Genomic DNA, 57,671 nt, shown 5'->3' on the forward strand with positions numbered 1-57,671 from the left:
TGTTGGTGATGTTGTCCAGAATCGGTTTGTCGTATTCATCGACCAGCACGACGACCTTTTGGTTGTATTTTTGATTGGCTTTACGGATGAGTTCGCTGAAACAACGGCGATCACGCGCCTCAAATTGACAGGTGATACCTAGCCGTTGTTGATTGTAGATAAATATCTCTTCAAACTTATCCTCAAGGTCTTTAAACGATTTGATCTTCCACTCAGCAAATGAAATTTGAATCACCGGATAGCTAACATCCCAATTCCATTGGTTTTCTATCGCCAAACCGCTAAACAGGGATTTATTGGCTTCAAAAATATTGCGCAGAGTATCCAGAAATAATGACTTACCAAAGCGTCTAGGGCGGCTTAAAAAAACATATTTGTAATTCTGCAATAGCGCATGGGCAATGCCTGTTTTATCGACATAAACATAATCATCCTCGCGGATTTCACTAAAGGTTTGGATGCCTATTGGTAGTTTTTTAAGCTTCATCGTTGTGATCTCTTTGTTATAAGAAAAAATAGTATAACAAACTTAAGAAGCTTAGCGTCACCAAGGGGTTAGAACCCAAGGAAAACGCATCTAAATAACACAAAAATCATAGTAATAGGCACGATTAATCTACATCAACCATTAACCTCATTCCCACGCTGTGCGTGGGAATGGCAGCTCGCGGGCGTCGGTAGCAAGTAAGTGTACGAGAAAGGCCATAATCGCCGGCGCGCTTGGATTAAGCACTCAACCTCAAGGCTGCAACTTGATTTGACACGCCTTCTTTAACTTTAAAAAACCGCATCTCTTCGGTTAAGTTAACGGCTTGCTGGCTCATTGCCTCCGAAGCGCTTGATGTTTCCTCAACAAGTGCCGCATTTTGCTGTGTAATTTGATCAATAGATGAGATAGCTCTATGCACTTGCCCCACGCCCTGCGCCTGCTCCTTAGAAGCCTGTGCGATATGCTCTATCATGCCGGTTACCGTCTGTACTGCTTCATTAATTTCACCCAACACCGCACCCGAGTCGGAGGCCAATTTTGTTCCCTGATCAATACGCGATACACTTTCGGAAATCAGTTTTTTTATATCCTTCGCGGCCTCTGCTGACTTCTGTGCCAAAGCACGCACTTCACCGGCTACAACGGCAAACCCTCTTCCATGCTCACCTGCGCGCGCAGCCTCAACAGCCGCATTCAGTGCTAATAAATTGGTTTGGAAAGCAATGCCATCAATTAACGAAACAATATCTGAAATTTTATAACTCGACGCCTGAATCTCAGCCATCGCCTTAATCGTCTGCTCCATCACCTGCGTGCCTTTGTCGGCCTTTTCAACAACGGCCCGCGCCAATGCTGATGCATCCTGCGCATTTTGTGTATTATTTTGAACCGCGGTATTCATTTGCTCCATCGCCGAGGAAGTTTCTTCAAGCGAGGCGGCTTGCTCTTGCACGCGCTGACTTAACTCCGATGCTCCTTGCGCCACCTCTGAAGAAGCCGAGCTAACAACCTCGGCCGCATCGCTCACCCTTGACACCACATCCATTAGTTTTGATGACATTTCATTCAATGCACTGTAAAGCGTTTCAAGATGGGGTTTATTGGGTGAGTCAGGAGAGATATCCCACGGATTTGTGGGTTTTCGGCTAAGTCTACCCGATGCAACATTATTTAATACTTTTGAAGTATCCATCACAACGACTTCAAGCAGCTTGGCCTCTCTAACCCTGGCCGTAATGTCGGATGCATACTTAACCACCTTCACCACTTCGCCGTCCGCTCCAAAGATAGGATTATAACTAGCCTCAATCCAGATGGTGTCGCCATTTTTTCTAATGCGGTCAAATTGACCTGAAAAAACCTTTCCTTGCGATAGCTTGGCCCAAAAATCCTGATATTCCTGGCCTGCGGCATAATCTTTTCGTACAAAAATGCGATGATGCTTGCCTTGAATCTCACGCAAACTATAGCCTACTGCATCACAAAAGTTTTTATTGGCGGTTAAAATGGTACCGTCAGGTTTAAATTCAATAACCGCCATAGAACGATCAAGCGCATTAGTTTTCGCCTGATCCTCCATTTCACGATTCACCTGTTCCGTAATATTCGTGGCGTACTTCACGATTTTAACCACCTTGCCACCCTTAAAAACCGGATTATAACTGGCCTCGATCCAGACGATTTCACCCCGTTTGTTTATGCGCTTAAACCGCTGCTGCATAAACTCACCCTGCGCAAGCGTTTGCCAAAAAACCTGATACTCTTTCGTATTCTGAATGTCTTGTGGTACAAAAATACGGTGATGCTTACCTCTAATTTCATCCAAACGATACCCTACTGTATTTAAAAAGTTATCGTTAGCATTAAGGATTTCACCACTTGGCGTAAACTCAATCACCGCATTAGACTTATCCAGCGCCGCTAGGATCGATTTAAATTGCTCGTTTTGTGCTTCCAGTGCCTGCACATCGCTTTTTAACTTAAAACAAAACATACAATACTCCTCAACCAAACCAAAAAAGTTTTAGATTACGATAGCCCGCCCGTCAACAAAAAATTGACCAGAAACGGACTAAAACTCACTCCACTCGTTACTGTTGCCCTTGGTCTCAGCTGCGGTGGCTTGTGGCCGCCTCGCCGGCGCGGTGGGCAGAGCTGACTTGGCGCCGGCCTGCGCCGCAGGTTTGGCCAGCGTCTTCGGTGCAGGCTTCGGTGACGATTGACCTACAGCGGCAGTGCTGGCGGCTTTACCGGTTTTAAAGAAGGCCATGTCTTGCTGCAGTATACTGGCCTGCTCGCTTAGACTTTCTGATGCGGCACTGGTTTCTTCCACTAATGCCGCATTTTGCTGCGTAACGCCGTCTATTTGTGCGATCGCATTGTGCACTTGCTTGATGCCGTCCGCTTGTTCACCGGAGGCCTGCGCGATTTGATTAATCATCTCCGCCACCCCATTAATCGCCTGATTAATCCCTTGCAGCACTTCGCCCGATTCAGACGCCAGCTTGGTGCCCTGGTCAATACGCCCAACACTTTCATCAATCAACCCTTTGATGTCTTTGGCGGCATCGGCCGATTTTTGTGCCAATGCGCGTACCTCTCCGGCCACCACGGCAAAACCACGACCATGCTCACCGGCGCGCGCCGCTTCGACCGCGGCATTTAAGGCCAGTAAGTTGGTTTGGAATGCAATACCATCAATCAGCGTGACAATATCAGCGATCTTGTGACTGGACTCTTGAATTGAATTCATTGCCTCAATCGTTTGCTGCATCACCGCCGCACCTTGATGCGCCTTTGTCTGCACCTCTTTAGCGACCTGTGCCGTTTGCAAGGCGTTTTGTGTGTTGCTTTGTACTACAGAGTTCATTTCATCCATTGTTGCCGAGGTTTGCTCTAGCGCGGCCGCTTGTTCTTGTACGCGCTGACTAAGATCCAACGAACCTTGCGACACTTCATGAGAGGCGCCATTCACAATATGAGCGGCCTCGGAAACCGCTAAGACGACCTCTTTAAGCTTCTCCATTGAATAGTTAATCGAATTTTTTAGTTTATGCAGTTCACCCTTAAAATGACCAGCCGGCAAAGCGACCGTTAAGTCACCTGCGGCTTGTGCCGCCACCACCTCACTGATTTTAGAAATCGACGAGGACATACTTTCCATCGAGTCATTAATGCTATTTTTGAGTTTGAGCAGATCGCCGCGTGCCTCCACTTCAACACGGTAATGAAAATCCCCTTCTTCCATTTTACCCATGACAACACGAATGCCTTGGATGGTTTCTTGCAACGCCTGCATCGCTTGATCAACCTTGTAACGGAATGCACCTTCAACACTATCTGGCATCGTGATATCAAATTCCCCATTATATAAATGGTCCATCACATCGCTTAATGCTTGCATCGTATTATTCACACTGGCGACAGAACCGTTAACCGCCTGCTTCATCACCGCCAAGTCACCCTGTAGATTATCCGTGATAGCGACATCAAAATCGCCCTTCGCAACAGACGACATTACATCGTTGATATTGGTGAGTGCGCGCTGCACATTGCCTGCAAATCCATTAAACGTATTTACAACTTGAGCTATCTCATCCCCCTTATCAAGCAAAACCACACGCTCATTAAAGCGGCCGGTTTTCACCATATGCTTCATCGCCTGAGACAACTCACTTAAAGGTTTAATCGCGCGTTGGCGTACTTGCAAAATCAGCAATCCAACAATCACTAAAACAATAAAGATAACAGAACCTATCAGCATGATCGCCTGATGTACCGCAGATTGAATCTGCTGTTCGATCTGCGCCGCTGAATGGACTAATAAATGACGCCCAACGATCTGGCCCTGACGATCATAAGCCGGTAAATCAACAATGACCTGACCATTAATAAGATAAGCCTGTTGCTGCGCACCCGACAAGACGTCGGGCAGCATGGTTTGTAATCGCTTCACCACCCCCGCATCAAACCAATTATTATGCGCCAAACGATAACCACTCGAAAAAACCTGATTTGATTGTAACGAACCCGGCATTTGACCAGCAAAAGCCTGCTCACTCACCAACATGACCCAGTCGACCCCCAAGCCGCTCAACTCGCGCGTAACCGAAGCCACGCCACCTGATACGGATAACGCACCCATCACCTGCCCTTGGTGATAAATAGGCGCAAACCCAGTGACACCCACAGCAAAACCGTTAAAATCCAGCGTTAAACTGCCTTGCGACTTGCCCTGGGTAACGACTTGGTTTAACAAAGGGTGTGCTGTTGCCTCGCCTGAAACGTCTGGATTCCACGACTTTATCATTGAGCGTTTATCCGCACTATGCAAATGCGCACGAATATTTTGATAATCGGTCGCTTGTCTAAAATGATCACGCGTCGCCGATAAATAGGCCGTAGCCTGTGCCTGTGCACTCGGATCCATTAAAGCCTGCTTCAAAGTTTCTTGATGGGTCATACTGGCTGCGATATCGGTCACACTGACCACTTTGCCCTCTAAGTGATTTTCAATGAGCGCTTTTGAACGCTCAATTTCAAGCGCCAATTCACGTTGCTCAATAGGGGCAATTTGTGTGGCATAAAACCCAGCACCCAGCAGCGTCATACCTAATGCCAAAATGAATGCCGAACTGACCAGCATCACTTTACTCAAACCACCCTTGATCGTGAGAAAATCCCATCGCGTCGCCTTGGCCGAACGCACCACGCCGCCCTGAATCAATTTTTCGCCTGAAGCAATCTGTTTATACAAGCTTTCAGCCGCGTGTACTTGCTTGGTGTTGGCAGGCGTTCTGACCGAAACATAACCCACCACCTGCCCATTTTCTTCAATGGGTGAGGCATTGGCTAACACCCAGTAATGATCACCGGATTTAGCACGATTTTTGACAAATGCGGCCCAGGTTTTACCTTTTTTAAGCGTTGCCCACATATCAGCAAACACCGCTGCCGGTACATCTGGATGACGTAAGATATTGTGTGGCTGGCCGATTATTTCTTTGCGATCGTAGCCGCTCACTTTTATAAAGTCATCCGAGGCGCTTAATATTGTGCCTTGCAGATCTGTACTCGTTGACAGAATATAATGATCAGGAATTAAAATTTCTTTTTGTGTTACCGGCTGGTTATTTCTCATGGATTTAAATCCCTACCCTCAGTTTTTAATGTTTTAATTCAAAGCATTCCCATAAAATACTTAAGGAATATTAAAAAAACGAAATTATACTTTAAGGACAAAATTAGGCCAACCAAAGATTTATTACAAAAAATATCAATTAGAGCCCATCAAATAAAGACTCCACATTTCATTAGAAGCATCTCAAACACAAACGGTTTTAAAAAAAAGCCAGCACGGGGGCTGGCTAAAGACGCGCGCGCTGTATCGCACGCCGAGGACAGATGACAAGTTAACTAAAACGGACTAAAATTCACTCCACTCATTACTGTTGCCCTTGGTATCCCCTGCGGTGGCTTGTGGCCGCCTCGCCGGCGCGGTGGGCAGACCTGACTTGGCGCCGGCCTGCGCCGCAGGTTTGGCCAGCGTCTTCGGTGCAGGCTTCGGTGACGATTGACGCACAGCGGCAGTGCTGGCGGCTTTACCGGTTTTAAAGAAGGCCATGTCTTGCTGCAGTATACTGGCCTGCTCGCTTAGGCTTTCTGATGCAGCACTGGTTTCTTCCACTAACGCCGCGTTTTGCTGCGTAACACCGTCTATTTGGGCGATCGCATTGTGCACTTGCTTAATGCCGTCGGCTTGTTCACCGGAGGCCTGCGCGATTTGATTAATCATCTCCGCCACCCCATTAATCGCCTGATTAATCCCTTGCAGCACTTCGCCCGATTCAGACGCCAGCTTGGTGCCCTGGTCAATACGTCCAACACTTTCACTAATCAACCCTTTGATGTCTTTGGCGGCATCGGCCGATTTTTGTGCCAATGCGCGTACCTCTCCGGCCACCACGGCAAAACCACGACCATGCTCACCGGCGCGCGCCGCTTCGACCGCGGCATTCAAGGCGAGTAGGTTGGTTTGGAACGCAATACCATCAATCAGCGTGACAATATCAGCGATCTTGTGACTGGACTCTTGAATTGAATTCATTGCCTCAATCGTTTGCTGCATCACCGCCGCACCTTGATGCGCCTTTGTCTGCACCTCTTTAGCGACCTGTGCCGTTTGCAAGGCGTTTTGTGTGTTGCTTTGTACTACGGAGTTCATTTCATCCATTGTTGCCGAGGTTTGCTCTAGCGCGGCCGCTTGTTCTTGTACGCGCTGACTTAAACCTTGTGCGCCAGCAGAAACTTGATTTGCCGCCGTGCTCACCACATTTGAGGCATCAATCGATTGAGCAACGACTTCGATTAGCTTATCAGCCGAATTGTTAATCGCTTCTTTTAGTATACGTAATCCACCATGATATTCAGCGGTAATGCGCTGCGTCAGGTCGCCTTCGGATTGGGCCACGACAATCCGGGTGATGTCTTTCATGGCGTTTTCCAAGGCGTCCATTGAGGTATTTAATCCTTGCTTGAGTTTTAATAAATCGCCACGCGCTTCGCCTTCCATGCGGTATTGAAAGCGACCTATCTCTAACTGCGCAACCACTTGAACAACATCAGAAATCATGTGCTCTAAATTTTGCATCGCCGTCATCGCGTTTTGGGTAATGAGTTTAAACTCGCCTTGACCACGCTCATCAACCCGAACGGCTAAATTGCCTTCATTCAAGCCTTGCATCAATCGGCTAATATCCTCAACAGTCATGCGTAAACTGCGCGTAGTGTCGTTGACCGCATCTTGTAAAAGTTTAAACGTTCCTTTACCGCCAATAATTTGCTGATTAAAATCGCCTTCAGACAAGGCTTTGACCCCAGATGACACCTGTGAAATCGACGCCAAGAAATCGTTTTGCATTGAATTGAGCCCATTGACCAACTCGCCAATCTCATCATTGGCCTTGTCGTGTAGTCGCACCGTGATATCACCGGTTTTTTTAGCGTAAGTCATGCCTTGTTGCAGATAATTAACACGTTTTCTTAACCCACTGACCAATAGCAAGATAACACCTAGCATGACCATCACCGCGAAAACCAAGGCGGCCGACAGCTGGGCTACCGGTTGTGCAATCGCCGTTTCCAGCTCGCCAAGTGGAATCCGCGCGGAAATTGCACCACGCACGTCACCGATTTGCCAGTCGGTTTTGGTGCTACTGGGGTCGTGATTGTGACAATTTAAACAAGCTTGTGATGTCATAAAATCTGGCACCGCCATGCGGTAAAACGAACGACCGCCTGATTGTTCAATACGTATATAAGGTGTATTGGGGTCGGCCTCTAATGCGGCCAAGGCTGCGCGCTCAAACGCATCTAACTGTGCCTGACCTCGAAATGTAAACGGAAATGCACTAAATAATTTGACTTCACCGACATCACGCTCACTGCCGGATTGTCGCGACATTTCACCCAAGGCGAGCATCACATTGGCCGCTAAAGGAAGGTGCGTGGGATGGGTGGCATACTCATGGCTCAGTTGCATACCCGCTTGAATGACTTTGGGCACAATTTCATCCATATAAAACTGGCGAGAGTTTTTGGCCATGGTAATCATATCTTGCGCCGACCCCTCTCCTGCGGCAAATAAACTCTGATTTTTCATGTGCATCAATCGTTCGCCGACAATCCCCCCCACCAACAACATTAAAGACAGAATCGGGATCATCATTTTTTTCAAAAAAGACATATTTCGATAGGCATCGAGCTTGATATCCCAGGGGTGACGCGCTAAACCGTTTTTTAGTACCCGCTCCCCCTTTTCAATTTGCTGATATAAGGTTTGCGCAGCCTGTATTTCTTGATCCGTCGCGGGCGTTCGCCCAGAAAAATACCCCACAATACGCTCATTGTCTAGAATAGGAGATACATTGGCTCTCACCCAGTATTCCTCACCGGATTTGGCACGATTCACCACAATCGCTGTCCAACTTTTGCCGCTTTTTAGTGTCGCCCACATATCGGCGAACACCTGCTTAGGCACACTCGGATGGCGAATCTTATTATGCGGCTGACCGATCAGTTCATCATGTTGATAACCAGATATGTCTAAAAAGTCCTTTGATGCACTTAGTACTGTTCCATGTGTATCCGTAGTAGAATACAAAATATAGTGCGCAGGGATAACTATTTTTCGACTCATATGATTTCCTAGTAGCAATAAAAACTAGGCGCATTCTACCTGATTAAACGCACGGGTTTTATTACAAAATGTATCAACCCCCCGACTTTTTTTAAAAAAGGCAGCAAAACCTGCACGAAGTCGCAGGATCTATGGCCGCCAGCGGCTGGATGTGTTTCATAACAGCGCCTTAGGAGGAATGTAATGGCCGAGGTTTTTCGCTACCTGAAAGGTGGACGCCATCGATCGCAGGTCACTGGCTTGACGGGATAACTCTTCGGTCGCGGCGGTGGTTTCTTCTACTAATGCCGCATTTTGCTGGCCTACACCATCAATTTGGTCTATTGCCTGACTCACCTCTTGCACGCCCCTTGCTTGCTCCGAAGACGCTTGCGCAATATCCACCACAAGCTCATTGACTTGAACCACGCCTTGAGTAATGGTGTTAAAGGCGTGACTCGATTGATCAACCAGCTTGGCACTTTGTTTGATTTGTTGAACATTCGAGTCAATTTTGTGACGAATATCTTGCGCTGCTGCTGCCGATTTTTGTGCAAGGGCGCGCACTTCACCGGCCACCACGGCAAAGCCTCGCCCATGTTCACCTGCACGCGCTGCTTCGACGGCGGCATTCAAGGCCAGTAAGTTGGTTTGGAATGAAATCGCATCAATCAGTGCGGTAATCTCGGATATTTCGGTACTCACTGCACTCACACGTTGCATAGACTGAATCGTATCCTCCATCGTTTTCGCCCCCGACTCGGCTTCTTGTTGTAACTGCAGACTTAGACGTGCGGCATTGGATGAGTTTTTACTCGCATGATCAATACTGCTGGTCATCTGCTGCATCGAGGCCGATGTTTGCTCTAGCGCCGCCGCTTGTTGCTGGGTACGCGCGGAGAGTTCACCGCTGCCTTGCGTCAACTCTTCGGTCATTCTTGACACCACGTCGGCACTTTCAATCAGCCCTTGGGCGGTGCGTGCCAATTGTGAAATAGATTCATTAACGGCTTGTTTTAGCACCCCGAGGTTACCCTGATAGTCGCCAGCAACCTGCTGGGTTAAATCGCCCTGACTCATCCCGCGTGTTACCTGCACAATCTCATTGAGCGCGGTTTCTACGTCAGTGATCCCTTTATTGAAATCCATTCTGAGGGTATTGAGCTCACCGGGCATCGCTTCATTAATGCGATGACTAAAATCGCCCTGCGCCATCGATGAGGAGGCGGCGACTAGGCTATCGACCATCGATTGCAAGCACACCATAACGCTAACAACCCCTTCGATAATGCATTTAAATTCGCCTTCGATTTGTTCATCGACATGCACAACTTGTTTAAATTGACCTTCTGATAAGCCATTCAAGGTTTTATTTAAGGTCTCAAAGGTGAGGGCAATACGATCCATACTGCCATTGGTGACTTGTTTTAAGCGTTCCAGATCCCCTTCCGAGTTAAAGCCAATACGCTCATCAAATCGCCCGGCACTCAGTGCGCGTAATACCTGCGAGACACTGACCACCGCCAACTGAGAAGCGTTCATCAGGTTGTTATAAGACTCGACCATCCGACCTAACTCATCACGTGAATGACGCGCAACAATCCGTTGGGTAAAGTGCCCCCGACTGGCATTTTCCATCGCTTGCATCATGGTATTAATCGGCGCCATTAGCTTTTTAAGTGCAAAGAGAATCACCAGGGCAATCAATAAAATGGCCATACCAAATAGTGTCATGACGGTATATTCGGTCCAGCGTAATGTATTCGCAAACTCTGTAATATTTTGCTTTACATTCAACTGTAAAAGCGGGTTCTGTTGATCATCTTGAATCTGACGCGCGACATACTGCCAAATGATATCTTCTTGACCCTCGGCATCTTGCCATTTATCCGAGGTATAAAACACCTGTCCATCGAGTAGCGTAATCTGCAAGGGTAAGCCCAATATACGCTCCACTTCGCGCAAATTATGCGCGGGATCGACCATGAGTTCTAAATAACCCAGTACCCGCAAGCCACCATAAGGCATCACGATCGAATAAACCGGACGCTGGTCTTGGGTGTGCAAAAACGTCAATGGCGTCATACTTTCTGCGCGATTACGCGCTAATGCGCGCGCTTTATAATCGGGATTCATTTGTGTTCCAGGGTTCCAGCCTTCGGCCTTGATTCCTTGAGCTAACAAGTTAAACTGCGCATCATACATCCTTATACCTAAACCTGACAATTCGCCCCGACCGAATGCACCACTGGAAAAATTTTCAACCAAATAGGATTCCATCTCGGCTTTTGCGGCGATATCCTGTGGGTTCGCGACTAAACGCCGAGATAGGGTTCTGAAGGTTTGGGTATTTTGTGCGGTGATAATCACCTGTTGCATTTTAGGTTCGGTATAGCGCAACTCGGTTCGCGCAGCCAGTTCGACGGTTTGTGCAATATCCTCGACCCACAAGGCTCTGACCTGTTTATCAATGTAGTTAAGCGACAAGAACACCAATGCCGCTAAAGGCAATAAAAACGCCAACAACAGCGCATTCGCTTTTGAGCGCAGTTGCCAATCGCGTAGACGCACAAACGGGTTAAACTTTTCTCGCCTTAGCTGACCTTTGGTTAAGGGCACGCCGCCTTCTAGCGCCATCGCACCGGTATGCAGTAACGGATATAAGCTTTCAGCAAGCGCAATTTGCTCCTCGGTGGCGGGCGTGCGCACTGAGATGTATTCAACAATTTCACCTTGCGGATTACGAATCGGCGAGGCATTCGCCACCACCCAGTAATGGTTTCCATTTCGCGCTCGGTTTTTTACAATACATTGCCAACTGCGGCCTTGTTTGAGGGTATCCCATAGGTCTTTAAATGCATTCGCCGGTACATCAGCATGGCGAATAATATTGTGGGGCTGACCAATCAGTTCTTCTCGCGAATAACCACACACATGTGCAAAGTCATCACTGGCATCGGTGATGGTACCAAATAAATCGGTTCGTGAGGTTAACACATAACTTGGAGGGATTATAATTCGCCCTTGTGGCGTTACATCGAGTTCAGACAACATAGATTTGCTCTTCTTTTAGCGTTTAAGTCTCAGGGTATTCAACATGCAGTGCAAACCCACCTTGCATCACGTAAAAGAATGCTTGCACTGCATATTTATATAGTTAACACCCATGCCAGCTGGCCGGTGCATCGTGCCTTCGCATCGGTGTTAATTAAAGATAGATCATTAGAATGGAGGTATTTGAATTAACGCTCTGCGGGTAACCCGGCACTCGCCCACTCTTCCCAGCCGCCTTGAAAGTAATAGATATTTTTGTAACCGGCCTTGACCGCTTTTGTTGCTGAATCACCACTGCGCCCACATTTTGGGCCGTTACAGTAGAATACAACGGGCGTTGACTTGGTTGGAATGACGTTGGCTAGACTGGCTTCATCGGTTTCAATATTAGGCAAAAACACGGCACCTGGAATCCAGCCTGCCGCTTGTCTATCTTGTGGGATACGTGCGTCGACAATCACTAAATCAGGCAAACTTTCTGCAAGATCCAGTACTTTTTCGGCATTCACTTTCGTTGTACCTGGGACATGGTCCAAAACGGGACCCGCCGCCTGCACACTGCTAAAGCTAAAGAACAACACGGCAAGACTCATATACTTCAATAGATTATTTCTCATGGTACCACTCCCATTACTTTTATATTTTAAACAATCAAACTGCACTAAATAACTTTCACGCCCTTGACCAATTGAGCAAGAAAATGAAAAGTTGGGCTAATTATATAATTAATTCGAGTTTTGATTTATTACAAAAAATATCAATGCAGAAACTGAGAAAAACGACAGGGTATACCAACGAGTTAGTCTAGCTCAACCCATTTATCTAATTCAGTGAAATACAACACCCATTTTTGAGCGCGCTGTTCAATTTGATTAAAGAGTGCGCCATAACGCGCAAGTTGTGGACGGTAATGACTGATTAAACTGGCAAGATAGCTGGCTTGATCCGTCGCGTCGTGTGTCTGTTGCACACTGGTTTTGTAGTCGATGATCCAACGCGTGCCGGTTTCATCGATAAAGGTGCGGTCAACGATGTGGTTTTCAATCTGCTCGAATTTAGCGGTTAGCGCCAATTCACAGGCGGCCTCGGCATGGTCGTTTTGCAACGCCCAGCGCAGCCTTGGGTGTGCTAATGCATTGCGCATAGAGTGCTCAACCCGACCAACCGCCTGATTCAAGGCGGCAGCTGGCACGCCCTGCTCACTCAACCAGCTACGATAAATGGCACGACATTGGGCATTCGGTGGTTGGCGCCAGTGTGCTATACCAATATGCGCGATCTGTTCAAGCAGCGCATGCACTAAATCGCCAACACGTTGAGCAACCAGGCCTGCTTGATAGTCCCGCGGGGTTTGTTGGTTAGATTCTGCACTTTCGTCTAGTTGGCGCGTTGCCTTGGCTTTACTGGCTTTTACCGCTGGCAAAGGCTGAGGTGTTTGACTGCGCCAATCTTCTGGCTTATGGGTTTGATAGGGCAAATACTTGATCATAGCCGCCGACATTGGGCTGTCGATTGCGCTAGCCGGCATGGCGGCTAGGCGTTCAATTTCTTGGTCAATCAGTGGCAAAAACTCGCCCGCGACCTGTCGCCAAAGGGGTGCCAGTAGGCTGGTGCTTGGTGGCTGAATGCGGGTATCTGTGTTTAATGTTCGAGCAGCTTGGCTTGATGAAAGATTCAGGCTGGCAAACAGATGTAATTGGTTTTCCGCGCGTGTCGCCGCAACATAAAACAAACGACCGTCTTCAAACTGTTGTTTTTGCTGCTCTACCTTCGCAATCAATTTATTCAACGCTCCACTTTGCCCGGTTTGATCCAGCGGAGCCAGCACCAACCCTTCGCCCTGTTCACTCGCAAACTCTAGCCAGCTGACGAGTGCGCGCTCGTTATGGCGCGGCTGTTTTGCCAAGCTAGGCAAGAATACGGTATCAAACTGCAGGCCTTTGGATTTATGCATCGTCATGAGCTGCACCTTCTGCGCTTCTGGACGGCTATCGCCCCCTGCGTAGAGGGTTTGCACCCAGTTGTCGAGCTGTTGGCTATCCAGCGGTTCTGGGCTTTGATCCCATTGCGCAAGCCCTTCAAAAAACACCTGCACATTATCCAGCTCTACCTCAGAATCCAGTGTTTGTGCCGCGGCTAATTGCCACCAGGCCTGGTGAACAACCCGTGAAAAAGGCTGTGAGCCGATCAGCGCCATCGCGCTTTGTAATAGGGGCCAGGCTTGCGCCAAACGCGCTTGGCCCTCGGCTGTGCAGTTCAACCAGGCCTGGTCATCCGCCAAGCAAGCGGTGACGGGCGCATAAAGTTTGGACTTGTCCGCCCCCAACAAGGCATACAAATCCACCAAGGATAAACCAATAAACGGCGCACGCAATAATGCAATCCAGGCACCTCGGTCGCTACCATGCAATAACGCACGCGTTAAGGCGAGGCAGTCTTGAATTTCTTGGCGCTGGTTCAAGCCTTCTAACTCAACCGCACGAAACGCGATCCCCTGTTGTTTAAGCTGGTAGGCTAAGGGCGCTAAATGCGAGCGCGAGCGCCCTAGCACCGCAATGCGGCCAGCGCCGTCATCCTCCGCCAACTCACTCATGCGATGCTGAATGATTTCAGCCATCTGCTGCGCTTGCGCAGCGTCAGTCTGATTCACGGCCCAGTGAGTCTGGATTGCGCTATGCATCGCCGTTTGGTTTTCGAGCGCGTCTGCACTGGATTGTGCTTTCGCCTGTGCTTGCGCTTGTTCTTGTTCTTGCGCTTGTGGGCTGGGTTGCGCCGGTGCATAACTGACCGCCCCCAGCACCAAATCATCTTGTTTAGGAAAGACTTTAGCGAAGGTCTGGTTGTACCAGTTGACCAACGCGGCATTTGAGCGAAAGTTCACCGTTAGATTCAACGGCGTTAACGTAAACGCTAAGGCTTGGTTGGTCCAAACCTGCAAGAAATTGCCGACCTCCGCTTCGCGGAAACGGTAAATCGATTGCATCGGATCGCCCACAATAAACAGGCTGCGCCCATCACCGGGCATCCAGCCGCGTACCAGCTTTTTAACCAAATCAAACTGACCCACACTGGTGTCTTGAAATTCGTCGATAAGCAGGTGTTGAATTTGATAATCCAATTGCAGTGCTAGATCAGTCGGTGCTTCATCGTCACCCAAGGCTTCGGATGCCGCTTGGGCGACTTCGATAAAATCGGTTTCTCCCGCGCTTTTAAAGGCTAATTTTAGATGCGCAACGGCATGCGTCAGCAACCTAATTAAATGCGCCAAATCTTGCCATTGAAGATCGGTGTATATCGGATCAGGAAGCGTCATTAAATCCGCTAAGCCACTCACGGAGGCATCAGACAAACGGTTGGCCAGTTCAGCCAGCAGCCCTTGCATCTTTTCTTTCGGCGCTTTGTCGCCAGCCGGAAAGCCACTACGCGCATCGACTTTTTTACGCAGCTCGCCCTTTTGAGTTAACACAAAACCTGCCAGTTCACGCCAAGCGCCAAGGTCTTCTAGCTCGAACCCCAAGGGCCAATCGGCTTGCGCCAAGGATTGCAGCGGCACATCAGGCTTATTGCCCAATACAAACCTCGCCAATTCGGGAAGCTCTTCACCCAGTTCAATAACAGGGCCGAGCTGCATGATCGCTTGCTGGGCTTGCTGTAATACCAAGGCTTCTAAAGCGCTTTCTAGTTGTTCACGTTGTGCGCCGCCGAGTAAAATCCGCATCCACTGATCTCGCTTTTTCAACATGCTGACCAACTGGTTTTCAGCACGACGATAACGGCCATTCACCAAGCGCAATAACGCCGCACTTTCTGTTTGTACTGCCTCCGAAGCCAGCACCGCGCGCGCGGCCTCGACATATAAGGCATCACTATTTTGCTGTAAACTCGGTTGGGTGCCTAGTTTGGATAAAAACGGCATTTGTTGCACCAGATAGCCATTCATTGAATCAATCGTTCGAATGCGCAAACGATTTGGATTATCCAATAAGCACCAGGCCTGGTCACGATCACGCTGCACTACATCGCGCGCTAAGCGCCAGGTGTTTTGGTCATAGACCTTATCGCTGTCGCACGTTGGATTAAGCCCCTGTTTAATCGCATGTAATACCCGCTCACGCATTTCAGCGGCGGCTTTTTTAGTAAAGGTCATCGCGACAATCTGCTCGGGCGTTTCCACCCGCGCTAACAGCGCCAAAAACCGCTGAGTTAACAAAGCGGTTTTGCCTGAACCGGCTGGCGCTTGGACGATGTAAGAAAAATGCGGGTTAATCGCGCTTAAACGCGCCGCGCTATCGGCTAGGTTATCTTGCTGGAGCGCAGGATGCCAGTTTGGGTTATGGGCGACATGGGTGTTCTCGGCGATGCTTGGGTTGTGGGCGTTCATCTAATTATCCTCCGACTGCATATCTTCATTATCAAGCGGCGTCGTACGCTGGGCCTTGACCTCAGGTAAACGCAAGGCCAACAGCGAAGGCGAATAAGCCAAGTCCTGCTCCTTAGTGAAGCGCATACTGGCATCACCCTGCGCTAGGGCTTGAGCAAGCTGCTCAACTTGTTGCATTAAGAAGTCGATAAAATCAGGCCATGCGACATCCTGCCAATCGCCTTTTTCGCTGATTTTATCCCAACTTTTACCGGTTTTTACAACCAGGCCTGGTTGCTCACTAAGCAGATTCCAATTAACCCCCTTATCCGAACTCAACAAACCATAACCCAGCCCCGCAATCGGTGAATCAATCGCATGCAAATACACCGCTAATTGCGGCGCACGAATCGGTTCAGACAGCAAATCGTTCACGCTGGCTTGACCGGTTTTATAATCCAATAACAGCGCGCCTTGCTCGGTTTGGTCAATGCGGTCTATCGAGATTTTAAAGCCGATACCGGCAAGCGTAAGCTCCAGTTCTAACTCGGTCGCCGTCACTTCAAAGCCACATGGCCGCGCGCGCTCCAGCTCAATCCATTGTTGTAATAACACACCCATCCGCTGCTGTTCTTGCGCCAGATAACTTGGCGAGAAATGCGATTGAAGCTGGCTAAATTCCTCGGCTAATAAATCCGCGAGTTGCTGATCTACTTGATCCGCTTCCATTGCTAACAGCGCGCTTTGAGTGCGCGTTTGTTGCCAAAAAAGTTGCAGGACACGATGTAAAATCCGCCCCTGGTCGGTACTGGCTAGGCCGTCTTCCACCGAATCCAAACCATACTTTGCACCTAAGCGATAATCAAAAAACGCCATCAAGGGACATAGCATTTGGGCTTTTAAAATCCCCGAACCGCCCGGCGCACGCTGCCCCGCTTCAAACGGTGGCGCTTGGTTATCCAACCGCCATTCGGCTTGGGGTCGTTGCAACCAGGCCTGGTGGCTAGCGCTGCAAAACGGCTGCGCGGGGTAATGATTGATTAAATCTTCAAGCAAGTTGGCGATCAATGGACTTGGAAGGCTCATCGCCTCCCCTTTCTGACGTGCATAACTCAACACCACCCGAGGCGCACTGGCTTTCAAACGCTGGGTCAAGTGTTGCGCATAATGCAATTCACGCGGCGCATCACAACGCGGACACTGTTGCTGGCGCTGCCAACTCAATGGCAAAAAGGCATTAGGCTGAGGGGGGCGTGGCCAAGCTTCGTCATTCAACCCCATCACCCAAAGCGCATCAAACGGCTGACCGCCAGCTTCGAGCATACCGATGACTTGAATCGGCTGGGTCCAGGTACTTTGTGCTTGATGCAGTGTTTGGGCGCAATAGGCTTGCCATTGGCTGAGCCAAGCGCTCAGGCTTTGCTTGCTCGGCATCGCGCGCAAACTGGCAAAACTTTGTAACGTGTCTAGCCATTTTTCGCGTTGCTGATAAATCTCTGAGCTAAAGCCTGCCAACTTGGCATCAAATAATCCGACCACTTGACTCACCCAGTCAGCAAATTGAACGAGATTAGGCGATGTGGGTGGGCTAATGTCGTGCATTTGAATTAAGAGTTTGCGCAAACTATCAGGCCAAGCAAGCTGTTCAGTTCGCTGCGCCAAGGCCGGCCAGTTTAACCGCGCCCATTGTAATTTACGCAGTTGATTATCCAAGCCCTGTAACCCACTCAGCTCACCCAATTGAAACGGCGAGGTGAGCCATTGACTCCAATCTTGATACACCAGCGGTTGTTTGGGTTGCGCTGCCATTTTTAAACTTTGGTGCAAAAACCCAACATAAGGCAGTTGGGTCAAAGGCGTGCCCAAAGAAATATTGTAAAGCCGCTCGGTTGAATGCTGAGCAAGTATAGGGTGATTTTCAAACGCTTGATATAAGGCATCATCCAACCAAAAGGCTAAGGGCGCTTTGATGTCAGCGACATTCGGCGCGACAACGGCCACCCGCAAGCTCAATACACTGTGCCCTTGCTCTATGGCGTTTTGCAGGGTTTGAGCGCAAAATAACGCCGCCTGTTGGCATTCATCCCGCAGGTCGGCGGCGGCATAGATTTGACCGGTTTGTGTTTGACCGATTTGTGTTTCCGTGTAGCCAAGCTCAGCCATAGTATGCTGGCATCCACGCAGGCTAGACAGGTTTTTCCAATGGTGCATCACCGGCGTCAGTTCGTCAAAACCATGCCATATCACCTGCTGCGGACAGCCACCCACGCCCTGCTCAAACCAAGCCAAACGCTGTTGCATTAAGCTTGGCTCGTCAATAAACCCGCGTTTTTCCAACCAGGCCTGGTAGTCCTGCGCACAAAGCGAGAACAGTTGGCTTTCTTCTGTAAAAAGCGCCTGCGAGGTCGTATCTTGCTGATCACGGTAACTCTGCCATAAGCACCAGGCCTGGTAGAGTTGTTTAGCTGTATCCGCCAGGTTTAACAAGGGCGTTGGCGAATATTTTACAAGCAAAGTTTGCCATTGTTGAGTGGCCTCAAATACCGAGATTAAATGTTTAGGCAGACTCGGCAGCTCACCACGCAATAGCGCCTGCTGCTGCCAAGCTGACCAAAACTGGCTCCAAGTAAAAATACTCGGCGTCAAACTCACTTTTGCATCACTATCTAATGCAAATTGAACCTTCAATGCCTGACTAAGCCGCGAGTTCGCGGTGAGATGAATAACCCGTTTGTCGGTAAACTTTTGTTCGCTCATGCCTTGCCCTCTTCGCTTTCCGCTGCCTGCAATTCGCGCTCGATTTGTTCAATGCTGGGCAGGCTGCTTTCAAGCGTTTCCGGCAGAGCGCGGGTCAGCTCGTAGCTGGAAACGCCGATGGGTTTATCAAAACCCCGCAAGGCATACTCGGCCAGCACCCTGTTGGGTTGCTGACACAGGATCAGGCCGATGGTGGGTTGATCGGTTTCGTGGCGGAGCTTGTCATCCACCACATTGCAGTAGAAGTTGATTTTTCCGGCGTATTCGGGTTTGAAGTCGCCACGCTTGAGCTCAATCACCACATAGCAACGCAGCTTGAGATGATAAAACAGCAGATCAATATAGAAGTCCTGCTCGCCGATATCAAGATGGTATTGCCGCCCGACAAAGGCAAAGCCCTGCCCGAGCTCCAGCAGAAACTTTTCCAGATGAGCGACCAGCCCGGTTTCCAGTTCGCGTTCGTGAAAACCCGACTCGAGGGTCAAAAAGTCAAACAGATAAGGGTCTTTCAGCGTTTGCTGCACCAAGTCGGAGTCAGGAGCGGGCAGACGGCTGGCAAAGTTGCTAATGGCCCGTCCTTGGCGGTGGTGCGCAGCAGATTCAATCTGCATCACTAGGATATTGCGGCTCCAGCCATTATTCACGGCGGCTTGCATGTACCAGCGGCGAGTGGGCAAATCTTTGACCTTAGCCATCAGTTCGGCGTGATGCCCCCAGGGGACAGACTGCAGCAGTTCAGCGGGGAAAAGTGCCGCAGCTTGTGGCACTTCTGACGGGACATCCGTTTGTGCCACGGCTTGTGGCACAAAATTGAGCCGTGGATATTCGCGGTAGAAAGCCAGCATGCGCTTGATATTGCGTTCGGAAAACCCCTTCTCTTCGGGTAACGCATTGTGCAAGTCACGCGCGAGGCGTGGAATCACACCGGCACCCCAGCCTTCCTGTTGCTGGCGACTATTGATCAGCTCGCCAATTTCCCAATAAAGCCGGATCAGCTCGGCATTGACCGCCAACACGGCGCGCGTCTGAGCGTGGCGAACGCGTTGCTTGATGTCGGTTAGCAAGCCGGTATAGCCGATGGGTAAACTCCCTGCGTTGTCACTCATGCCACTATCTCCTCACCTTCAATTTCCACCACAATCGCATCAATGTCCCTGCACATACGGTCGATTTTGGCGACGGTGGTTTTTAGTTCGCCATTACGTTTTGTAATATCAATTTTTTCGCGAGTGTCTTTGGCTTCGACATCGTTGCTGACGCATAGATTGTAGCTGTAGTCGCAGTCATTGGCGGCGCGTTGTTGCATGCTGGACATAGCGTATTTCCTTATAAACCATAGAGCTGACTAATAATCGGATGTCCGTTTTGTTTTAGCCAAGCTCTGGCTTGGTCTGTGTCGGGATAGTGGTGACGCGACAGCTGCCAGAAGGCAGGCGAATGATTCATGTGAGTTAAATGACAAAGCTCATGCACGATAACATAGTCCACCACCCATTGTGGCAACCCGATTAACATCCAGTTTAATTGAATGCGCCCATGACGATCACAACTTCCCCAACGCGCTTTATAGGTTTTGATTTGCAGTCGCGTCGGCTGAAAACCTGTCTGCGCCACCCAATAATTAAAACGTGAAGGCAGCCATTCATTCACCCGCTCTAAATACCAGTAGAACAACGCTTGTTTAGGATCTGTTTCAGAAGGGATTAAAAGATGCCCATCACGCGGCTGTACGACACACCCCTCACCTTGCACTAAAACCAAACCCTCACCCAAAAACGGCCAACGCTCGCCAACTGAGCCGGTATATACCACTGGCTGAGGTTTTAAAGCTAGTTTTGAAAGCTGTTCTTCTAACCAGGCCTGGTTGGCCGATGCAAAGGATTCAATGTACTTAAAGGGAACATTCGGCGGCGATAATATCGCCACCTCACCCGTCGGCGAAATACGCAAAGCTAGACGTTTGCGCCTTGAGTTGATTTTGATTGGAATACGCTGCTTACCAAGCTGAACGCCATTCTGATATGACATTTAGTGCTCGCGAGTGGCTACGAATTTTAATTTTGGCCAGCGTTCTTCGGTTAGCTGTAAATTAACCCGCGTTGGGGCGATATAGACCAGTTGATCGGCGGCATCGTAGGCGACGTTGTCGGTCACCTTATCGAGGAACTTATCAATTTCTGCCTTGTCGCCAATAATCCAGCGCGCGGTGGCGACGTTGACCGGTTCAAATTGGCAGGTTACCTTGTATTCATCGGCTAATCGTTGTGCGACTACTTCAAACTGCAAAATACCCACGGCGCCCAAAATTAAATCGTTGTTTATCACAGGGCGGTATAACTGGGTCGCGCCTTCCTCGGATAATTGAGTTAAGCCTTTTTGCAAGGCTTTCATTTTCATTGGGTCTTTTAAACGTGCGCGGCGGAACAGCTCAGGCGCAAAGTTTGGGATACCGGTAAACTTTAGGATTTCGCCTTCGGTAAAGGTATCGCCGATTTTTATTGTGCCATGATTATGCAGCCCAATGATATCGCCTGGATAGGCTTCTTCGGCCTGTTCACGTTTATTGGCTAAAAAGGTAATGGCTTTAGATATTTTGACATCCTTGCCAATGCGAACGTGTTTAAGTTTTTTACCGGCTTCATACTTACCCGATACTATGCGCATAAACGCTACACGGTCACGGTGTGCGGGGTCCATATTGGCCTGAATTTTGAACACAAAACCGGTCATTTTATCTTCATCCGCTTTGACGAATCGGTCTTCGGTTTCACGGCCTTTGGGCGGCGGCGCATACTGCGCAAAGCCATCCAACAACTCTTGTAAACCAAAGTTATTCACCGCCGAACCAAAGAAAACCGGGGTTTGTTTTCCCGTTAAAAAACGCTCTAAATCGAATTCATGGCTCGCGCCGCGCACCAATTCAATTTCATCACGTAGTTCATCGGCCATACTGCCAATCAGTTCATCGAGTCGAGGATTGTCTATTCCTTGAATAAGCTCACCTTCACCGGCACGTTGTCCGTCGGCTTGGGCAAACAAGCGAATCGTGTCGTTATAGATATTGTAAATCCCTTTAAAGCGCTTACCCATGCCAATTGGCCAAATCATCGGGGCGCATTCAATCTTTAACACCTCTTCCACTTCGTCCAACAACTCGATCGGCTCTTTGCCCTCACGGTCCATTTTGTTGATGAAGGTTAAAATCGGCGTATCCCGCAGACGACAGACTTCCATCAATTTAATGGTTCTGTCCTCTACCCCTTTAGCCACGTCAATCACCATTAGCGCCGAATCCACCGCGGTCAGCACCCGATAGGTATCTTCGGAGAAATCCTCATGCCCCGGGGTATCTAGCAGATTCATCATCACGTCTTTATAAGGAAACTGCATCACCGATGAGGCGACAGAAATTCCACGCTCCTGCTCCATTTTCATCCAGTCTGAGGTTGCACCGCGATCGGTTTTTCGGCTTTTAACCGCACCGGCCATTTGAATCGCGCCACCGTATAATAGGAGTTTTTCAGTGACGGTAGTTTTACCCGCATCCGGGTGAGAGATAATCGCAAAGGTGCGACGACGTGTGGTTTCTAAAATCAATGACATGGTTTTCTACTTATTAATCAGATAGTGACACGCCCAAACGGGTATTGGGCGCGTGTTGAAATTAACGCTTTAGAGGCTTTCGTTTGTTTTCGCTCGTTTAGCTTCCGCTTCTAAAAAGGCACGTTTTAAATCGTCATCCTCTTCTTCCTCACCGTTCTCTTTTTGTTTCTTAACCGGTGGCATTAGGTCCTGCTTCGACACACCTAACGCCAAGGCTGTGCTACTCGCCACATAAATCGACGAATAGGTTCCCACCACAACACCCACAATCAAGGCCGTGGCAAAGCCATGAATAATCTCACCGCCCAGCGTAAACAAAGCGGCTAAAACCATCAATGTGGTTAAGGAGGTCATCAAAGTTCGCCCTAGCATGTCATTCAACGCCTTGTTACTCACCTCAACCGGGGTGCCATCCCTAACAGTGCGGAAGTTTTCTCGCACTCGGTCGAACACCACAATCGTGTCGTTGAGCGAGTAACCTATGATGGCGAGCAACGCCGCTAGCACGGTTAAATCAAACTGCATCTGGGTCCAAGCAAAGATACCGACGGTGATCGTCACGTCATGCACCAGAGCGGCAATCGCGCCCAATGAAAAACGAAACTCAAAGCGTAACGCCACATAGATCAGTATCCCGATGAGCGCATACAGCACCGCTAACGCGCCATCGGTAGTTAACTCTTCACCCACCTGAGGGCCAACAAACTCAACGCGGCGTAGTTCGATCTTGTCGCTGGTGGCTTTTTGCAGCGCATCCATCACCTCATTGCTCAAGGTCGCCGAGGCCATGCCTTCACGCGGCGCAATTCGAATCAGCACTTCACGCGATGAGCCAAAATGCTGAACCTGCGCTTCTTCATAGCCTGCGGTGGCTAAATCCTGACGAATCAGATTTAAATCCGCACCTTGCGGATACGTCAGTTCAATAATCGTCCCCCCGGTAAAGTCCACCCCCAGGTTAAGACCTTTATACCAGATGCCGAAAATGGAACCCGCGATTAAAATCAACGAGAAAACCACCGCTGGATAGCGGATTTTCATAAAGTTTATCTTGCCAAAATCAGTTTGACTTGGGCTTTCAATGGTTTGTGTTGTGTCCGTCATTTCAAGCTCCTAAATCGACAGTTTCTTAACCGGCTTATTGCCATACAGCATATTGACAATCGCGCGGGTGCCTAAAATGGCGGTAAACATCGAGGTGATAATCCCAATCGTCAAGGTAATCGCAAAGCCTTTAATTGGACCAGTACCAAAACTAAACAATACAATCGCCGCCAGCAGTGTCGTGATATTCGCATCGGCAATGGTGATAAACGCCTTCTCATAGCCCGCATGAATCGCGGTTTGTATCGAGGAGTTTTTCAGCTCCTCTTTGATCCGCTCAAATATCAGCACATTGGCATCCACCGCCATACCCACCGTTAACACGATCCCGGCAATACCCGGTAGGGTTAAGGTCGCTTGCATTAAAGACAAGACCGCGACAATCAACACGAGGTTTAACGTCAATGCGATATTGGCAATCATGCCAAAGGTTTTATAACGCCAAGCCATAATAATCAATACTAGGATAAAACCGACAATCACCGACATTAAGCCTTGATCAATGTTGTCTTGACCTAAGCTAGGGCCTACAGTACGCTCTTCCACAATTTCCATCGGCGCCGCTAACGCACCCGCACGAAGTAATAATGCTAAATTTTGTGCTTCTTGGGAGCTTGAAATACCGGTAATTTGAAAACGGTTGGCAAACTGATCTCGAATCACCGCCGCGTTAATCACATCCCGCGTCACGATGCGTTCACGCACCATTTCACCATCACGCTCAACCGTTTCAACACGACTTTCAATAAACACCACCGCCATGCGGTTGCCAATATTGTCACGCGTGGTCGCCAACATCCGACGTCCACCGGCACTATCCAATGTCACACTTACCTGCGGTGAACCCTGCTGCGCATCGATACCCGATTGAGCGTTAATCACGCTCTCACCCGAAACAATAATGCTTCGTTGCAACAAAATTGGTCGTCCATCACGGAAAGTATAAAGCTGTGAATTCGGAGGCACTACGCCTGTGCGCACGGCACGCTCGGCATCACCGCGTTCATCAACTAGCCTAAATTCAAGCGTCGCGGTGGCACCTAAAATTTCTTTTGCTCTTGCCGTGTCTTGTACACCCGGTAATTGCACCACAATACGGCGCTCACCCTGCTGCTGAATAATCGGCTCGGCTACACCTAATTCATTAATACGGTTGCGTAGCGTCGTAATGTTTTGTTGCAGGGCAAACTTTTTGGTTTCGTCAATCACGCGTGAAGATAGACGTAATTCAATTAAAGCTTGGCCCTCCTCATCTACTGAGCGAGACTCAAGCTCATTACGATATTCACGGCTTAATAAACTAAACCCTTGATCACGGGCATCAGGCGTGCGGAAAAGCACCCGTAAGGTTTCGGCTTGATAATCAATTGCTTGGTAGCGAATACGCGCATCACGTAACAGCACACGAATTTCATCATCAAAACGTCGGTATGCACCCTCTACTGCGGCATCCATATCCACATCCATTAAGAAGTGCACCCCGCCGCGCAAATCCAAACCTAAATACATCGGCTGTCCACCGAGTGAACGTAGCCAGTTGGGTGTCGCCGGCGCGAGGTTAAGGGCGACGATCGCTTGACGACCAAAGGTTTCACGGATTAGATCATTCGCGCGTAACTGGGTTTCAACATCATCAAACCGAATAAGGTATTGTTGACCATCAAATACCATTGATTTAGGCACTAGGCCTGCTTGCGCCAAGGTCGTTTCGATTTGCTCGGTGGTTTGTGCGTTAAACTGCCCAACTTGTGCAGGTGACACCTGAACCGCAGGGTCATCGCCAAACAGGTTGGGCATCGCATAGGTCAAACCCAACACCACAGCGATGATGAGTACAAGATATTTCCACATCGGAAAACGATTAGAAATAAGGTTACGTTGAGATTCAAACATGGATTTTGCCTTTAGATGGGCTGAGTGCCAAATGACACATTAAGATCAATTTTAAAACAAACAATTTAATGTAAAAAAGGGGCAAACGCCCCTTTGCTTCCGAATCAGCCGATTAGTTCTGCTTTTCGGTTTTCTCGGTTTTTTCCGTTGATTCTGAATCTATCTCAGCATCATCTTCATCTTTCTTCGTGTTTTTGTTATCCACTCTTGCCGCCGTGCCTTTTAATGTACCCTTAGGCAGTAAACGCGCGATATTTTGACGATCCACCTTAACCACAACATTCGGCGCAATCTCAAGGTCACAAAAGGCTTCATCCAAATCACGAATCTTGCCGCCTATACCGCCATAAGTAATGATTTCATCGCCTTTTTGTACTTCGCTCACTAGTTTACGGTGTTCTTTAACTTTCTTTTGCTGTGGGCGAATCAATAAGAAATAGAAAATAACGAATAGCAAAATAAGTGGAATTAAACCTTCCCAACCCGCGCCGCCAGAACCGCCGCCATCAGCCATTGCATTACTAATAAAAAAATCCATAAAGCGCTCCATATTTAAATATTAAAAAATTAGTCGTCGTATTTTGGCACAAGCGCCAATAAAAATCAGCTTTTTATTTACCTAAGCCGCCCATACCACCCATGCCGCCTAAGCCACCCATGCCAGGCGGCAATTTGCCTGCCATGCCGCGCATCATATTTTTAAGGCCGCCCTTTGACATTTTTTTCATCATTTTTTGCATTTGATCAAACTGTTTCAACAACTTATTGATATCTTGCACCTGCGTACCTGACCCCATCGCGATACGGCGCTTTCTAGACCCTTTTAGGAGCGTTGGAAAGGCGCGCTCTTGGGGTGTCATCGAATTAATAATGGCTTCAAGCTTTTTAAACTCACGTTCAGCAAAACCTTCTTGCATCTGGTTTTTTACCTGACTCATGCCGGGCAACTTGCCTAACAAGCCGCCAATGCCACCCATTGTTTGAATCTGCACCAGCTGCTCACGGAAATCCTCTAAATCAAACTTACCGGTTTTTTGCAGTTTACTGGCAAAGGCCTGGGCTTTTTTCTGATCAATCTTTGTTTCAGCTTCCTCAATCAGGCTGAGCACATCGCCCATTCCCAAAATACGCCCTGCCATACGGTCTGGGTGAAACAACTCCAACGCTTCGGTTTTTTCGCCCGCACCAATAAACTTAATTGGCTTACCGGTTATTTCACGAATCGATAGCGCCGCACCGCCACGCGCATCACCATCGGTTTTAGTTAAGATAACACCTGTTAAGGGCAAGGCGTCATGGAATGCACGCGCGGTTATTGCCGCATCCTGCCCGGTCATCGCGTCAACCACGAAGAGCGTTTCAATCGGCTTGATCGCCTGATGCAGTGCTTTGATTTCATCCATCATGTCGCTATCAACGTGCAATCGGCCGGCGGTATCGACGATTAACACATCCATAAATTGGCGTTTGGCTTCGCCACGTGCGCGCTCAACAATATCAACCGGTTTTTCATTGGCATTGGAGGGTGAGAACTTTACATCCACTTGTGCCGCTAGGGTTTCAAGCTGCTTAATCGCTGCCGGACGGTAGACATCCGCCGACACCACCATCACTTTTTTCTTTTCACGCTCTTTTAACCAACGCGCCAACTTGGCCACCGATGTGGTTTTACCCGCACCCTGTAAACCGGCCACCATAATCACCGCAGGCGGTTCAACTTTAAAGTTTAATGGCTCAACTTCTTTACCCATGGTTTCGGTAAGTTGCTCGCGGACAATTTTAATGAATGCCTGCCCAGGATTGAGTGACAAGGACACCTCTTGACCGAGTGAGCGCTCTTGCACCTTGGCAATAAACCCTTTTACAACAGGTAAAGCCACATCGGCTTCTAATAAAGCACGACGTACATCACGCAAGGCATCTTTTATGTTATCTTCGGTTAATCGCCCTTGCCCACGCAAGGACTTCATCGTTTTGGCTAAACGATCGGATAAATTTTCAAACATGACCATCTCTCAATTGATTTAAAATTTGTTCTTCTATACACTTTGAATTTGGTTATTATAACGGATAACAACCCGACTCACACCCTAAGGAATTTGAATGATTAGTAACTTAAGCGCATTAATGGCTAGTTTGCTTTATTTTATGAGCGCCTATTATCTGATGCGCTGTATTCGTAATACTGAAACAGCTGGCCTGTCAATGCGTGTCCCGATTCTGGTCAGCGCCGCCTTTGGTTTAGTTTTGCACACCATTTCACTCACGCTGACACTATTTACACAATCAGGCATGATTTTTAGTTTCGGCAACGGCCTCTCCTTAATTGGCTGGATCGGGGTGTTTTCACTGCTAATTATCAGCTTAAATAAACCGACGGAAAGCCTCGGCGTGTTTATCTTCCCGCTCGCCGCCTGTGTGACGCTGCTCCCCTTGTTTATTGGTCATCCGCATCCGATTGATTATAGTTTGGGCTTTCATGTCGTCATATCTATTTTTGCTTACAGTGTGCTTGGCTTAGCCACGGCACAGGCTATTTTATTTTCAATTCAAGAAAAACGTTTTCAGAAACGAAAGCTAAGCAATTTAATTCGCGCCTTGCCCCCCTTGCAAGTCATGGAAAAAACGTTAATTCAGCTGATTATTTTAGGGTTCATTATTTTATCCATCGCTATTTTGAGCGGTGCCTATTTTATTGAAAACTTTTTTGACCAAAAACTCGCACATAAAACCTTTTTCTCTATTTTAGCCTGGTTTACCTATGCCTTATTTTTATGGGGCCATTTTCAACGAGGTTGGCGCGGGCAAAAAGCCGCCCGCTATACCGTTTGGGCTTACAGCTTTTTAGCCATTAGCTATATTGGCACACAAGGGGTATTGATGGTCATGCGCGTGCTTTAGTGTTAGGCTTTCACAAGAATTTGCTATAATCGCTTTTCGTTATTAATTAGATGGATTCACTTTGAACGACATACCTCTGCTGTTTTTATTTTTAACCCTTTTTTTGATGGTGTTATTATCCGGCTTCTTTTCCAGCTCAGAAACCAGCTTAATGGCACTCAATCGCTACCGCCTCAAACACAAAGCAAATGAGGGACATAAAGCGGCGATCAAGGCGTTACGCTTACTTGAAAAACCCGATCGTTTGTTAGGTGTGATTTTACTAGGCAATAACTTTGTTAATATTTTTGCCTCTTCTATTGCAACCATTATCGCTATGCGACTGATGGGCGAAGCGGGTATTGCGATTGCAGCTGGACTCCTTACCCTTGTTATTTTGATTTTTGCTGAAGTCGCCCCAAAGACCGTTGCGGCGCTCTACCCTGAAAAAATCGCCTTTCGCGCCGTTTATGTGCTTGATCCGCTTCTTACACTTTTCTCTTCTGTGGTTTGGTTTGTTAATATTGTCGCCAATAACTTCCTCAAACTGTTTAGAATTGATGTCGCTAAAACCAAACAAGACCATTCATTGAGCCAAGAAGAGTTGCAAACCCTTATCGATGAAGCCACTGGGCAACTTCCAAAACAGTATCGCGATATGTTGACCAGTATTTTGCGATTGGAAAGCGTCACGGTCGAAGACGTGATGATACCTAAACAAGAAATATATGCGGTTGATGTCGACCAGCCTTTTGAAGACTTTTTAAAATGCTTACAGCACTCACCTTACACCCGAATCCCACTTTATCGGGGCAATCTTGACGAAGACTTTGTGGGCATTCTTAACTTGCGCCGTGCATTGCCTATTTTGATGCGTGATGAAATCAGCCTTAAGGACATCATTAAACTCTCGCGCCCAGCTTATTATGTGCCCGAAACCACCGCCCTCAATATGCAGCTGGCCAACTTTAACAAAAATAAGCGCCGGATGGCATTGATTGTTGATGAGTATGGTGATTTACAAGGTTTATTAACCGTAGAAGACCTACTTGAAGAGATTGTTGGCAAACTGTCTACTGACGCACGCACTAAAGAAGTTGAAACGATTGCAATCCATGCCGACGGCTCAATGACGATTGATGCCAGTGAGTTTATTCGTGACCTGAACAAAGACTATATGCTCGATTTGCCGACTGATGGGCCAAAAACCCTTAACGGACTGGTTCAAGAACAGCTCGAAACACTGCCCCCTGTGGGTACCTGCATTCGTGTTGGCAATTACACGCTTGAGGTACTGGAGGTCTCGCAAAACGCGATTGAAACGATTAAAATCACACTTTTAACCCCCCCAACAAAGTAGTTAAGAAAACATGCAAAACCCATTTATCGACAACCAGGCCTGGTTGCAACTTCAAACCGGCATGACGCAGATTGCACAACAAGAAATCATGTCACGCTTTAACAAAGTGGGCTATGAGCTAAAAGCGGATGGTAGCTTGCTTACCGAAGCGGATACCGCCATGCAAACGGCGATGACCCGGTTTTTACAACAAAACTGGCCACAATTTGCACTGCTTGGTGAAGAATCTGACAAACAAGAACAGCAGGCGGCGCTGGACGCTGAGCAAGGATGTTGGATTTTAGACCCGATTGATGGCACCACCAACTTTGCCAATGGCATCGCCTTTTTCAGTGTCTCACTGGCATTAATGATCAAAGGCGAGCTGGTGCTAGGATTGGTGTATGACCCTGCCAAAAACGAGCTATTTTCGGCTCGACTAGGGATGGGCGCTTACCTTAATGGGCAATCCATTAAGACGGAACAACACTTACGCAGCTTAAAAGAATGCGTGGGAGTTATTGACTTTAAACGCCTCGATGATATGTTAGCGACGGCTCTGGCGATCCAAGCGCCCTACGCCTCGCAGCGTAGCTTTGGTTCAGTGGCGTTGGATTGGTGCTGGATGGCCGCCGGACGTGGTCAGCTTTATTTACATGGCAATCAGAGCTTGTGGGACTATGCTGCAGGCTGGCTCATACTTAATGAAGCCGGCGGCGCCAGCATTAGCCTAGACGGCCAACCCGTGTTAGCCAAAAAAATTGGCAAGCGCCCTGCGATTGCCGCCAGCAACGCAAGCCTTTTAACCACATGGAAAGATTGGATTGATCGCCATAACGAGGACTAGGCGCCTATCGGACTAAATCAATCGGCTGCCAAAAAGCAGGATTGGGCTATTTTTCGCGTCAATCCTTAAACCTGACTCCACTTCCATAGCGCGCGTTTAAGCGCGTGTATATCGATAGGCTTGGTTAAATAGTCGTTCATACCGGCATCCAACACCCTTTCTTTATCACCGCTTAACGCATTCGCGGTCAGTGCAATCACCGGTATGGTGGCCTTCACATTGTCGCCCAGCGCACGTATACGCTTGGTCGCCTCTAATCCATCGAGTTCAGGCATTTGCATATCCATTAAAATTAAATCAAAATCACGCTGCGCTAATTGCTTTAGCGCCTCAAGGCCATTATTGGCTAGGGTGATTTTGTGTCCTAACTTGGTTAAAATCGCGCGAATCAACATTTGATTCGACAGATTATCTTCAGCCACTAAAATATCTAGCGGACGCTGTTCATCGAAGTTTTGGGTCAAATTGGCTTCGTCTACCGCTTTCGATGCCGCCGCCGGCGTGGGAATTTCAAACCAAAAGCAGCTTCCTTTACCTACCTCACTATCTACGCCGATTTGCCCCTTCATGGCTTCAACCAACTTTTTACAAATCGCTAAACCTAGACCGGTTCCACCGTATTTGCGTGTTGTTGAGCTATCCGCTTGCATAAACTCACTAAACAGCTTACCAATATTTTGTTGCGCAATCCCAATACCCGTATCTCTAATTTCAAAGCGACCATAACCTGGCGTTTTTTTGCTCAGAGAAACCCTCAAGGTCACCGAGCCCTTTTCCGTAAACTTAATTGAATTCCCCATTAAATTTAATAACACCTGGCGTAATCGCGCTTCGTCTCCCCAAATAAACGGCGCAAGTTCAGCGGCGTAGTCGGTTTTAAACAGGAGGCCTTTCATTTGAGCTTCTGGACCTAAAATAGACGCCACCGTTTCTAACTGTTCAAATAAACTAAACGCACGATGCTCTAACTGCATTTGTCCAGAGTCAAGTTTATTGAAATCTAAAATATCATTAATAAGGTAAAGGAGATGCTCGCCTGAACGCTTGATCATTTGCATTTGCTGAATTTGTTCCTTGCGCAGATCTGAGTCCAGTAACAAGGAAGACGTACCAATGACCGCATTTAAGGGTGTTCGGATTTCATGACTCATCACCGATAAGAAGTCAGACTTAGCTTTGGTGGCATCTTCGGCCGCCAGTTTTGCAGAACGTAAATCCTCTTCCATTTTATAACGCTCAGTAATATCTAAGGCAAAACCTAACAGCCACGTTGAACTTGTTTGATCTAAGTTTTGAATCGTTACCGGACCACGCCCAGTCATAAAACAATGTGGCTGACCATCTACTATTCGCTTTTGCTCAGACATTAGTAACTTACCCGCTTCTCTTGCTTGAGCGTCTAGCTGAATGTTTTGGCGTGCCATTTCAGTTGAAAAAATCTCAAAATCCGTTCGACCTATTGCTTTATTACGACTAACCCCTGTCAGCGCTTCAGTTTGCTTACTAAAGAAACGAAAACAACCATGACCATCCTTAACGTAGATGCTAACTGGTAAGGCATCAAAAATTTGCTCAATAAGGGACTCTCGTTGATAAACGGTCTGCTCGGTACGCTTTTGCTCCGAAATATCACGCAAAGAGCCCACCAATCGCATCGGCAAATCTGTTTCGGGCTCCCATTGTGCACGCCCTGTTAATTTTAGCCAGATATACTGTCCATTACTGGATCTTAACCTAAAATCTAAGTTCAGCGGCCACTTGGTTTCCAAGTGCGCATCAATTTCCTCGGCAACTAAATTGACATCCTGCGGATGAATCCGCGCCATCAACGCTTGCTTCGTATTTCCCATCTCAACAGGTGAGACTTCACAAATCTTATAGGTTAAATCCGTATAATGAATCTTATCCTCTAACAAGTCCCAATCAAACAGTGCCAGCCCAGCCGCTTCTATCGCGTTATGACACACCGCTTCATCATATTTGGCAACCTCTAAGCGAACATCTTCTTCCGTATTAGATAGAAATTGAAGAATAAAGCCATCTTGGTAGTGGTTTAAAATAAACTGATAGGCTTGCACCCCTTGAAGGGGAAAGTGCTTAAAACTTTTGGCTGACAGGGTTTGTAACGCAGACAGCAGGCGCAGCTTTAACTCAACATCCAGATTGATATCATATTCGCCCCACAGCATTCTCGCGGTCGGGTTTTGCCATAAAATTTGCCAGTCGGCATCATTTTGACGCTGAATAAAGGCGACGGCCAATTCTGAGTCTTGATATAGGTCAATTAAAGCGGCGTTTACGTCCATGTACTTTTCTCAATATTTTTTGAACATTCTAGTCTATTTTAACCCACAATAGAAAGCGCAGGGTTAACTTAAGTGCGTTAAAGCATCTGACAAGCGTGTTACACCAATCAATTCCATACCCGCAACACCGCCCTTCGGAATGTTCGCCAAGGGAACAATCGCCCGCTTAAAACCATGTTTAGCCGCTTCAAAAATACGCTCCTGACCACTGGGTACGGGTCGAATTTCACCAGCCAACCCCACTTCGCCAAATACAACTAAACCGTTATCTAGCGGCTTATTACGCATGCTTGAGAGAATAGCTAACAACAGCGTTAAATCAGCACTGGTTTCAGTCACCTTTATCCCACCCACTACATTGACATAAACATCTTGATCCGCCGCTTGAATACCGCCATGGCGGTGCATCACAGCTAACAACATCGCAATACGATTCGAATCAATACCGACACTCACGCGTCTCGGGCTGCCATAAGGCGAATCATCAACGAGCGCTTGCAACTCAACCAACAGCGGTCGGGACCCCTCCCAAATAACCATCACCACCGAACCGGCAGCCGGCTCAGAACCGCGAGATAAAAAAATGGCGGAGGGGTTCTTCACTTGCTTTAAACCCAACTCGGTCATCGCAAACACACCCAACTCATTCACCGCGCCAAAGCGGTTTTTAATCGCACGGAGCGTCCGGAAACGACTGTCTGACTGCCCTTCCAAGAACAAAACGCTATCCACAATGTGCTCCAACACTCTAGGGCCAGCGACTTCGCCTGATTTAGTAACATGCCCAACTAAAAAAACGGCAATATTATGCTGTTTGGCAAACCGCGTTAAATAGGCGGCAGACTCTCTTACTTGCGTCACCCCGCCAGCGGCTGTTCCTAGTTCAGCAAGCTGCATCGTCTGAATAGAGTCCACCACCATCACCTTGGGCTGTTCTTGTTGTGCAAAGTTCATAATTTGCTCAACCTCTGTTTCTGCCAACAATCTAAGTTTAGCCTGCGGCAATTGCATACGCTGTGCACGCATCACCACCTGTTGTAATGACTCCTCACCCGTCACATAGAGCACGGGCATCGTTTGACTTAAGCCACACATCACCTGCAACAAAATCGAGGACTTACCCACCCCGGGATCACCACCAATTAGCACCACAGAGCCGGGTACAATCCCACCACCGAGCACACGATCAAGTTCAGACATCCCGGTAGTAAAACGTGGCACCTCCGATAGTTCAATCTCCAGCGCCGAGAGCACTTTGTTTGAACGTGTACCGCTATAGCTTGCAGAGGTCCGCGTGGCGGCCTTGGGCGATGACGACAATCTGAGCTCCTTGAGCGTATTCCATTCACCGCATTCGGCGCATTGCCCTTGCCATTTTGAATGCTCGCCGCCACACTCGGTGCAAACGAAAACCGTTTTTGCTTTTGCCACAAACGTCTCCCAAACAAAAAAGCCCGCAAAGCGGGCTTAAAAAAACAACGATTACATTAGTGTTTGATGTCTTTCCAATATTCGCGTTTAAGCAAATAGGTGAGCACCAACAGCACCAATAGGAAAAGGATGACCTTCCAACCTAAGTCCCAACGCTGAACCTTGGAAGGCTCACCGACATAGTCAAGAAAGTTTACGATATCCGTTGTCGCTTGATCATAGGCTTCGTCACTAGCATGACGCTTCAAACCCTCAAGCACGTTAGGCATCGACGTCCCCGTTAGCACTTTATTATTCCACTTGCCTTCCTCTTCTTCATAATAGCCGCGAATAAAAGTATAGATATAATCATTACCTTTGACACGCGTAAGCAAGGACAAATCAGGCGCTTCGATGCCAAACAGGTCTTGAGACACGCCTGGCTCCATACGTGTTTTAACATAATCAACCGCTTTAGCTTGATTAAAAGCCATGTTTTCAATCGCTTGCTCATCCGTCCAACCTATATCACGCGCTATACGGTTATAGCGAATAAGCTCAACGGAATGGCATGCCATACAATAGTTTGCGAACAAAACAGCACCGCGCTGAAGAGACTCTTGGTCGCGCACGTTATTATTGACTTTTTCAAGCTCAATATTGTAACCGGGTGCCGCATGCACCAATCCAAAGGGGAGCATCATAACGGCAAGCATCAAACTTAGTTTACGTAAGAATGTGTTTTTCATTAGGTAGTCCTCTCGGGTACTGGCTTCGTCTTTTCGTTTACCGATGTGAAGGGTAAAACAATAAAGAAAGCAAAATAAAGGATTGTAAATATTTGCGCAAGCTTCGTGTATAGCGGCGTTGAAGGCAAGGCACCGAGTACACCTAATACAATAAAGCTGATCACTAACATGGTTAACAAAAGCTTGTACGAGTTACCACGATAGCGGATAGAGCGGACTTTGCAACGGTCCAACCAAGGCATCGCAAATAACACCGCAATCGACAAGCCCATCGCCGCAACACCTAAGAATGGATCTGGCACCGCACGCAATATGGCATAGAACGGAGTAAAATACCAAACAGGTGCAATATGATCCGGTGTTTTCAAGGGATCTGCAGGCTCAAAGTTAGGTGCTTCAATAAAGTGACCACCGCCATCAGGGAAGTAGAACACAATAATCGCAAAGAAAATTAAGAACATCACCGCACCAAACGAATCTTTAACGGTGTAATAAGGGTGAAAGGGCACACCATCTAAAGGTAAGCCTTCAGGACTCTTATGTTTTTTAATATCGGTACCGTCTGGATTGTTTGAACCTACTTTGTGCAAAGCGACAATGTGCATAAATACCAGCAACACCAATACTAATGGCAATGCAATGACATGCAATGCAAAGAAACGGTTAAGGGTTGCATCGGAGATGATATAGTCACCGCGAATCCATAATGCCAAATCAGGACCGATAAAAGGAATCGTGCTGAACAAGGAGATAATTACCTGTGCACCCCAATAGGACATTTGACCCCAAGGTAACATGTAGCCCATAAAGGCTTCGGCCATCAAGACCACAAAAATCAACATGCCGATTAACCAAACCAACTCACGAGGTTGCTTAAAAGAACCATAGAGCAAGGCACGCATCATATGAAGGTAGACAACAATGAAGAAGGCAGATGCCCCCGTGGTATGAATATAACGAATTAACCAGCCCCACTGAACATCACGCATGATGTACTCGACAGAAACAAACGCATCATCCGCTGAGGGTTTATAGCTCATCGCTAACCAAATACCGGACACAATCATAATGACCAGTGTTAACAGAGCAAAAGAACCAAAAAAATACCAGAAATTAAAGTTTTTCGGCGCATAGTACTCGGCGACATGCGCATTCCATGTTTCAATTAATGGAAATCGATCATCCACCCATTTCAGTAAGCCACCTGGCTCACTGACTTTTTTATTGACTTCAGACATTAGGCTTGCCCTCCTTCACTCGCGTCTTCACCGATACGAATTCTGGTTTCGGTTAGATAATTATGGGGTGGAATTTCTAGATTAGTCGGTGCAGGGACCGATCTAAATACACGACCGGCCAAATCAAAGCTTGAACCATGGCAAGGGCAGAAAAAACCACCACGCCAATTCGCCGCCATATCAGGCGAATTAACAGCGGGGCGGTAAAGCGGCGAGCAACCCAAATGGGTGCAAATGCCAACCACCACCAAAAACTCATCCTTGATAGCACGCGTCGCATTTTTAGCATAGGCGGGCTGTTCTGAACTCTCCGACATCGGATCACGCACCACAGAATCGAGCTCTGTAAGACGCGATAACATGTCAGGCGTGCGACGCACCACCCATACCGGCTTTCCACGCCAGTTGACTGTCACCATCTGACCAGGCTGCAACCCAGCGATATCGACATCCACCGGGGCACCCGCTGCTTTAGCCTTATCACTTGGCTGCCAAGACCCTACAAAGGGCACAGCCACGAACGCTGCACCTACCGCACCTACCACGCCCGTAGCTCCAGCGAGGATTTGACGGCGCTTAATATCAACCGTTTCTATTGTTTTAACTTCAGACATAGTCATGACTTCCTCATGGCTCAAAAGAAAAATCTATTCTACAGAACAGACCCTTGAAGGTGAATACATAAATCTTTATTACAAAATAAATAAAACTTATGACTCACGACGTTGCATTAATTAATTCTATGAATTTACAGGACTCTCGCTTCCATTTTATACCGGATTAACGCATTCAATATAATCAGCTTGCAAATTAAATTCTTTTTTTACTAACTCAGCCAAGGCTTTAACGCCCCAGGTTTCGGTGGCGTGATGACCTGCTGCCAAGTAATGGATGCCTGACTCCGCCGCCATATGCGTTGTTTGCTCGGATACTTCACCACTTATATAGACGTCTGCCTGCCAATCAATCGCCTGCTGAATATAACCCTGAGCGCCACCACTACACCAGCTAATGGTTTGCACCTGCTGCGGACCGCCTGGCAAGTGTAGCGGCTCACGCGCCAGACTTGATGCTACCTGTTGTTTAAACAACTCAATTGACATAGGCTCTGATAATCGCCCTAATCTAACCAGGCTAACCAGGCCTGGCTGTGGTGTTATATCCTCCAGACCCCAAAGCTTAGCAAGCTGTGCATTATTACCTAACTGCGGGTGCGCATCCAATGGCAGATGGTAACCAACAAGATTTATATCATGGTCGATCAACTTTTTTATTCGCTGATACTTAATTCCCGTTATCGTCGTCGGCTCGTTTTTCCAAAAATAGCCATGGTGAACCACAATCATATCCGCTTGCTGTGCAATCGCCTGATCTATCAAAGCCTGTGATGCGGTAACGCCAAACACGAGTTTTTTTATTTCCGCTTTGCCTTCGACTTGCAGGCCGTTGGGGGCATAATCTTTAAACTCATCAATCGCAAGCAAGTTATTAAGATAGCTAACCAGTTGATCACGTTGCATTAGCATTAAACCTGCTTGAGCTGTTTACAAAAGGCATCCATAAACGCTTTGTTTTCAGATGCACTACCCACTGTCACTCTAAGACAATTGGCTAACAACCCGCCGGTTGGTGAAAGATTTTTGATCAACACGCCCGCTTGCTTTAATCCGGTAAACACCTTATCAGCACTGACACCTTTAAGCCGTAGCGTAATGAAATTGGCCTGCGATGGATAAACCTCACAGGTCCCTGTCGCCTCTAATGCGGCCACCAACTCGGTGCGTTGCTGCTTAAGCGATGCCGCTTGCTCTACTAAAACATCATAATGCTCAAGCGCAAATGCGACACCCTGTTGAGTAGCGATATTGATATTGTATGGCAGACGAATCTTATCAAACTCCGTCATCCAGCGCTGATGACCCACCATATAACCTAAGCGGAAAGCCGCCAAACCTACCTTTGAAAAAGTGCGCATCACCACCAGATTTGGATAGCGTTCTATGTCCCCAATAAAACTATCTTCGGCAAACGCATTGTAAGCCTCATCCACCACAACCAGGCCGGGTGCTTGCTCAATAATCTGCTCGACTTGCGCGCGGCTAAATGCATTACCTGTTGGATTATTCGGATAGGCTATAAACACAATCGCAGGCTGATGTTGCTGCATCGCCTCAATGAATCGATTCACATCCAGCGTAAAATCTTCATTCAGTGCTACCGAGTGGTAAGGCATGCCGACAAAGCGCGAAACCATGTCATACATTACAAAAGTAGGTGCAACCGACATCACGCCGCGCTGGCTTCCCGACATTGCCATCATGACTATTTGAATCAACTCATCAGAGCCATTACCAAACACTAGCTGTTGATCTTCGGGTAAATTTAACAAACGCGAAAGTGGTTCACGAATCAAACTCACATTCGGATCAGGATAGCGATTAAACGCCAAACTCGCGATTCGTTCCAACCAGGCCTGCTGCATTTGCGGTGGCCAAACATAGGGGTTTTCCATCGCATCCAGCTTAATCATGTTTTGCGCGGGTTGCACATGATAAGCATTAATTTGGCGAATTTCTGGACGAACTAACTGTTCAACCCAATCCTGCACACTGGCTTGTTGATTCATGATTTGGTTTCAGCCTGTTTAAGATTTAACACGGTAACGTGCGGATGCGGCATGCGCCTGCAAGCCTTCGCCATCAGCCAGCACACCGGCTACTCGCCCTAATGTATCCGCACCTTCTGCCGAACACATAATCAAGCTGGAACGTTTCTGGAAATCATACACACCTAAGGGCGATGAGAAACGTGCGGTACGCGAAGTCGGTAGCACATGGTTCGGACCTGCACAGTAATCACCTAATGCCTCGGCGGTATAGCGGCCCATAAAAATCGCACCGGCATGACGAATCGAGGGCAACATCGACTGCGGATCATCGACCGATAGCTCTAAATGTTCAGGGGCGATAAAGTTAATCATCTCAACCGCTTGGTCCATGTCATCAACCACAATAATTGCACCACGCGCCTCCAGTGCTGTACGGATAATTTTTTCACGCGGCATAGTCGATAACAATTTGTTCATGCTGGCAACAACTTGATCCGCAAACGCTGCATCGGGAGTCACTAAAATCGATTGTGCATCTTCGTCATGCTCTGCCTGGGAGAACAAATCAACCGCAATCCAATCTGGATTGGTTTTACCATCACACACGACTAAAATCTCTGAGGGGCCTGCAATCATGTCAATACCAACGGTACCAAACACCATACGCTTGGCGGTCGCGACATAAATATTACCTGGTCCAACAATTTTATCTACGGCTGGAATAGTTTGCGTGCCATAAGCTAAGGCGGCCACGGCTTGAGCACCCCCTACACAAAAAACACGATCAACATCACACAAGGCGGCGGCGGCCAACACCATTTCATTCACTTCACCATCAGGCGTGGGTACCACCATAATTAATTCAGGTACACCCGCTACTTTAGCTGGCACGGCATTCATAATCACAGAGGATGGGTAAGCCGCTTTACCACCTGGCACATACAAGCCCACACGATCTAAACAACTAACTTGTTGCCCTAGCAGCGTACCATCGGCTTCAGTGTAAGTCCAGGAGGCTTGCTTTTGACGTTCGTGATAGCTACGCACGCGCTCAACAGCCAACTCCAACGCCTCGCGCTGGTCTTGGGGTATGTTGACCAGAGCGGCCTGCAAACGTGCCTGCGAAATCTCTAATTCAGCGCTGGTTTTTAAGGTCAAACGATCAAACTTAGCGGTGTAGTCCAATAGTGCTTGATCACCTTCGGTACGAACACGTTTCAGCACTTCTTTAACCACATCATTAACACGATCATCTGACACCCCTTCCCAAGCTAAAAGCGCTTCAAGTTCGGTGTTAAAACCGGCATCATTTGCATTAAGACGACGAATATTAATAGAATCGACCATAACTATTTCCCTATTACCGTTTTAAACTGTTCAATGATTTGCTGAATTTGAGCAAACTTCGTTTTGTAGGCATGCTGATTAACAATGAGACGCGAACTAATATCCGCAATATGTTCAAGCGGCTTTAAATGGTTGGCCTTCAGCGTATTCCCTGTGTCGACCAAATCCACAATTCGATCTGCCAAACCGATGAGCGGTGCTAGTTCCATCGAACCATACAATTTAATCAAATCCACTTGCTGGCCTTGTTGGGCATAATAGGCTCGCGCTGAGTTGACATATTTCGTTGCAATTTTTAAACGGTGCCCGTGTGGCTTTTCATCAACCGGCCCTGCCACCATTAAACGACATTTAGCAATCTCCAAATCCAATAACTCATACAAGTTATCGGTTGGCGATTCCATCAGCACATCCTTACCGGCTACACCAATATCAGCGGCACCATAAGCCACATAAGTAGGTGCATCTGTGGTTCTAACGACCAATAAACGCACATTTGGCTGAGTCGTTTCTAAAATTAATTTGCGACTGGTTTCTGGATCATCTAAGGGTTCAATACCCGCCGCTTTCAATAAAGGCAGCGTATCTTTAAAAATACGCCCCTTAGAAAGCGCAATCGTTAATGTTTGATTTGATACATTTGTCATAATTTTTTACCTTAAGAACTCAGACGCTGAATATTCGCGCCAAGTCGATGAAATTTTTCTTCAATACGTTCATAGCCACGATCAATGTGGTAAATACGACTGACCGTTGTTTTACCTTCAGCCACCAGCGCAGCAATAATCAAGCAGGCCGATGCGCGCAAATCAGTCGCCATCACCTCGGCCCCGATCAGTTTATTGGCGCCTAGGGTAATCGCTTCGTTACCCGACATCCTGATTGCGGCTCCCATTTTTTCCAACTCAGCGACATGCATGTAACGGTTTTCAAAAATAGTTTCAACGACTCGCCCCTTCCCCTGCGCAATCGCATTCATCACCAAAAACTGCGCCTGCATATCAGTAGGAAACAACGGGTAAGGCTGAGTTTCAATATCAACCGCTTTTAACTGTCGCCCACGCATATCCAGTGTTATCGTGTCCTGCGTGTGGGTCACAAGGGCACCGGCTTGCTCAAACTTTTCCAATACCGCGACCAGATGACTAGGATCCACTTTTGTCAGTGTAACACAGCCTTGCGTCACCGCCGCAGCGGCTAAATAAGTACCCGCTTCAATTCTATCGGGGATAACGCGATAAGGGACCCCTTCCAATGCCGCCACCCCTTCAATCTCGATATCTGGCGTACCGGCACCCGTAATTTTGGCACCCATTGCATTTAAAAAGTTGGCCAGGTCCACGACTTCTGGCTCACAAGCCGCATTGCGTAAAATCGTTTTACCCTTCGCCATTACCGCCGCCATCAATAAGTTTTCAGTGCCTGTCACCGTTACCACAGGCATACTAAAATCGGTAGCCTGCAAACCGTTTGGCGCGCGCGCGACAATAAACCCATCCTCAATCTGGATATCGGCGCCCATTTGCTTCATCCCTTGAATATGAATATCTACAGGACGAGAGCCAATAGCACAGCCACCGGGCAACGCCACCTTTGCCTCACCAAAACGAGCTAACAAGGGCCCCATCACTAAAATCGAGGCGCGCATCGTCTTCACCAATTCATAAGGTGCTTCTTTCGCATGAACGACCGAACAGTCTAAAGTAATATTTAGATTCTCATCCATCATTACCTCGCAACCCATGGTCGCGAGCAGCTGCAAACTGGTGGTCACATCTCGCAGGTGCGGTACATTTGACAGGGTTACAGGCGATTGTGCTAACAAACACCCCATCAAAATCGGCAAGGCCGCGTTCTTAGAGCCAGAAATATCGACCTCACCTTGAATATGTGAAGGGCCACAAATAACCAACTTATCCATTAATCTGGCTCAGGAACACGGGTCTTAATCGATAAGGCATGCAATTCACCCGAGTCAAATTGCGCTTTAAAGATATCATTGACTAATCGGTGGCGTTTAAGCGGACTCAAGCCAATAAAGTCAGTGGATGTGACTTCGACAGCAAAGTTACAATCCGCCCCCGACATTTTCACTTGGCTACCGGGCAAGGCTTGATGAATCATTTGTTGAATTTTTTCAGGAGACATAAATTAATACCAAAAATTTTTAATGACGTATTTTAACGCCTTTCACCAATAAAATCAGATTTATCACTGTCACAGAAACCAAAAAAACAAGCGTGATAAACAAACTCAGATAAACAGAAACATCAGACTGAGCATAAAACCCATAGCGAAACCCATCTACCATGTAGAAAAAAGGATTAAACATTGATAAAGTTTGCCAGAAAGGAGGCAAGGACTGAATCGAGTAAAACACACCGCTCAAAAAAGTAAGCGGCATAATAAAAAAGTTTTGGAACGCCGCCAAATGATCATACTTTTCCGACACAATACCCGCTATCAACCCTACGCCACCCATTAACGCGGCACTCAGCACCGCAAACAACAGCACCCAGCCTACCGAGTACCACTGCAAATCAAACCCGACCCAGCCCACTAACAGCACACCCATACCTACAGCCAAACCACGGACAATCGCTGCCCCGACAAAAGCAATATACAATTCTAATGGCGAAATCGGGCTCACCAGCACAAAGCTTAAATTGCCATACATCTTTGATTGAATAATGCTCGAGGACGAATTAGAAAACGCATTTTGCAGCAATGCCATCATCACCAGGCCTGGTATCAAAAACTGGCTATAACTCAAACCGCTAAAGGCATCTAAGCGGGTATCTAAAACCTGCCCAAAAATCAATAAAAACAATAAAGTAGAAACAACTGGGGCAAAAACAGTTTGCACCGAAACCGAATAAAACCGTGCGATTTCCTTTTTAAAGAACGCCCAACAACCGTACCAGTTCATAGCTGCGCCCCCGTCAGGTCTAAAAACACCTCTTCAAGTGACGCATCTCGACTGGTTAGATCCTGAATATTTAAGCCATCCTGTTGCAACCAAGCCAATACCTGTTCCATTGCTAAACTTTTTTCGATTTTAAATAGCAAGGCATTCGCTTCCCGCTCAGCTAACCGTATCGCCAGCTCAGGCGATAAATCTTGAGGATTAAATGAACCTGTTTCTGGCAAGGTCACGCGCAAATAACGATAAGGGTGACGGGCTAACAGGTCTTGGGTTTTTTCCAATGCCTTAATCTCCCCCTTCTGCATAATCGCCACCTTATCACATAAAGCTTCGGCTTCCTCAAGATAATGCGTAGTTAAAATAATTGTATGCCCTGCCGTATGCAGTTCGCGTGCAAATGCCCAAAGCGTGCGACGCAAATCCACATCCACACCCGCTGTCGGCTCATCCAACACCAACACCGCCGGTTTATGTACTAACGCCATCGCAATCAGCACCCGGCGTTTCATGCCGCCTGAAAGCTGGGCGGTCAATGCATCCGCCTTATCCGCTAAAGCCAAACGCACTAACAATTCATCAATCCATGCCAACTGCGCACGACCACGCAAACCAAAATAGCCCGACTGAACAATCAATAAATCACGAATAGAAAAGAAAGGATCAGAAATTAACTCTTGCGGCACCAGACCCAGCGCACGGCGTGCTTGACGATAATTCTTTTGCACGTCATGCCCCATCACGTGTATCTGACCAGAATCGGGCACTACTAGACTTGACATCGCATTGATAAGGGTTGACTTACCGGCACCATTGGGGCCCAATAAACCAAAAAAACTGCCCTGCTTTACTTCAAAACTGACGTTATTCAACGCTTGAAGCCTACTAAAACACTTGGTCACTGACTCAAACTGCACCGCCACTGGATCTGAGTTCAATGCCGCGACTCCTCAACTAAATGAAATTGCGCCTCAAGATTATACAAGGCAAGTAGAGTACTCAAATGTGCAGGGGGCTGAATTAACGTCAAACACGCCGCCATTTGCTTTAGCTCAAGCAATAAAGCAATGCCCGCACTATCTAACTTTTTAACCGCTGACAAATCAACCTGATCAACAGAGGTTAAATCTTGCCTGGTCAATGCCTGATACAAATCGGCCACATTGGATAGAACCAAGTCTACTGTAAAAACCAGCCGACCCGCTGAATAGTCAAAAAATTCACTCAATTATTTAAAATCCTTGTTTCGCTCTTGTAGGTTAGCAATCACCCTATCTAACCCATGACGCTCAATGTCTGAACTATAAGCCTCTCTAAAGCTCACCAATACACTAATGCCTTCGACAATCACATCATAGATCATCCAATTGCCCGAATCTCTTTCCTGAAACACACGATAGACGACTTCAGCCGATTTACCAGACCCTTGAAGAATTTTAGTCGGAATCAGCACACGCCCATCACCATCAGGAATCGAGGCAGCGACATCAATTCGCTCAATATTTAAATTTAACAAACTGCTAGAATAAGAGCGCAACATACTTTTGGTGAATTCATCAACAAACGCTTGCTGCTGCTGCTCAGAAGCGGCACGCCATGAGCGGCCAACAATAAAACGCGCCATTCTAGGTGTATCGATATAAGGTAAGGCATATTGCTCGGTAAAGGCCTGCAACGCCGCTGGCTTATTCGCTAGCTCGACAGCACGCGCTTGCAACTCAGGCAAAATCACCCGCGACAACTCAATAATCATCTGTTGAGGATCTTTTTGATTCACCTGTGCCGCAGATACTGAACCCAACATCAAGGCCAAAGCGACAAACGGTGTCGCTACCCACTTAAATAAGCTTTTCATTTACTGCCTCCTTCTGTCAAACTAACTAATAAACGCCCAATTAAATTTTCCAATACTAACGCCGACTGGGTAAAGTAGATACGACTACCTTCGACAAGCAACTCATCATCCGCGCCGACCTCTAAACCAATATACTGACTACCCAGCAAGCCTGAAGTTAAAATCATTGCAGAGGTATCGGTTGGCAGGTCATCATACTCTTTAAAAATATCCATTTGTACCCTTGCACGATAAGTAACCGGGTCAATCGATATCCCGGTTACACGCCCGACCACCACACCACTTATTTTCACAGGGGCCCGCACTGTTAAGCCGCCAATATTTGAAAACAATGCATCGACTTGATAGGTTGAGCGATCTTGCGTTTCACTAAAGTTACTGACTTTTAGCGCGATAAAAGCCGTCGATATTAATGTAATTAACACCAACAACCCCACCCAAACTTCAAACTTAACTTGCTGATTCATCTTTATTCCTTACGTGAACATAATTGAAGTTAATACAAAATCTAATCCTAGCACCCACAAGGATGACTGTACAACCGTGCGTGTTGTGGCATTGCTAACCCCCTCAGAGGTGGGCATCGCTTCATAGCCTTGAAACAACGAAATAATAGCAATTACAAAGGCGAACACAATCGCTTTAAGCAAACCATTGAGCACATCATCATGCCAATCCACATGGAGCTGCATTTGCGCCCAAAATGCCCCCTCATCGACACCCAACCAACCCACTGCCACCAAGTAACCGCCAAACACACCGATAGCGATAAAAATAAGCGCCAACATCGGTAAAGCAATCACACAAGCCAAAATGCGCGGTGCAACGACATATTTGATTGGGTCAATCGCCATCATCTCCAGTGCGGAGAGCTGCTCGGTGGACTTCATCAAACCCACCTCAGCCGTCAAGGCCGATCCCGCACGCCCTGCAAATAACAATGCCGCCACAACGGGACCCAGTTCGCGAATCAGCGACAAAGCCGTCATACTACCGACGATTTCTTCTGAATTAAATGTTGAAAGAATGTAGTGCCCTTGCAATGCCAGCACCATACCCACAAATAAGCCGGCTGTCAGGATAATCGGTAAAGACAGTACACCGACCCCGTATACCTGTTTAATAACAAGACGAAAGTGAACAAACGCATAGCCCAACGCAGGGAAAACCGAAAACACAAACAACGCAAGTTGCCCCAGACTTTGCAGTCGCCATAAACTAGCGCGCCCCAGTTTCGCTAACCCATTCATCGGTGACCCCCACGGGATAGCGTTAACTTTTCATCCCAACTTTCCACAGGGTAGTGCAGCGGCACCGGCCCATCGGCCAATCCCTGCAAAAATTGCTGAACGTACTCGGACGCCGATTGCTGCAACGACTCGGGCGTGCCCTGTGCAATAATTCGCCCCTCTGATAACACGCAAGCATAGTCTGCAATCGACAACACCTCATCCACATCGTGCGATACCACCACACTCGTTAAATGCAAACTTTGGTTCATCTTTTTAATCAGCCCAACCAAAACACCCATCGTAATCGGGTCTTGACCCACAAAAGGCTCATCATAAAACAACATCTCAGGATCAAGAATTAGCGCACGCGCCAAAGCAACACGACGCGCCATGCCGCCTGACAACTCAGCAGGCTTTAAATCCACTGCGCCACGCAAGCCTACCGACTGCAATTTCATCAACACCAACTTCTCGACTAAGGATGCAGGCAGCTTAAAATGCTCTCTTAATGGAAAGGCAACATTATCAAACACCGTTAAATCGGTTAATAACGCACCCGACTGAAACAACATCCCCATACGTTGACGCAAGCGGTATAAATCGGTTCTTTTGAGCTGATGCACATCCTGACCACCGACCAAAACACGCCCTGACTCAGGCTTAAGTTGCCCAGCAATCAACTTAAGAAGCGTTGTTTTTCCTGTTCCACTCGGACCCATAATCGCACTGACTTTACCACGAGGAATCGTTAAGGTTAAACCATCAAATATTTTTCGATTTCCACGACTAAATGACAAGTTTTCAATTTCAATCAAATCAGACAAAATAAACAGTTCCTTGGTAAAGAAAAATAAAGGCAAAAAAGAACTAATTAATATCCCAGCAATTCAGCCAGGGTCTTTAACTCTTGAATTTTTACCATCTTAATCGATTCACCGCCAACAAAAAAGGCGCGCGCCGTATTATTATCAGGCAAACTTGTGACAAAATCTTGCAAAGCCACACGCTGCTGCTTCATATCCACCGGCAAACTAGCCAACCAGCCGCACGGCGCGCCGGACACAATCCAGCCTTGATGACGCCATTGCCAGCCGGGTAACGCTTGCTGTTGACTGACTCGTGTCAACGGACCTGGCAAGTTCAAAACTTGCGCATCTTCGAGTCGGTCATCAAACACTAAATAACCGGCAATTAAATCACCCAACCTATGTTTTAAGCTTGCAAGCTGATAAGCCAACGCCTGCTGAGCATCGTCGATTTTCAAAAACAACGCCGAGTCCTCGCGTCGGCAATGCAAGAGTTCTTCAACATCCGCATTCGACCAACGCATCCACTCAGACTGGGCCACCAACACCGTGCGAAAATCATTAAAATAATAGTCATAGCGCCAGTCTTCTGGCAACCCCTCTGGATAATAACTAGTTATTAGCTCAGGCCGCTGCCAATCGTCAACACCTATCGATAAATTTGCTAACATCGCCTTCCTCATAAAAAAATTTTATCGCGCCTATAATTTTTGTATAATATGCAGATTCTTAAAAACGATAGTTTATAGCGAGAGCGCATTTATGTCGACTGTATTAATCCTTCCGTCAATTATGTTGATAATAGGATTAGCTTTATTGGTATGGAGTTCTGACTTTTTTATTGATGGCGCGGCCAGCGTTGCTGTTCGCTATAACGTCTCGCCATTGATTATCGGTGCGGTAATTATTGGATTTGGTACATCCAGCCCTGAAATCGTCGTTGCCATTATCGCTTCACTTGAAGGCAACCCTGGTTTAGCCGTAGGTAATGCGGTGGGTTCCAACATCACCAACATTGGTCTGGTGCTCGGTGTCACCGCGATGATTGCCGCGATTGCGGTCAAATCGGACTTTATCAAACGTGAAATGCCAATTCTGCTGATTATCACCATCCTGACGGTGGTGCTAATGCTGGACTATAAACTGGGGGTAGTAGATGGCATTATTCTGCTAACGGCTCTAGCCTTAACCCTAACCTGGATTATTCGCCGTAACAAAAACATTTCCCCTGATGACCCACTCGCCGCTGAAATCAATCAAGAACTTGAAGACCTACCGAAGCTAAGTAAAGGGCGTGGATTCTTCTACTTAATTGGCGGTTTGGTTTTACTTGTGATTAGCGCACGTATGATGGTCTGGGGTGCCGTTGAAATTGCTGAATTTTTTGAAGTACCTGACCTAATTATTGGCCTCACTATTATTGCGATTGGCACCAGCCTACCTGAACTCGCCGCCTCGATTAGCGCGGCCTTAAAAGGTGAACTCGATATGATGATAGGCAACATTTTGGGTTCAAATCTATTCAACCTGCTTGCGGTGCTGGCTGTGCCCGCGATTCTAGCCCCCTCGCTGATAGACAATGACCTATTGAAGCGCGACCTACCGATTTTACTTGGCTTTACGGTCATGATGCTACTGGTCGCACTCCCCTTCAGAGGTACCGCGAGCATTTCCCGGTTTAAGGGCATTTTCTTATTATCCTTATTTATCGGCTATCTAACTTTGCTATACTTCAACACTGTTTCCTAACTTGAGAACCCTTGCAAATGGATGAATTACAAGCCAAAGCCAATAAAATTAAATTACTACTGCTCGATGTTGACGGTGTACTCACCGACAACCGCCTGATATATGGGGATGATGGCCAAGAATACAAAGCCTTTTATACCCGTGATGGCCATGCCATGGTGCTGATACAAAAAAGCGGTATAGACATCGGTATTATCACCGGTCGTACCTCCGAGCTAGTTAAAAAACGCATGCAAGATCTCAAGGTTAAACACCTATACCAAGGGGTGCCTGATAAATTGCCGACCTTTGAAGCGCTGATGGCAAAACTAGGGCTGTCACTCGATCAAGTGGCTTATATGGGCGATGATATTTTAGACCTACCGATCCTTCGTCGTGTTGGCCTTTCTGCCTGCCCGAAAGACAGTGACCCTGAAGTCCTATCACGCGTTGATTTTGTCAGTCAATTTGATGGCGGACGTGGGGCGGTTCGCGAGTTTTGTGAATTCATCATGAAAACCCAAGGACACTGGCAAACCCACATGGATTTCTATTTGAGATAGCCGATGCCAGTTAAATCGACAAGGCTGTTTACGCTCTTACTAGGTTTAGTTGCACTGGTGCTAGTCTTCAGTCTTTTTAGATCGAGCGACATGCCTTCTAGCGCGGCGACACAGCTTGAGCAGAATGACTGGTCTATCGATCAAGCACGCGCTTGGCACTTACAACCAGATCAAACCCAACATTACATGCAAGCGCAGCGCTTACGCCAGCAACATGACACCATTTTTGCCGAACAGCCTCGCGTATTCATCACCAAAACCGACCAAAACATGGTGATTCGCAGTGAACAACTGACCCTCACTGAACAGCAGCATTATGCATTTAAAAAACAGATTCATATTCAACACCACCTTCACTCAGCCGAAAAAATACAAATCAACCAGTTCCGTACCGAACAGCTTGACTATAACCAAAACACAGCGCTACTCACCAGCCCTGTTGCTGTAAAATTCACCACATCACTCAGCCAAACACAAGGAGTGGGGCTGCAAATTGATTTAAATAGCCAACGCACCCAAATTCACTCACAGGTAACCACACTTTATGAGATTCACTAACACGAACAAGCTTGCGCTCATCGTTTACAGCTGTTTTTTTACCAGCCTTAGCCCATCTGTTTGGGCGCAGAAACCTGACGTACACCCCATTCAAGTTGAAGCTGATCAACTAGACTCACAAGACGCGACAGGCATCACGCGTTACACAGGCAATGTCATTATTTCCCAAGGTGAAACACAGTTACGCGGCGATCAAGTAGAGATTCAGCACCCTAACCGTCAATTACACACCATGACCATTACAGGCTCACCCGCGCTATTCAAGTTTCACAACCCCAGCCAACAAACGCATATCACCGGCCACGCCCAAACGATTATTTACCATACACAACAAGGCCAGGTTCAGCTGATCGGTGAAGCTTACCTTGAGCAAGAAAACACCCACACGATCCAAGGCCCAAAATTAGTGTATGACATCAATAACCAAACCTTGAATGCCGGCAGCACGGATCAGCAAACAGGACGCGTTATCATGACACTTACCCCACAGAGCGACGACTAATGGCGCACTTCTATGGACGCGGGCTTGCCAAAAGTTACAAAAAATACAAGGTCGTCACCTCAGTTGATTTAGATGTCCACAGCGGTCAAGTGGTTGGGTTACTCGGTCCGAATGGTGCGGGCAAGACCACCACCTTTTATATGATGACAGGCCTGGTTGAACATGATGCCGGCAAAATCATGCTTGATGACCAGGATATTAGCCGACTATCCATCGATCAGCGCGCTCGACTTGGCATAGGTTACTTACCGCAAGAAGCCTCCGTATTTCGTAAACTGACTGTGCGTGACAATATACTCGCTATTTTAGAAATGCGCCCTGAATTGACGCCACAACAGCGTAATGAAAAACTTGAACACCTGCTCGATGATCTACAAATCCACCATATTATTAACCAGCTTGGCCAAGCCCTATCCGGCGGTGAGCGGCGGCGCGTTGAAATCGCCCGCGCTCTAGCGATGGAGCCTAAATTTATATTACTCGATGAACCCTTTGCGGGGGTTGATCCTATTTCGGTCAAAGAAATCCAGCACATCATTGAACATCTGCGCGACAAACAAATTGGCGTACTCATCACCGACCACAATGTGCGAGAAACTTTAGGTGTGTGTGACCAAGCCTATATTCTTCACGCTGGCACGATTCTCGCCCAAGGTACACCAGAGGATGTTTTGAACCATCCAGATGTTAGACGGGTTTATTTGGGTGAAAATTTTCGGGCTTAATCACATTTTGTCTTCTTGCAAAAAGAGGAACTCAACAACGAATATGCTATACTTGCAACAACTCTTACATAAATAAGAACCAGGGTTTCAAACTATGAAGCCTCGCAATACATTCCATAAATAAAAAACAAGGAGTTAGGAATGCAAATTAATATTACTGGCCATCATGTAGACTTAACCGATGCGCTTCGCGACTTTGTAAACGACAAATTCGCCAAACTAGAGCGTCATTTTGACCATGTTACCAATGTTCACGTAATTTTAACGGTAGAAAAACAAAATCAGAAAGCAGAAGCCACTGTCCATGTTTCTGGTCAAGACCTATTTGCCAGCAATGAAACCCAAGACATGTATGCGTCTATTGATGGTTTAATTGATAAGTTGGATCGTCAGATTATCAAGCACAAAGAAAAAATTGGCGATCACCATCAAAAATCTGGTGGCGTTAAAAGCATGAATACCGCTGCAATCGAAGAATAAACTCCGCTCTACCCGCCTGACAGCAAACTGTCAGGCAGCACTCCATACGACATCAACACATTCAAAAAAATAAGTTCGCCATGACAACCAGCACCCACACCCCGATGATGCAACAATTTTTAACCATCAAAGCCGAGCACCCAGATCGTTTGGTGTTTTACCGGATGGGCGATTTTTATGAATTGTTTTATGACGATGCGGTAAAAGCTTCAAAGCTCCTCGACATCACGCTAACAGCGCGCGGACAATCCGCTGGAAAACCGATTCCGATGGCAGGTATCCCGCATCACAGCGCCGAAGGCTATCTTGCCAAATTAGTTAAACTTGGTGAGTCGATTGCGATATGCGAACAGGTTGGCGAAGCCCTGGGCAAAGGCCCTGTTGAACGTAAAGTCGTGCGTGTCCTCACCCCCGGCACACTCACTGACGACGCCTTACTTGAAGCTAACCAAGAAAACCTACTCTGCGCGGTTTATCAAACCGATGAGCGTTATGCGCTCGCCTATTTAGATGTCGCCAGTGGGCGTTTTGAAGGCTGTGAATTTGATACTTCTCAAGCATTTTTTGATGAAATCAAGCGGTTACAACCTGCCGAACTGATTGTTGCAGAGGGCGAAAACCTAGCGGACAGCCTCAAAACACAACCAGGCCTGGTTAGGCTACCTAGCTGGCATTTTGATTTAAAGACGGCGCAAACCAAAATGACCGATCAACTCCAAACCCAAGACCTGATCGCGTTTGGTTGCCAAGACAAACCCACCCTCATTTCGGCTTGTGGCGCACTGCTCTACTATGCGCAAACCATGCTACAAAACACCCTTAACCAAGTACAGAGTTTTCACAGCTACAGCACGGACGATAACCTGATTGTCGATGCGATGAGTCGGCGCAACCTTGAGCTCGACACCAATTTAACCGGCGGCACCCATAACACCCTGCTTAGCCTGCTGGATAACTGCGCCACAGCAATGGGCAGCCGACTCCTTAAACGCTGGTTGTTGATGCCCTTACGTGATCCCAAGCTGATTAACCAACGGCTCGACATCATTGATACCCTGATTCAACAAGACCAGCACCCAACACTCAAACGCCAACTCAAACCGATTGGTGATTTAGAACGTATTCTCAGCCGTGTCGCCCTCTATTCAGCTCGACCGCGTGACCTGTTGCAACTTGGGCGCGCACTCAATCAATTGCCCGAAATCAACCAAGCATTAAATGCACTAAACCAACCCGATCTGGTTGCACTCAGCCAGCAAATTAATCAGTTCGATGAGTTAGCAGCCGAACTCGATCGCGCGATTCTTGAGAATCCGCCGATGCTATTGCGTGATGGCGGCGTATTTAAAACCGGCTATGATGCCGAACTTGACCAGCTCAACAATCTTAAAAACGAAGCCGGGCAATACCTGCTTGACCTCGAACAACGTGAACGCGAACGCACCGGTATTTCAACCCTTAAAGTCGGTTACAACCGAGTACACGGCTACTATATTGAAGTCAGTAAACTGCAAAGCGAACAAGTGCCGCTTGATTATGTCCGCCGTCAAACCCTTAAGGGCGCAGAACGCTATATTATTCCCGAACTCAAAAGCTTTGAAGACCAAGTGCTCAGCGCCGGCGACAAAGCCCTAGCGCGTGAAAAACAACTCTATCAAACCCTGCTTGAAACCCTAAACCAATCGATTAAACCCCTGCAAACCTGCGCCTCCGCGCTGGCGCAACTGGATGCGCTGGTCAATCTAGCGCAAAAGGCCGAACAACATCAACTCACTCGCCCCAAGCTCAGCCAACAACCAGGCCTGGTTATCCATCAAGGTCGTCATTTAACGGTTGAAGCCCTGAGCGATGTGCCGTTTATTCCCAATGATGCGATATTTGATAACCATAGCCGCTTGCAAATCATTACCGGCCCGAATATGGGCGGTAAATCCACCTTTATGCGCCAAACCGCCCTGATTGCGATACTCGCCCATATCGGCAGCTTTGTGCCGGCTGAATCGGTGGAAATCGGCCCGATTGATCGAATTTTCACCCGGATTGGCGCCTCGGATGACCTCACCAGCGGACGCTCCACCTTTATGGTTGAAATGACAGAAACTGCGCATATCCTGCACCATGCCAGTGAACAATCGCTGATCTTGATGGATGAAATAGGCCGTGGCACCTCGACCTATGATGGCTTATCGCTGGCGTGGGCGATTGCCGAGCATCTGGCCGAACAGGTAAAAGGCTTTTGTTTATTTGCTACCCACTACTTTGAGCTGACTGATTTATCTCAACGCTATGCCAATACCGTTAATATCCACCTCAGCGCGATAGAACATCAAGACAAGATTGTATTTTTACACCAAGTTCAACCGGGCGCCGCCTCTAAAAGCTATGGTTTGCAAGTCGCCAGCCTAGCGGGTGTACCCAAATCCGTCATTCAACGTGCGAAAGCCATTTTGCATGATCTAGAACAAAAAGCTGACGAGCATCCAAACACTAAACCAACAGCACCCAGTAAAGAACTACAGGTTAAACAACCCGAAATTCAGTTCGACCTCTTTAATTCTGCCGAACCCCACCCCATATTAATTGAACTCGATAAAATCTCGCCCGATGAGCTAACCGCTAAACAGGCGCTGGATTTACTTTATCAACTCAAAACATTGCGATAAAACCAATAAATAACCCAAGATAAACCCAAGTTAATCCCAAAGGAAACCACTATGAGTCAAGCGTTAATAGCCGATGTCAATGGCGAAAACTTTCAACAAGTCGTGCTAGACAACTCCCATCACCTCCCGGTGCTGGTCGATTTTTGGGCGCCTTGGTGCGGACCCTGTAAATCGGTGATGCCGGTGCTGGAAAAATTAGCCAATGAATTTGCAGGCTTGTTTTTGCTTGCCAAGGTTAATATCGATGACAACGAAGCCCTTGCCAATCAATTTGCGGTGCGCTCAGTGCCGACATTTAAACTATTCAAAAATGGTCAACAAATCGCCGAACTGACAGGCGGCTTGCCAGAAAGTGAATTCCGCAAACTCCTTGAACCCCATATCGAACGCCCCTCTGATGCCATGCGTGCGCAAGCACAACAGGCCTTTGACCAAGGCGATTTAGACAGCGCGGTCACATTGCTACGCCAAGCCTCAGAACTAGATCCTAACAACCATCAAGTGCCTTTAGACCTGGTTCAAATGTACCTACAGACCGGTCAACTCGAAGACGCCACCAAGCTGTTTAATCAACTACCGGATGCCGCCAAAACCGCCCCTGAGGCCAAACCGATTATTGGCATTATTCACTTTGCGCAAGCGGTCGCCGAATCTGAAGACATCAGTCTTATTCAAGCCAAACTCAAAGATAACCCCGATGATGTCAGCGCGCTCTATGGCTTAGCCTGTTTCCTAGCGCTACACAGCGAATATGAAAAAGCCATGCAAGCCCTGCTTAAAGTGTTTATGTTGGATCGAGAATTCAAAGAAGGTGCGGCACGCGGCCATTTGATTAAACTATTTGATATGCTCTCGGTCAGCGAACCGGAACTGGTCAAAACCTATCGCCGCAAATTCCAAAGCTTACTCTATTAATGCGATTTTGCATCCATCAGAGTTTGTTACAATTTCGTTCAAATTTAGTAAGATCAAGCTTGGTTATATCAACCAGGCCTGGTTAAAAAAAAGAGGCAAAAACTATGAAAAAACCACTACTCAGCGCCCTAGCGCTTAGCTTAGGCCTTGGACTTGCGAGCCTTAGCCAGGCTGCACCCCAAACAGGCGCCACCGCGCCGCTACCCGAAGACTTAAGCAAAACCCGCCCAATTGAACTCTGTGCCGCTTATACTGACCACAACGAAGCCGACCAAAAACGTATTTTTGATCGGCTCGACTCGCTAAACCTGCTTAGCCATAAAGATTATGATCTTGTTCCAAAAGGCAAGATTGAAACCGGATCGACGATGTGTGGTATGTATATGGGTTTAGGCAAACCCATAAATGAACAAGGCATGCAGATTCGACCGATGGTGTATAAGGTCGTGCATATCTATCCAGATCACTATGTCGTTACCCAAAGTGGCTTAGTGATGGAAATTCATGATCGCGTTGAAGGTGAATTACCACCCACACTGCACCAACCCATGCCCGATGTGATGCCGCCACCTGTCGCGCCACGCACACGTTAAAGACTAACACAAAAACAGGCCGCCTAACCCAGCCTCGCTATGCGGCCTGTTGACTAGGTTTTAGATGGATGATCGATTTTCTCGTTCCCACTGTCCTCAGTGGGAATGCATACCAACTGATCAGACTCCTACGGCATCATGGCAAGCGGTAATCCGCGCTACTGGTCTGCATTCCCACGCACAGCGTGGGAACGAGAAATTTAATGAGATGCACATGGATTATCAACTAGCCATTGTTGATACCAGCTTTGGTAGTCTTCTGGCCTAGCAAATAAGAAGCCTTGCAGGTGTACCGTTTTCAAGGCGGTTAAATGTGCAAGCTGTTGCTCTGTTTCAACACCCTCTACAACCACATCTAAATGCATTTGCTGCGCCATTGCATAGATTGAAGATACCAAACTACGCTCCATACCCAGATCATCCATCGCCAGCACAAATGCGCGATCTATCTTAACCTCATCAACCGGCAGATGTTGCAAATAACTCAAAGACGAATAACCTGTACCAAAGTCATCAATTGAAAACCTTACACCTATCGCTTTAAGCTGGTGCATCTTATCCACCACCTCTTCAAAGTCATCCAAAAACAACGACTCGGTTATCTCAATCATTAGACCTTTCGGTAGCGCACCCGATTCAGTAAGCAGGCGTTTAACCTGATCGACAAAATCTCGCTGATGGAAATGACGCGCACTAATATTAACCGCCAGAGTAATCTCTGAGGACTGGTTCTGAATTTGCGCCAACAAACCACAGGCTTTGGCCAACACCCAGCTACCCAAATCAACAATTAAATCGCTCTGCTCAGCCAACAGAATAAACATTCCAGGTGGAATTAAACCTTTTTCTGGATGCTCCCAGCGCACCAAACACTCCAAGCCGACCAACTTTTTATCCAACCTAACTTGAGGCTGAACATACAAACGCAACTGTTCCGCCTGAATACCATAGGCGAGATCTTTTTGCAGCAGATGCGCCTCCATTATTTGACTAGACAAGGCCTGATCATAAACAACCAACCGCTTTTCCGATTGCGAACGCGCTTCTTTTAACGCTACTTCGGCATGACTCATGCATTGATGAATAGACTCTACTGTAGCCACGCCATCATCGACAACCAAAGGGGCGACACCTATTTTATAGTCTAATTTAAACCTTGTTTCTTTTAATTCAACATCATCTGACAAGGCTTGAATTGATTTCTGGCCCAACATTTTCAGCCAATCGTCAACATGTTCGAACTCCGCTTTATTATCACAAAAAACGGCAAACTCATCGGCTACTAACCGTGCGACGATACCCTGATCTTGAAACGCCAGTTGCAATCGCTGCCCCACGCTTTTTAACAAGGCATCACCCACATCAACGCCATGCAACTCATTAATAAATCGGAAATGGGTCATATTTAACAGCACAATCGCACCCTTAACTGCAAGCTGCGGATGGCGCAATAAACAAGCATCCATCATCTCAATAATCTTATTGCGATTTGCTAGACCAGTAAGTTCGTCAATGTACAACAATTCTTGAATGCGTTTTTCACGCAGCTTTTTCTCTGACAAATCACGCTGTATTCCCAGATAATGCGTTACCCTACCTTCTTCATTTTTAACCGGCGAAATAATCGCTTGAGCGGGGTACACTTCGCCATTTTTGCGTTTATTGGATAGCTCACCGCGCCAAACTTTATCAGCACTTAATATTTTCCACATTGATTGATAAATAGCATTGGATGTCAAACCTGATTGTAAAATTCGTGGATTTTTACCGCTAACCTCCTGCTGCTGATACCCCGTCATTTGCTCGAACATCGGGTTCATATAATGAATTCGCCCCTGTAAATCGGTAATAATAATCGACTCAGGACTCTGCTCAACCGCTTGGTTTAACAAACGCAGTTTCTCTAATGCATCGCGTAAGCGCTTACGCTCTAACTTCAATAAGCGTTGACGCTGCCCCATATACAA

47 protein-coding genes and 1 pseudogene (1 of these 48 running past the window's edge) are annotated in these 57,671 nt (G+C 47.4%); 12 read left to right on the forward strand and 36 right to left on the reverse strand.

What is annotated here, in order from left to right; translation table 11 throughout:
• From NA59_RS02005 to ffh, 16 genes and pseudogenes are all read right to left on the reverse strand, one after another.
• On the reverse strand, positions 1-487 hold a 487-nt coding region (locus tag NA59_RS02005; protein WP_044407210.1), incomplete at its 3' end, for an AAA family ATPase.
• A gap of 238 nt (positions 488-725) precedes the next feature.
• Positions 726-2,483, reverse strand: coding sequence for a methyl-accepting chemotaxis protein (locus NA59_RS02010; protein WP_052501395.1), 1,758 nt, complete (start codon positions 2,481-2,483; stop codon positions 726-728).
• Between the two features lie 78 nt (positions 2,484-2,561).
• On the reverse strand, positions 2,562-5,630 hold the full coding sequence (locus NA59_RS14150) for a methyl-accepting chemotaxis protein (protein ID WP_052501396.1): 3,069 nt from the start codon (positions 5,628-5,630) through the stop codon (positions 2,562-2,564).
• 285 nt (positions 5,631-5,915) lie between these two features.
• The gene (locus NA59_RS14155; protein ID WP_052501397.1) at positions 5,916-8,687 is read right to left on the reverse strand and encodes a methyl-accepting chemotaxis protein; all 2,772 of its coding nucleotides are present in this window, start codon (positions 8,685-8,687) and stop codon (positions 5,916-5,918) included.
• A gap of 156 nt (positions 8,688-8,843) precedes the next feature.
• Positions 8,844-11,720 carry a methyl-accepting chemotaxis protein gene (locus NA59_RS02025; protein WP_044407212.1) on the reverse strand — a complete coding sequence of 959 codons (2,877 nt, stop codon included), beginning with the start codon at positions 11,718-11,720 and terminating at the stop codon, positions 8,844-8,846.
• A gap of 188 nt (positions 11,721-11,908) precedes the next feature.
• Positions 11,909-12,337 carry a rhodanese-like domain-containing protein gene (locus NA59_RS02030; RefSeq protein WP_052501398.1) on the reverse strand — a complete coding sequence of 143 codons (429 nt, stop codon included), beginning with the start codon at positions 12,335-12,337 and terminating at the stop codon, positions 11,909-11,911.
• Between the two features lie 182 nt (positions 12,338-12,519).
• Positions 12,520-16,101 carry a UvrD-helicase domain-containing protein gene (locus tag NA59_RS02035; RefSeq protein WP_044407214.1) on the reverse strand — a complete coding sequence of 1,194 codons (3,582 nt, stop codon included), beginning with the start codon at positions 16,099-16,101 and terminating at the stop codon, positions 12,520-12,522.
• The gene (locus tag NA59_RS02040; protein WP_044407216.1) at positions 16,102-18,837 is read right to left on the reverse strand and encodes a PD-(D/E)XK nuclease family protein; all 2,736 of its coding nucleotides are present in this window, start codon (positions 18,835-18,837) and stop codon (positions 16,102-16,104) included.
• A complete protein-coding gene (locus NA59_RS02045; protein ID WP_044407218.1) occupies positions 18,834-19,943 on the reverse strand; it encodes a PDDEXK nuclease domain-containing protein in 1,110 nt (369 codons plus the stop codon). Before NA59_RS02045 ends, NA59_RS02040 begins: the two co-directional genes overlap by 4 nt.
• The gene (locus tag NA59_RS02050; RefSeq protein ID WP_044407220.1) at positions 19,940-20,152 is read right to left on the reverse strand and encodes a hypothetical protein; all 213 of its coding nucleotides are present in this window, start codon (positions 20,150-20,152) and stop codon (positions 19,940-19,942) included. The genes NA59_RS02045 and NA59_RS02050 overlap by 4 nt, the downstream gene beginning before the upstream one ends.
• Before the next feature lie 11 nt (positions 20,153-20,163).
• Complete coding sequence (locus NA59_RS14160) at positions 20,164-20,865, reverse strand: M48 family metallopeptidase (protein WP_052501399.1); 702 nt, start codon at positions 20,863-20,865, stop codon at positions 20,164-20,166.
• The gene (locus tag NA59_RS02060) at positions 20,866-22,440 is read right to left on the reverse strand and encodes a peptide chain release factor 3 (RefSeq protein WP_044407222.1); all 1,575 of its coding nucleotides are present in this window, start codon (positions 22,438-22,440) and stop codon (positions 20,866-20,868) included.
• A 69-nt stretch (positions 22,441-22,509) separates the two neighbouring features.
• The gene (gene secF / locus NA59_RS02065) at positions 22,510-23,544 is read right to left on the reverse strand and encodes a protein translocase subunit SecF (RefSeq protein ID WP_052501400.1); all 1,035 of its coding nucleotides are present in this window, start codon (positions 23,542-23,544) and stop codon (positions 22,510-22,512) included.
• A gap of 9 nt (positions 23,545-23,553) precedes the next feature.
• Complete coding sequence (gene secD / locus NA59_RS02070; RefSeq protein WP_044407225.1) at positions 23,554-25,437, reverse strand: protein translocase subunit SecD; 1,884 nt, start codon at positions 25,435-25,437, stop codon at positions 23,554-23,556.
• 220 nt (positions 25,438-25,657) lie between these two features.
• Positions 25,658-25,975, reverse strand: a pseudogene (gene yajC / locus NA59_RS02075) (preprotein translocase subunit YajC); the annotation flags it as partial.
• Positions 25,976-26,048: 73 nt separating this feature from the next.
• Complete coding sequence (gene ffh / locus NA59_RS02080) at positions 26,049-27,443, reverse strand: signal recognition particle protein (RefSeq protein ID WP_044407582.1); 1,395 nt, start codon at positions 27,441-27,443, stop codon at positions 26,049-26,051.
• A 97-nt stretch (positions 27,444-27,540) separates the two neighbouring features.
• On the opposite strand from ffh, the gene NA59_RS02085 reads away from it, so the two are divergent.
• The 3 genes from NA59_RS02085 to NA59_RS02095 all read left to right on the forward strand — a co-directional run bounded on the left by NA59_RS02085 (position 27,541) and on the right by NA59_RS02095 (position 30,503).
• Positions 27,541-28,338 (forward strand): cytochrome C assembly family protein, encoded by a 798-nt coding sequence (locus tag NA59_RS02085; protein ID WP_044407230.1) that lies wholly within the window; start codon positions 27,541-27,543, stop codon positions 28,336-28,338.
• A 61-nt stretch (positions 28,339-28,399) separates the two neighbouring features.
• Complete coding sequence (locus NA59_RS02090) at positions 28,400-29,677, forward strand: HlyC/CorC family transporter (RefSeq protein ID WP_044407233.1); 1,278 nt, start codon at positions 28,400-28,402, stop codon at positions 29,675-29,677.
• 10 nt (positions 29,678-29,687) lie between these two features.
• Positions 29,688-30,503, forward strand: a complete 816-nt coding sequence (locus NA59_RS02095) for an inositol monophosphatase family protein (RefSeq protein ID WP_052501401.1) — start codon at positions 29,688-29,690, stop codon at positions 30,501-30,503.
• Positions 30,504-30,568: 65 nt separating this feature from the next.
• Here NA59_RS02095 and NA59_RS14165 read toward each other — a convergent pair whose 3' ends face one another.
• From NA59_RS14165 to NA59_RS02190, 19 genes are all read right to left on the reverse strand, one after another.
• Positions 30,569-32,809 (reverse strand): PAS domain-containing hybrid sensor histidine kinase/response regulator, encoded by a 2,241-nt coding sequence (locus NA59_RS14165; RefSeq protein ID WP_052501402.1) that lies wholly within the window; start codon positions 32,807-32,809, stop codon positions 30,569-30,571.
• 63 nt (positions 32,810-32,872) lie between these two features.
• Positions 32,873-34,240, reverse strand: a complete 1,368-nt coding sequence (gene radA, locus NA59_RS02105) for a DNA repair protein RadA (RefSeq protein ID WP_044407235.1) — start codon at positions 34,238-34,240, stop codon at positions 32,873-32,875.
• Positions 34,241-34,296: 56 nt separating this feature from the next.
• Positions 34,297-34,968: a cytochrome c1 gene (locus tag NA59_RS02110; RefSeq protein WP_052501403.1), complete on the reverse strand. Its 672-nt coding sequence runs from the start codon at positions 34,966-34,968 to the stop codon at positions 34,297-34,299.
• Positions 34,968-36,206, reverse strand: coding sequence for a cytochrome b (locus tag NA59_RS02115; protein WP_044407238.1), 1,239 nt, complete (start codon positions 36,204-36,206; stop codon positions 34,968-34,970). The genes NA59_RS02110 and NA59_RS02115 overlap by 1 nt, the downstream gene beginning before the upstream one ends.
• The gene (petA, locus tag NA59_RS02120) at positions 36,206-36,820 is read right to left on the reverse strand and encodes a ubiquinol-cytochrome c reductase iron-sulfur subunit (protein ID WP_044407241.1); all 615 of its coding nucleotides are present in this window, start codon (positions 36,818-36,820) and stop codon (positions 36,206-36,208) included. Before petA ends, NA59_RS02115 begins: the two co-directional genes overlap by 1 nt.
• 156 nt (positions 36,821-36,976) lie before the next feature.
• Positions 36,977-37,726 (reverse strand): Nif3-like dinuclear metal center hexameric protein, encoded by a 750-nt coding sequence (locus NA59_RS02125; protein ID WP_044407594.1) that lies wholly within the window; start codon positions 37,724-37,726, stop codon positions 36,977-36,979.
• A 5-nt stretch (positions 37,727-37,731) separates the two neighbouring features.
• Positions 37,732-38,832, reverse strand: coding sequence for a histidinol-phosphate transaminase (gene hisC, locus NA59_RS02130; protein ID WP_044407244.1), 1,101 nt, complete (start codon positions 38,830-38,832; stop codon positions 37,732-37,734).
• A gap of 18 nt (positions 38,833-38,850) precedes the next feature.
• Complete coding sequence (gene hisD, locus NA59_RS02135; RefSeq protein WP_044407247.1) at positions 38,851-40,161, reverse strand: histidinol dehydrogenase; 1,311 nt, start codon at positions 40,159-40,161, stop codon at positions 38,851-38,853.
• A gap of 2 nt (positions 40,162-40,163) precedes the next feature.
• Positions 40,164-40,808, reverse strand: a complete 645-nt coding sequence (gene hisG / locus NA59_RS02140; RefSeq protein WP_044407250.1) for an ATP phosphoribosyltransferase — start codon at positions 40,806-40,808, stop codon at positions 40,164-40,166.
• An 11-nt stretch (positions 40,809-40,819) separates the two neighbouring features.
• The gene (gene murA, locus NA59_RS02145) at positions 40,820-42,082 is read right to left on the reverse strand and encodes a UDP-N-acetylglucosamine 1-carboxyvinyltransferase (protein ID WP_044407253.1); all 1,263 of its coding nucleotides are present in this window, start codon (positions 42,080-42,082) and stop codon (positions 40,820-40,822) included.
• Positions 42,082-42,309, reverse strand: a complete 228-nt coding sequence (locus NA59_RS02150) for a BolA family protein (protein WP_044407257.1) — start codon at positions 42,307-42,309, stop codon at positions 42,082-42,084. Before NA59_RS02150 ends, murA begins: the two co-directional genes overlap by 1 nt.
• 19 nt (positions 42,310-42,328) lie before the next feature.
• The gene (locus NA59_RS02155; RefSeq protein WP_044407260.1) at positions 42,329-43,090 is read right to left on the reverse strand and encodes an ABC transporter permease; all 762 of its coding nucleotides are present in this window, start codon (positions 43,088-43,090) and stop codon (positions 42,329-42,331) included.
• A complete protein-coding gene (locus tag NA59_RS02160) occupies positions 43,087-44,022 on the reverse strand; it encodes an ABC transporter ATP-binding protein (RefSeq protein ID WP_044407263.1) in 936 nt (311 codons plus the stop codon). Before NA59_RS02160 ends, NA59_RS02155 begins: the two co-directional genes overlap by 4 nt.
• Complete coding sequence (locus NA59_RS02165) at positions 44,019-44,312, reverse strand: STAS domain-containing protein (protein WP_044407266.1); 294 nt, start codon at positions 44,310-44,312, stop codon at positions 44,019-44,021. Before NA59_RS02165 ends, NA59_RS02160 begins: the two co-directional genes overlap by 4 nt.
• The gene (locus NA59_RS02170) at positions 44,313-44,939 is read right to left on the reverse strand and encodes an MlaC/ttg2D family ABC transporter substrate-binding protein (protein ID WP_044407269.1); all 627 of its coding nucleotides are present in this window, start codon (positions 44,937-44,939) and stop codon (positions 44,313-44,315) included.
• Complete coding sequence (mlaD, locus tag NA59_RS02175) at positions 44,936-45,406, reverse strand: outer membrane lipid asymmetry maintenance protein MlaD (RefSeq protein WP_044407272.1); 471 nt, start codon at positions 45,404-45,406, stop codon at positions 44,936-44,938. Before mlaD ends, NA59_RS02170 begins: the two co-directional genes overlap by 4 nt.
• Positions 45,407-45,415: 9 nt before the next feature.
• Complete coding sequence (mlaE, locus tag NA59_RS02180) at positions 45,416-46,189, reverse strand: lipid asymmetry maintenance ABC transporter permease subunit MlaE (RefSeq protein ID WP_044407275.1); 774 nt, start codon at positions 46,187-46,189, stop codon at positions 45,416-45,418.
• Positions 46,186-46,995, reverse strand: coding sequence for an ABC transporter ATP-binding protein (locus tag NA59_RS02185; RefSeq protein WP_044407278.1), 810 nt, complete (start codon positions 46,993-46,995; stop codon positions 46,186-46,188). The genes mlaE and NA59_RS02185 overlap by 4 nt, the downstream gene beginning before the upstream one ends.
• Positions 46,996-47,042: 47 nt before the next feature.
• Positions 47,043-47,648 (reverse strand): hypothetical protein, encoded by a 606-nt coding sequence (locus tag NA59_RS02190; protein ID WP_044407280.1) that lies wholly within the window; start codon positions 47,646-47,648, stop codon positions 47,043-47,045.
• A 121-nt stretch (positions 47,649-47,769) separates the two neighbouring features.
• On the opposite strand from NA59_RS02190, the gene NA59_RS02195 reads away from it, so the two are divergent.
• The 9 genes from NA59_RS02195 (at position 47,770) to NA59_RS02235 (ending at position 55,704) form a co-directional block, all read left to right on the forward strand.
• Positions 47,770-48,726, forward strand: a complete 957-nt coding sequence (locus NA59_RS02195; protein ID WP_322785769.1) for a calcium/sodium antiporter — start codon at positions 47,770-47,772, stop codon at positions 48,724-48,726.
• 17 nt (positions 48,727-48,743) lie between these two features.
• The gene (locus NA59_RS02200; protein ID WP_044407286.1) at positions 48,744-49,268 is read left to right on the forward strand and encodes a KdsC family phosphatase; all 525 of its coding nucleotides are present in this window, start codon (positions 48,744-48,746) and stop codon (positions 49,266-49,268) included.
• Positions 49,269-49,271: 3 nt separating this feature from the next.
• Complete coding sequence (gene lptC, locus NA59_RS02205) at positions 49,272-49,826, forward strand: LPS export ABC transporter periplasmic protein LptC (RefSeq protein ID WP_083944869.1); 555 nt, start codon at positions 49,272-49,274, stop codon at positions 49,824-49,826.
• Positions 49,813-50,328 (forward strand): lipopolysaccharide transport periplasmic protein LptA, encoded by a 516-nt coding sequence (gene lptA, locus NA59_RS02210; RefSeq protein ID WP_052501404.1) that lies wholly within the window; start codon positions 49,813-49,815, stop codon positions 50,326-50,328. The genes lptC and lptA overlap by 14 nt, the downstream gene beginning before the upstream one ends.
• Positions 50,328-51,053, forward strand: a complete 726-nt coding sequence (lptB, locus tag NA59_RS02215) for an LPS export ABC transporter ATP-binding protein (RefSeq protein WP_044407291.1) — start codon at positions 50,328-50,330, stop codon at positions 51,051-51,053. Before lptA ends, lptB begins: the two co-directional genes overlap by 1 nt.
• A gap of 141 nt (positions 51,054-51,194) precedes the next feature.
• A complete protein-coding gene (hpf, locus tag NA59_RS02220; RefSeq protein WP_044407294.1) occupies positions 51,195-51,533 on the forward strand; it encodes a ribosome hibernation promoting factor in 339 nt (112 codons plus the stop codon).
• Positions 51,534-51,613: 80 nt separating this feature from the next.
• The gene (gene mutS / locus NA59_RS02225) at positions 51,614-54,196 is read left to right on the forward strand and encodes a DNA mismatch repair protein MutS (protein WP_044407297.1); all 2,583 of its coding nucleotides are present in this window, start codon (positions 51,614-51,616) and stop codon (positions 54,194-54,196) included.
• Positions 54,197-54,247: 51 nt separating this feature from the next.
• Positions 54,248-55,111, forward strand: a complete 864-nt coding sequence (gene trxA / locus NA59_RS02230) for a thioredoxin (RefSeq protein WP_044407300.1) — start codon at positions 54,248-54,250, stop codon at positions 55,109-55,111.
• A 104-nt stretch (positions 55,112-55,215) separates the two neighbouring features.
• Positions 55,216-55,704 (forward strand): hypothetical protein, encoded by a 489-nt coding sequence (locus NA59_RS02235; RefSeq protein ID WP_044407303.1) that lies wholly within the window; start codon positions 55,216-55,218, stop codon positions 55,702-55,704.
• 200 nt (positions 55,705-55,904) lie between these two features.
• Here NA59_RS02235 and NA59_RS02240 read toward each other — a convergent pair whose 3' ends face one another.
• Positions 55,905-57,671: the 3' portion of an EAL domain-containing protein gene (locus NA59_RS02240; RefSeq protein WP_044407306.1), read on the reverse strand. The gene runs 1,026 nt beyond the window's last position; only the last 1,767 of its 2,793 coding nucleotides appear in the window; the start codon falls outside the window, past its right edge — the gene reads right to left on this strand; it ends in the stop codon at positions 55,905-55,907.

Source organism: Thiomicrospira microaerophila (assembly GCF_000934765.1).
Taxonomy (GTDB): Bacteria; Pseudomonadota; Gammaproteobacteria; order Thiomicrospirales; family Thiomicrospiraceae; genus Thiomicrospira; species Thiomicrospira microaerophila.

Coding starts and splice junctions, on each gene's coding strand:
- NA59_RS02170 (WP_044407269.1), bottom strand. CDS start 44,939: ATGAAAAGCTTATTTAAGTGGGTAGCGACACCGTTTGTCGCTTTGGCC.
- NA59_RS02235 (WP_044407303.1), top strand. CDS start 55,216: ATGAAAAAACCACTACTCAGCGCCCTAGCGCTTAGCTTAGGCCTTGGA.
- lptC (WP_083944869.1), top strand. CDS start 49,272: ATGCCAGTTAAATCGACAAGGCTGTTTACGCTCTTACTAGGTTTAGTT.
- NA59_RS02095 (WP_052501401.1), top strand. CDS start 29,688: ATGCAAAACCCATTTATCGACAACCAGGCCTGGTTGCAACTTCAAACC.
- secF (WP_052501400.1), bottom strand. CDS start 23,544: ATGACGGACACAACACAAACCATTGAAAGCCCAAGTCAAACTGATTTT.
- NA59_RS02195 (WP_322785769.1), top strand. CDS start 47,770: ATGTTGATAATAGGATTAGCTTTATTGGTATGGAGTTCTGACTTTTTT.
- NA59_RS02150 (WP_044407257.1), bottom strand. CDS start 42,309: ATGTCTCCTGAAAAAATTCAACAAATGATTCATCAAGCCTTGCCCGGT.
- NA59_RS14155 (WP_052501397.1), bottom strand. CDS start 8,687: ATGAGTCGAAAAATAGTTATCCCTGCGCACTATATTTTGTATTCTACT.
- NA59_RS14165 (WP_052501402.1), bottom strand. CDS start 32,809: ATGGACGTAAACGCCGCTTTAATTGACCTATATCAAGACTCAGAATTG.
- NA59_RS02010 (WP_052501395.1), bottom strand. CDS start 2,483: ATGTTTTGTTTTAAGTTAAAAAGCGATGTGCAGGCACTGGAAGCACAA.
- mlaE (WP_044407275.1), bottom strand. CDS start 46,189: ATGAATGGGTTAGCGAAACTGGGGCGCGCTAGTTTATGGCGACTGCAA.
- NA59_RS14160 (WP_052501399.1), bottom strand. CDS start 20,865: ATGTCATATCAGAATGGCGTTCAGCTTGGTAAGCAGCGTATTCCAATC.
- NA59_RS02040 (WP_044407216.1), bottom strand. CDS start 18,837: ATGAGCGAACAAAAGTTTACCGACAAACGGGTTATTCATCTCACCGCG.
- NA59_RS14150 (WP_052501396.1), bottom strand. CDS start 5,630: ATGAGAAATAACCAGCCGGTAACACAAAAAGAAATTTTAATTCCTGAT.
- hisC (WP_044407244.1), bottom strand. CDS start 38,832: ATGAATCAACAAGCCAGTGTGCAGGATTGGGTTGAACAGTTAGTTCGT.
- lptA (WP_052501404.1), top strand. CDS start 49,813: ATGAGATTCACTAACACGAACAAGCTTGCGCTCATCGTTTACAGCTGT.
- petA (WP_044407241.1), bottom strand. CDS start 36,820: ATGTCTGAAGTTAAAACAATAGAAACGGTTGATATTAAGCGCCGTCAA.
- NA59_RS02110 (WP_052501403.1), bottom strand. CDS start 34,968: ATGAAAAACACATTCTTACGTAAACTAAGTTTGATGCTTGCCGTTATG.
- NA59_RS02085 (WP_044407230.1), top strand. CDS start 27,541: ATGATTAGTAACTTAAGCGCATTAATGGCTAGTTTGCTTTATTTTATG.
- hisD (WP_044407247.1), bottom strand. CDS start 40,161: ATGGTCGATTCTATTAATATTCGTCGTCTTAATGCAAATGATGCCGGT.
- NA59_RS02030 (WP_052501398.1), bottom strand. CDS start 12,337: ATGAGAAATAATCTATTGAAGTATATGAGTCTTGCCGTGTTGTTCTTT.
- NA59_RS02125 (WP_044407594.1), bottom strand. CDS start 37,726: ATGCAACGTGATCAACTGGTTAGCTATCTTAATAACTTGCTTGCGATT.
- hpf (WP_044407294.1), top strand. CDS start 51,195: ATGCAAATTAATATTACTGGCCATCATGTAGACTTAACCGATGCGCTT.
- NA59_RS02190 (WP_044407280.1), bottom strand. CDS start 47,648: ATGTTAGCAAATTTATCGATAGGTGTTGACGATTGGCAGCGGCCTGAG.
- NA59_RS02035 (WP_044407214.1), bottom strand. CDS start 16,101: ATGAACGCCCACAACCCAAGCATCGCCGAGAACACCCATGTCGCCCAT.
- ffh (WP_044407582.1), bottom strand. CDS start 27,443: ATGTTTGAAAATTTATCCGATCGTTTAGCCAAAACGATGAAGTCCTTG.
- NA59_RS02200 (WP_044407286.1), top strand. CDS start 48,744: ATGGATGAATTACAAGCCAAAGCCAATAAAATTAAATTACTACTGCTC.
- NA59_RS02050 (WP_044407220.1), bottom strand. CDS start 20,152: ATGTCCAGCATGCAACAACGCGCCGCCAATGACTGCGACTACAGCTAC.
- trxA (WP_044407300.1), top strand. CDS start 54,248: ATGAGTCAAGCGTTAATAGCCGATGTCAATGGCGAAAACTTTCAACAA.
- mlaD (WP_044407272.1), bottom strand. CDS start 45,406: ATGAATCAGCAAGTTAAGTTTGAAGTTTGGGTGGGGTTGTTGGTGTTA.
- lptB (WP_044407291.1), top strand. CDS start 50,328: ATGGCGCACTTCTATGGACGCGGGCTTGCCAAAAGTTACAAAAAATAC.
- NA59_RS02155 (WP_044407260.1), bottom strand. CDS start 43,090: ATGAACTGGTACGGTTGTTGGGCGTTCTTTAAAAAGGAAATCGCACGG.
- secD (WP_044407225.1), bottom strand. CDS start 25,437: ATGTTTGAATCTCAACGTAACCTTATTTCTAATCGTTTTCCGATGTGG.
- NA59_RS02025 (WP_044407212.1), bottom strand. CDS start 11,720: ATGTTGTCTGAACTCGATGTAACGCCACAAGGGCGAATTATAATCCCT.
- hisG (WP_044407250.1), bottom strand. CDS start 40,808: ATGACAAATGTATCAAATCAAACATTAACGATTGCGCTTTCTAAGGGG.
- NA59_RS02115 (WP_044407238.1), bottom strand. CDS start 36,206: ATGTCTGAAGTCAATAAAAAAGTCAGTGAGCCAGGTGGCTTACTGAAA.
- murA (WP_044407253.1), bottom strand. CDS start 42,082: ATGGATAAGTTGGTTATTTGTGGCCCTTCACATATTCAAGGTGAGGTC.
- mutS (WP_044407297.1), top strand. CDS start 51,614: ATGACAACCAGCACCCACACCCCGATGATGCAACAATTTTTAACCATC.
- NA59_RS02045 (WP_044407218.1), bottom strand. CDS start 19,943: ATGAGTGACAACGCAGGGAGTTTACCCATCGGCTATACCGGCTTGCTA.
- NA59_RS02060 (WP_044407222.1), bottom strand. CDS start 22,440: ATGTCATTGATTTTAGAAACCACACGTCGTCGCACCTTTGCGATTATC.